The sequence below is a fragment of the Janthinobacterium sp. GW458P genome (assembly GCF_002127585.1).
Classification (GTDB): Bacteria; Pseudomonadota; Gammaproteobacteria; order Burkholderiales; family Burkholderiaceae_D; genus Janthinobacterium.
The window spans coordinates 1-57,671 of sequence record NZ_NEGZ01000042.1; the positions used below are offsets into that span (position 1 = coordinate 1).

The following is a 57,671-nucleotide window of genomic DNA, read 5'->3' on the forward strand; positions in this document are numbered from 1 at the left end:
GCGTTGACCGAGGCGGTGGCCGCATCGTTCCATTTGCCATAGGTCACGAAAGCGCGCAGTTCAGGACGCGACCACAGGCCGGGACCGGCCGAGATCGTCGGCGCGATGGTCAGCTTGGTCAGGCGCTTGGCCGGCAGGCCGCCCGCCTGCGTCACGCGGTCCGTGCCCAGTTCCGTCACCAGCTTGAAGTTGTTGGTGAACGCATACACAGGACGCACGCCGACCGAGGTCCAGGTCGAGGAACCGCTGGCGTTCGACTCGTCTTTTTGCCACAGGGCAACGAATTCCATGCCGAAGTTGTCCATCGGCTGCACCGCCATGTCGTTGAAGATGCGCGTGCGCTTGACGTCCGAACCGAACGAGGTGCTGCCCGAGGCGCCCATCTGGCCGTTGCCGGAACCGCCCACGCCGGGGCCGACGCCGTACTGCACGCCGAAGGTGTTCGAGCCGCCGAATACCTTGCCTTGACGGTGGAAGGCCGACAGCTGCCAGCCRTTGTGTTTCGGACCGTAGCCGTCGTTGTCCTTGCCCTGGCCGATGATGTAGGTGGCGGCGATGTCGAGCAAGCCGTCCTGGTTTACGGGAATGTCGCCGTAGATCAGGTTCTGGCGCACGGCCGACGTGGTGCCCACCGCGTTGGTGACGGGGTTCACGTTGCGCACGTCGTTATCCTTGAAGAAGGCGTACGACAGCTTGCCCGGACCCACGGGAATGCGGTCCAGGCCGGCGCCCGTGCCGTTCATGTTGATGTACTGCAAGTCCAGCATGTGGATGTCGGGACGGTAGTAGAAACGCTTGCCGACCCAGGCCGTGCCGCCACTCAGGAAGTCCAGTCCCTGCGCTTCCACGTAGGCCTTGACGATGCCCAGCTTGCGGTCGCCGAAATCGGAGGTCGGCGCGTAGGCGTTGACCCAGATGGTGGCCAGGTAGCTGACGTCGCCGGACTTGGCGATGGCCTTGGTGTAGCCGAATTCCGTGTAGGCGTCGCACTCATTGCCCAGACGATATTTCATGGTATTGCCGCCCAGGCCATAGCAGCTTTGCGGGCCGCCGCCGTCGGCGGTGGTGCTGCCGGCGCCGGCGCGCAGGTAGCCGTGGAAGCCTTCCGCGTCGCCAGGGTACATGGGGCCGGCTGCGGCGGNGCCCGGACCCACGGGAATGCGGTCCAGGCCGGCGCCCGTGCCGTTCATGTTGATGTACTGCAAGTCCAGCATGTGGATGTCGGGACGGTAGTAGAAACGCTTGCCGACCCAGGCCGTGCCGCCGCTCAGGAAGTCCAGTCCCTGCGCTTCCACGTAGGCCTTGACGATGCCCAGCTTGCGGTCGCCGAAATCGGAGGTCGGCGCGTAGGCGTTGACCCAGATGGTGGCCAGGTAGCTGACGTCGCCGGACTTGGCGATGGCCTTGGTGTAGCCGAATTACGTGTAGGCGTCGCACTCATTGCCCAGACGATATTTCATGGTATTGCCGCCCAGGCCATAGCAGCTTTGCGGGCCGCCGCCGTCGGCGGTGGTGCTGCCGGCGCCGGCGCGCAGGTAGCCGTGGAAGCCTTCCGCGTCGCCAGGGTACATGGGGCCGGCTGCGGCGGAACCGCTGGCGATGGCTACGACGATGGCAGCTGGCAGTGCTTTCAACACAGCCTTCAACATGTTGCGATGCAGCATGGTAAGTCTCCTCAGTAGTTATTTTTTATCTAGTCATTCGTGGCCGAATGTACTGGCCAGAATTCTTTCCAGCAGGGACATAGTAACTATACTACGAACAAATATCAACATATTATGTTGTAATCCTACGACTAGTCTGCGACACTTTATTGGCGCTCTTATTTGCCGTTTCAAGCCACCGCTTTTCATGGTGATGTGTCCGCTTTTGACCTGATGCATGAGCATCCGCAAGGCGGAGTTGCATTTTTCGGCACGCAGGACGTATACGAATTAAAATCCTTGGTTTTTGCCCATAACGACAGTGCGCCGCCACGACCGCGCACGCATACGAGATAAAGCACCGCCATGAAAATTGATGAAAAAATGGAAGTAGCAGGCAGCGACCCGGCGGAGCGCTTCAGCGACGGACCGCGCCTGCTGGCCGACATCGGCGGCACCAATGCCCGCTTCGTGCTCGAGACGCGCCAGGGCCACCTGGAAGCGGTGGCCGTGCTGCCCTGCGACGACTACGCCTCGCTGCTCGACGCCATCCGCGCCTACATGGACAGCGCCGACGCGCGCGCCGCCGGTTCGGCGCGCGTGCGCCATGCGGCCATCGCCATCGCCAATCCCATCGACGACGACAATATCCGCATGATGAACCACCACTGGTTCTTCTCGATCGAGGCCATGCGCGAAGCCCTGGGCCTCGATACGCTTCTGGTGGTAAACGACTTCACGGCGCTGGCCATGGCCCTGCCCTACCTGCGGCCGGACCAGCGCCAGCAGATCGGCGGCGGCATGGCGCGCGCCGACAGCGTCATCGGCCTGCTCGGTTCGGGCACGGGCCTGGGCGTGTCGGGCATGATCCCGGCCGAAGACCGCTGGATCGCGCTGGGCAGCGAAGGGGGCCATGTCAGCTTCGCCCCCTGCGACCAGCGCGAGATGGACGTGCTGTCCTTCGCCTGGCGCGAACTGTCGCACGTCTCGGCCGAGCGTCTTGCCTCCGGACGCGGGCTGGAACTGATCTACCGCGCCCTGTCCGAGCGCGCCGGCGTGATGGATGCGCCGCCGCTGCTGGCGGCCGACATCACCAGCCGCGCCCTGAACAATGAATGCGACGTGTGCCTGGAAGCGGTCGACTGCTTCTGCGCCATCCTCGGCTCCATCGCCGGCAACGTGGCCATGACGCTCGGTGCGCTGGGCGGCATCTATATCGGCGGCGGCATCGTGCCGCGCCTGGGCCCTTTGTTCGAACAGTCGCAGTTCCGCGCCCGCTTCGAGCAAAAGGGCCGCCTGAACGAATACCTGGCGCAGATTCCCACCTTTTTGATCACGGCCGAACTGCCCACTTTTCTGGGCATCGCCGCCATCCTGGCGCAAAAGCTCAAGCGCGCCCATTCCGGCGCGCCCGTGCTCGAATCCGTGCGCCAGGCGCGCGGCCGCATGAGCCCTTCCGAATGCAAGGTGGCCGACTGGGTGCTGAAGGAGCCGAACGCCATGCTCACCCTGCCGATCGCCGAAATCGCCCAGCGCGTCGGCGTCAGCCAGCCCACCGTGATGCGCTTTTGCCGCTCGATCGGCGTGCAGGGCCTGGCCGACTTCAAGCTGAAGCTCGCTTCCGGCCTGACGGGCGGCGCCATCACGGTAGCCCACTGCCACGTGGAGATTTCCGACTCCGACGCCGAGCTGGCGCGCAAGGTGCTGGGCAATAACGCCTCGGCCGCGCTGGCCCTGCGCGACATGCTCGACGTGAAGGCGCTGACGGCCGCCATCGAGCTGCTGCGCGGCGCGCAGCGCGTGGAATTGCTCGCTGTCGGCAGCGCCCGCGTGGTGGCCGACGACATGCAGCAGAAACTGCTCAACCTGGGCATCGTCAGCAGCTTCTTCACCGATCCGCAGGCGCAGGAAATGAGCGCCGCCATGCTCAAGCCGGGCGACGTGGCGCTGGTCATTTCGCGCTCCGGCGCCCTGCCCGAGCTGCTGCGCACCGTCAAGGTGGCGCAGGCCTGCGGCGCGCGCGTGCTGGCGATCACGGCCAGCGGCTCGCCGCTGGCCAAGCTGGCCGACGTGCTGCTGACCCTGAACCACCCGGAAGGCAACCTCAATTTCGTGCCGATGATCGTGCGTTTGCTGCAGCTGATGATGCTCGATATCCTGTCGGTGGGACTGGCGCGGCGCGACACGGCGCAGCGCACCAGTGCGGCTGAACTGGAAGAAGGGCAATTGCACGGCATGCGCATCAGCGGCAAGCTGAAATTCGGTGGCCACCTCGAATAAGGCGGCGCCCGCCGCCCTTGATACCGCCAGCGGCGCCACCGTGCACGATGTGGCGCGCCTGGCCGGCGTGTCGGCCATGACGGTGTCGCGCGTCATCAACGGGCGCGCCAGCGTCAGCGCGGCCACGCGCGACAAGGTCGAGTCGGCGATTGCCGCCCTGCGCTACCAGCCCAACCTGGCCGCGCGGGCCGCCCGCACGGGCACCCTGCGCATCGGATTGCTGTACAGCAATCCCAGCGCGGCCTTCCTCAGCGAATTTTTGGTTGGCGCCATGGACCAGTGCCGCCAGGGCAGCGGCCAGCTGCTGCTCGAGCGCTGCGGCGATCTGGCCAGCCAGCGCAGCGCCATCGACTGCCTGGTGGCGGCCGGCGCCGACGGCATCCTCGTGCCGCCGCCCCTGTGCGACTCGCCCGAAGTGCTGGCGCAATTGAACAACATGGGCATACCCGCCATCGCCGTGGCCACGGCGCGGCCCTCGCCCGGCGTCTCGGCCGTGCGCATCGACGATTACGAAGGCGCGCTGGCCATGACGCGCCACCTGCTCGCGCTGGGCCACCGCGACATTGCTTTCATCGAGGGCGATCCGGCGCACACGCCCGCCCTGCTGCGCCGCCAGGCCTTCGAGGACGCCATGCGCGAAGCGGGCATGCAAGTGCCGCCGCAGCGCGTGGCGCAAGGCTATTTTACGTATCGTTCGGGACTGGACGCGGCGCGCCGGCTGCTGGCGCAAAAGCCGTACCCCAGCGCCATCTTCGCCAGCAATGACGACATGGCGGCCGCCACCCTGGCCGTGGCGCACGGCATGGGCCTGCAGGTGCCGGCGGAACTGAGCGTGTGCGGCTTCGACGACACGCCCGTCGCCACCACCGTCTGGCCCGAGCTGAGCACCATCCACCAGCCCATCGCCGACATGGCGCGCGCCGCCGTCAAGCTCGTCATCGACGAAATCCGCCAGCGCCGCGCCGGGGAAGCGGCGCCCGCCACGCATCACCTGATGGCGTTTACCTTGATGGCGCGGGCGTCGACGGGGGCATGCGGCCCCCGCTGACCTGCCCTTAGCGCACCACCGTGCGCTGCGCCAGCGATTCCACCAGCTCCACCGACGGCGGCGAACCGCCGGCCGCCAGGCAGGCGCCCGCCCCGGCCGCGACGGCAAAGCGCAAGTGCTCGCCGCCGTCCGCATCGGGCCGGTATATCAGGCTGTACAGCAAGCCGCCGATGCTGGCGTCGCCCGCGCCCACCGAATCGATCACCTCGATCTGCGGCGGCGCCGCTTGCCAGACCTGCTCGCCCCGGTACAGGGCGGCGCCCTGCGCGCCACGCGTATACAAATAGGTGGCGTGCCGATTCCAGCCGCGCAGCGTGGCAAACGCACCATCGATGTCGCCGTGGCGGAACAGGCCCGCCAGATCCTCGTCCGACACTTTCACCACGTCGGCCAGCGCCGTCATGCAGCGCAGGGTGGCGTCGTAGCGCTCGTCCATCATGACGCGAAAATTCGGGTCATAGCTGATCTTCACGCCAGCGGCCTTGAGTTCCTGCGCCAGCGCCACCAGCTTGCCCGCCAGCGGTTCGCGCGCCAGGCTGATGCCGCCGAAATGCACCCACTGCACGTCCTGCATCCAGCCGGCAGGCAGTTGCGCCGCGTCGAAATGCAGGTCGGCGCTGTCGTCGCCGATGAAATAATAGCTGGGCGGATGCAGTTCGTGCACGATGGCCAGCAGCGGCGACTTCGCATAACGCTGCAAAAAACGCATGTCCAGGCCCGCCGCTTCCGTGGCGGCGGCCAGCGCGTCGCCGAAAACGTCGCGGCTGATTGCGCCCGCAAAGGCGCTGGGCACGCCCAGGCGCGCCATCACGCGCGCCACGTTCCAGGTCGAGCCGCCCACCTGGCTGCTCCAGGCGTCCGCGCCCGTGCGCAGCATGTCCGTCAGCGCCTCGCCGGCCGACACAAAGGAAGGGAAAGCGGCGCTCATGCGGCACCTTTGAGCACGTTCAGCACTTCATAGCAGGCGCCCATGGTGTGGTAATCGACCTTGCCGGCGGGGCTTTTCTCCTTGCTGATTTTCTGATTGTCGGGCGTCAAAATACGGTACCAGGCGCCGTGCTCGTGGTCGACGAAGTGCTTCCAGCTATAGTCCCATATCTTGTCGTAGCTGCGCCAATAGGCGTCGTCGCCCGTGCGCGTGGCCAGCACGGCGGCGGCGGCGAAGCTTTCCGCCTGCACCCAGAAGTATTTGTCGCCGTCGCAAATCTCGTCCTGCGGACCGAAACCGTAGTGGATGCCGCCATGCGCGCCATCCCAGGCCCTGGCCAGCGCCGTGTCGTACAGTTCGCGCGCGCGCGGCAGCAGCCAGCCGGACGGACCGGCCATGAAGCGGGCGTGGCGCTCCATGATCAGGAGCAGCTTCGCCCATTCCGTGAAGTGGCCGGGCTGGTAGCCCCAGGGGCGGAAGATATTGCTCTTGTCGTGCAGGTTGTAATCCCAGTCGATAGCCCAGTCGCTCTTGTAGTGTTCCCAGATCATGCCGTTGGCCAGGCCCGCCTGGCGCACCGTGATGTTGTGCGCCAGCGTTTCGGCGCGGTGCAGGTAGCGCGCTTCGCCCGTCGCCTCGAACGCGGCCAGCATGGCTTCGCACGCGTGCATATTGGCGTTCTGGCCCCGGTAGCCGTCCAGCGTGGACCAATCGGCGCTGGCCACGTCCGCGTACAGGCCGTGTTCGGGCAGCCAGAAACGCCGCTCCATCAACTCAAACGTTTCGTCCAGATAGACGCGCGCTTCCGCCATGCCCGCCTGCAGGGCGTGTGCATAGGCGAGCAGCACGAAGGCCAGGCCATAGCAGTGGTTGGCGCCGTCTTCCACCGTTTTGGCGCCGTCCTGCCACTTCAGCTGCCAGGCATAGCCGCCCGTGGCCGGGTCGCGGTGCGCCTCGCGCAAAAAGGCCACGCCATGGCGCAGGGCCGCCTGATAATCGTCATCGCCGAAATGGCGGTAGGCCATGGCGTAATTGAAGATGAAGCGCGTGCTGCTGACCAGGTGGCGCGTGGCAGCGTCGTAGACGGTGCCGTCGTCGAGGAAGAAGTGATAAAAGCCGCCGCTCGCATCGATGGCGCGCGGGTGATAAAAGTGCATCGTGTGCAGGATATGCCCTTCGAGCATCTGCCTGGAGCGGAAATCGGGATTCATGGGTCTCTCATGATATTGTTATCGATAACAATGATGATAGCATGCCGTTTCCGCCCCGTCTCATCCACTTAGGGCGTCCTGGCCGGCTTGAGTTTTTCGCGCCACAGCGCCGCCTTGGCCTGGTCGGCCGCCTGTCCCAGCTCGCCCTGATCGTACACCCTGACCAGCCGTTCGATGGCCTCCAGGTCGCCCTGTTTCGCCGCCAGCAGATATAACGCGAGGGGTTTGGGTGCCGCTCCTTGCCGCGTGGGGCCGCCGCGGCCCTGCTCCAGCAGGCGCGCGAAACCCGTCTGGCCCGGCGGGCTTTTCGCGATGGCCGCCATTTCATACCAGCCCAGCGCCGCCTCGTCGCTCTGCGGCACGCCCTGCCCCACTTCATAGGAATAGGCGACATTGTTCAAGCCGGGCGGATCGAGCGCCTTGGCCGCCCGCATGTACCAGCCGAACGCTTCCCTGCGCTGCGCGTCATCGTGCGCCGTCTTCATCAGGCGGTAGCCGATTTCATTGTAGGCGGGAATAAAGCCGTTTTCGGCGTAAAACTTCAGCCAGTGCAGCGCGTGCGCCTGTTCTTCCGCGCTGCTGTGGATGTTCTCAAAGTGCATGGCCACCGTGAAGTTGGCCAGTTCCACGCCTTGCGCGGCGCCCTTGCGCGACCAGTATTCGCCCAGCGTGCGGTCGACAGCCACGCCCTGGCCCAACGTATAGGCGACGCCCAGGAATGCCTGCGCCGGGCCATGGCCGCCTTCGGCCGATTTGCGCATCCACGCCAGGCCGGCGTCAAAGTCGCGCGGCGTCCCCTCGCCTTGGTGCAGCATCTGCGCCAGTCCCAGCTGGGCCGCCGCATCGCCCTTTTCCGCGGCGCGGCGCGTCTTGTCGTAGGCGGCGATTTTTTCCGGCGACAGGTCTGCCGGACGGTCGATCACGGCCTGCACCGTCGCGCGCATGGCATCGAGGCCGGACATGTCGAATTCGGCCAGCGCCGGATGCTGGCGCGGTTCTTTGCTGGATTCCTGCTGCGCCAGCACTGGCTGGGCCAGCGCCAGGGTCAATAACACTACGATGGTCTTCATTTCTTCTCCCTTTCCGCCAGTTTGGCGCGCCATTCGGCGGCGTCTTCGGCATTTGCCTGCTGTCCCAGTTCGCCCTTGACATACACGTCGAGCATGCGCCGCATGGCGGGCAAGTCGCCGCTCCATGCCGCCCGCTCGTACCAGACCAGGGCCAGCTTGTCCGACTGTGCCACGCCCAGGCCAAGCTCGTGCGCGCGGGCCAGGTTGCGCATGCCGGCCGGCTGCTTTTCACGCGCCGATCTGTCATACCAGCGGAAGGCCTCGCCGCGATCCTGCTCGTCGGCGGCTGCGCGCATCAGGTGTTCGCCGAGCGCGTTGTAAGCTGGGATAAAGTGTTCTTCGAGCGCGGCCTTCTTCAGCCATGTGATGGCCAGCGCCTGTTCTTCGGCACTGCTGCTGCCATCGATGAATTCCAGCGCCAGGATGGTTTGCGCCAGCGCGTCGCCCTGCGCCACGCCCTTGCGCAGCCAATATTGTCCCTGCACGCGGTCGACGGGCACCTTGCCGCCCACCGTGTAGGCCAGCCCCAAAGCCGATTGTGCCGGCGCATAGCCGCCTTCGGCCGACTTGCGCACCCAGGCCATCGATAGCGCCGTGTCTTGCGGCGCGCCGACGCCCAGCTGCAGCATGCGCGCCAGTTCCAGCTGCGCCTCCACGTCGCCCGCTTCGGCCGCACGCCGGGTCTCGGCAAATTCGGCCATGCTTTCCGGGCTATGGCTGGTCGCATCGGCCCTTGCCTTGACGGCGATCAACTGCAGATCGAGCAAGGTGGGCGAGGTTTGCGCCAGGACAGGCAGCGGCAATAGCAAAGGGATCAGCAACAGTAATTTCTTGGGCATGCGGCGGCGTCGGAAAGAAGAAAACACGCATGGTAGCCGATGCCATGCCAGACTGGCGCGCACGGCAGGCGAAGTTTGACAGGTCAGGCCGGCAGGCTTACATTGCACAAGCTCACCACTGACACAGGAATGCCATGAACCGCCTCACCACAACCGCCTTGACCCTGCTGCTCGCCGCCTGCGTGGGTGCCAGCGCCGCAGACACCCAGCTGGCCGGCTGCGCCGCCAAGCGCGAAAGCATCCGCAGCGAATTGCAGCAGGCGCAGGAACAGGGACTGAACGACAAGGTCGCGGGCCTGACGCGCGCGCTCGACGAAGTCAACGCCCACTGCCGCGACAACGCGCTGGTCGAGCGCCATAACAAGAAGGTGCTGAAGGCGCAGGCCAAGGTGAACCAGACGGAGCGTTCGCTGCGCCTGGCCCAGGAAGCGAACAAGGAGCCGAAGAAGATCGCCAAGCTGGAAGGCAAGCTGGAAAAGGCCAGGGCCGAGCTGGCCGCCCTGCAGGCGCAGCAGCCCTGACGGCAAGCCGCGCCTACCCTGCCGCCTCCAGCGCGATGCACGTCGTACAGACATACGCCAGGCGCAAGGCTTCAGGCGCGCGCGGCGCGCTGACGTAGGCCGCCAGCAAGCCGGCCGGCAAGTCCAGGCCCAGCGCGCGCAAGGTGGCGCCGTGCTGCGCCAGTTCGCCGGCCAGCTCGGTTTCCAGGCGCGGCCGCCCGCTACGCGCCTGCAGTGCGAGAAGGTCGAGCACCTGGGCCAGCACCCGCGCTGCCGCCGACGTTTGTTGCGGCAGCGACGGTGCCAGGCTGGCGCCTCCCAAACTCTTGAAAAACCGCGCCAGCGCCGACGACAGCTTGCCCGCGTCGATCTCGAAATCGAGCGACACCACGCGCAGCTTGCCATTCTTGGCGATGAGCAGCGCCACCGGTTGCCAGCCGCCTGACTCGTCACGCGCACGGCTGGCCAGCACGGCCCGGATATCGGCACCTTCCGTCACTGCCGCCTGCAGCCGCGTGATGCGCGGCCGCAGCGCCGGCAGTGCCGGAATCTGCAAGCCCAGGACGGCGCCGCCAGTGTCGAACACTTGCCAATCGAGCCGCTGGCCCACTTCGTCGAGCTGCGGCCGCGCCACGGCCGCCGGACGCAGCACCACGCAATCGATGGGATCTGGCGTCAGGCCGACGTTGCCACTCATGAAGGCGGCCAGCGCCGTCCAGTCGTCAAAGCCCAGACGCTGCCAGCGCGCATCGTCGAGCGGCCACAGCGGCGCTGCGCTGGCCCGTGCCTGGCTGTCCAGGGAGAGCCGCCCATCGTCGGCACAAGACGCGCCTGCCAGTTGCCAGCTCGCCTCGCAAATGTGCCGGGCGCTGCCGGCGCCAGTCCACAGGCTGGTCGCATCCCATGCCGAGTCGCGCGTAAACGAGCGGTCGCTGGCGTCGGGCCGCGCCAGCACCGCCTGCACGATCCGTCCCTCGCCTGCCGCGCCATGCTGCCAGAACGACAAGGTCAGACCGCGCGCGCCGCCGCGTGTTTCCCACCAATACGCGCCCAGCGGCAGCAGCTCAAGGGGCGCGTCACCGGCCGCGTCAAAGCTGCGCCGCGCCTGCCCGCGCAAGCGCGGCAATAGCGGACCAGGCGCGTGTTCGAGCGCCGCGCACAAGGCACAAATGGCCGCCATCTCTGCAAATGCCTGGCGCTCGCTGGCCTGGTAATCGCGGCGCACGAGCAAGTCCAGCGTTCCGCCCAGGCCACGCAACATGGCGGCAAGACGGGGCAGGTTTTCGCCGCGCGCCGACATGGTCAGCGCGCGCAGCTGGCCGGCGGCAATCGCGCTGGCATGCGACAAGCCATTGTCATACAGCTCACCAAGCAGCCGCCGTACCTGGGCCAGGAACACCAGTTCGGACGTACTCAACCCCGGCGCCGGGGCGGCGGGCGCCGTCGCCAGGCCTGCCGGCCAGGCAAACTCCTGGCCATGCTTGCGCCAGACGCAGGCCAGCGCATACAGGTGCAAGGCCTTGCGCAGGGCGGCCGGCGTATCGGATACCATGGCGTCCACGCCGGCGCCGCGCAGATAGCTGCAGTCCAGCTTTAACAAGGGCAGCTCGATCCGCAGCCTGGCGTTGACGATGGTGACGTCCGCCTGATCGCCTTCCGCCAGCCAGGCCAGCGCCTGGCGCACCGCAGGCTTGCCCGCCTGCTGGCAGACGGCGGCGCTGTCGAGGGCCAGCACTTCTTCCTGCACGCTGGCCGGCGGCACATCCTGGAGACTGTCTTGCGGCAGTTCCCGCAGCCATACGGCAGCGGCCAGGATATGCTTGCACATGCCGGGCGCAGGACAATCGCAACGGCCCTTCCGCGGCCCGCCCGCATCGAGCAGCACCCGCTGGCCATCGGCAAGCAGGGCGCCGCCAGCGTCGCCCTGCCAGCCCACCTTGCCTGCCTCGATATCTTTCAGGGCGCGGCGCAACAGGCCAGCGTTGGCCAGCGTCGCCAGGCTGTCGTCGTCGAAGCTGCGGTATACGGCGTGCCAGCTCATCCCATCACCCCGGCCAGCCATTCCGCAAAGTGCTGCGGCGTCAAGGCCGCCACGTGCATGCCCTGATCCGCCAGGCGCTGCGCCATGCCATGGTCATACACAGGCTGCGCGCGCTCGTCGAGCGCCGCCAGGCCCAGCAGGGTGACGCGCGACTCGGCCATGCGCTTGAGCGCCGCCAGCAGCGGCCCCGGCGGAGCGCCCTCCTCGAAATCGCTGATCAGGGCCAGCACCGTGCGCTGCGGATGGCGCACCAGCTGCTCGCAATACTGCACCGCGCGGCCGATATTCGTGCCGCCGCCCAGCTGCACCGTCAGCAGCACCTCGACCGGGTCGGCGGCCAGGTGCGTCAGGTCCACCACGCTGGTATCGAACACCACCAGCCGCACATTGACGGCCGGCAGGCCGGACAGGATGCCGGCCACCACGGCCGCATAGATCACCGAATCCATCATCGAAGCGCTCTGGTCGACGCACAGGATGACGTCCCACGGCAGGCTGCGCTTGACGCGCGCATTGAAGGCGGGCCGCGCGATCAGCAAGCGGCGACTGGCCGTATCATAGTGTTTCAGGTTGGCGGCAATGGTCGCGCGCCAGTCGAAGTTCTGCGCGCTCTTCATCTGCGTGCGGCGAAAGCGGTTGCGCCGCCCCACCACCGCATTGACGAAATCCTTGCGCAGGCGCTCGGTGATTTCCCCGACCACGCGCCGTATCACCGCGCGCACCGCATCGTGCATCTCCGCGCCGAGCCGCCCGCGCATGCCGATCAGGGCGCGCGCCAGCGCCTGATTCGGTTCCATGCTGGCCAGCACGGCCGGGTCGCGCAGCAAGCCGCTCAGTTCATAGCGCTCGATCGCATGCCCCTGGACGCGCTCGTACACATCCTGCGGAAACAGCTTGCGCGCCTGCGCCAGCCAGTCGATGGCGCGCAGCTGGCTGGGATCCAGCGAACCGCCACCGCCGGCACGCAACATGCCCTTGCGCTCATACTCGCGGCCATACAGGTAATCGAGGCTGGCATCGAGCTTGCCATCGTTGGCGGACCAGTCCTCGCCCTGAAGCGGCTGCGCGTAGCGCCCGAGCATCAGGCGCCAGCGGCGCAGCAACTCCTGATTAGGCAGATTTTCAGCCATGCGGCTTCTCCGATGAAAGATTCAGCCAGCCAGACAGCGCATCGCGCTCCAGGCAGGCGGCCAGCGCCGCGTTCAGGCGGCCGCCCGCCAGCATCTCGCCTTCGCTGACGTCGTAATGCAATTGCGCCTGCAAGGCGTCCGGCGCAGCGCCGTTCAGCAGCGCCAGCGCCTCGGCCAGGTCGCTCGTCTCCTGCGGTTTCAGGCCCGTGAAGGCGAGGCGCAAATCGGGCAAATAGTGGATGAAGCTGGCCTCGTCCCAGCTGCCGACCAGGGAATTGAAGCTGCGCAGCAGTCCCGGCTGCGTCAACAGCAGTTCAGGTGCGGCAGCCATCAGCCCCGACAGGAAACGCACGGCGTCCTGCGGCGTGGCGCCGACGCCGAAGCGCTGTTCCAGCAAACGCGATACATCCTGTTCACCCCAGGCGCCATCGAGAAATAGCAGCGCGGCGGCAGCGCCGCAGATACCGGGCGCGCAGCCACGCGTGGCCGTCAGGGCCCGCAGGCGCTGGTGCAGATCGCCAGCCTCGAAGGCCAGGCCTGCCTCTCCGGCCGGCAAGGCGCTGCACGCGGCGCGGCCAAATTCGCGCAAAGCCAGCAACTGCGCCACTTGCGCGCTTTCCCCGTCCATCGCCGTGTCAGCCAGCCCAGGCAGCAGGAACAGCGCGGCTGGCCAGACACGCCGCATCAGCGCCAGCACGCCGGGATGCTCGCGCACGTCCAGCGGCTCGCGCGCGCGCCACAGGGTCACCAGCGCATGGCCGCAGGCGATGACGGAAGCAAAATCGGCATCCTCATCGAGATGGCGCGACAACAGGTCCAGCAAGCCGGGCAGACGCGCATGCAATCCCACCAGGCAGGCGCGCACCAGCAGGGCCGCGGCGCTGCCGGCCGAACGGGCCCGGCCCGCGGCGCCCAGCGCCTGCTCTTCGCGCAGCAGCCGCGCCAGCGCCACCTCGGCCAGGGTAGCGCCATCGGCCGCCAGTTCGATCAGGCGCGCTTCGACCAGCGGTGTCCACGCATACGTCCATTCCTCGAACAGCAATTCCAGCCGGCTGCCGGCCATGAAATCCGGGCCGCCCTGCCAGCGCGCCAGGCCCGTATCGAGATACTGCATCAGATGAAAAAACCGGCTGCGCCGGCGGTGACGCTCCTTGCGGTACAAATCCAGCCGCGCCAGCCGCTGGTCGCCGTCATCCAGGCGCAGGCCATGACGACGCGCGGCCGCGCGCGCATCGGCCACCAACGGCGGCGAGCCGGCAGACGGCGGCACGTCGCCCAGCCGGCTGCCCGTCATCTGGCGCCGCACGTCGTCAAACAAGCCTTGCGTGCCGTCGTCGACGGCGCCCTTGACAAAGCAGGAGCGCATGGCGTCAAGCACGTCCTGGCGTCCCGGCCCCGCATGGCCGCGCAAGGCCGCAAGCCTGGCCGCCTGCAGCATGGCCGCCTGCACTTCCGCCGTGGAGATACGCTCGTGCAAGCCACGCGCACGACTGTGCTGGGCCAGCCTGGTCAACTGGTCCACGGCGACGGCAAGCTGGTGATCGACGTCCGCCGACGACTGCAAGGCATCCCATACGGCCTGATAGTAGGCGGGCGACGGCATGCCTGCGCCGTAGCCGTTCAAGGCGTCGAGCCGTTCGAAGCTGTAGCGTATCAGCCAGCTGGCCGCGGCAGCGGCTGGCTTGGCGGGCGTGAGTCCGGCGTCCAGCAGCTCGATCAGCGCGCTCGTATGAAAGCCGCCAGTGACCACCACCACGGGGCCGTCTACCTGCTTGCGCCAGCGGGCGATATGCGCCGCCATGTGCCGCTCGCGCGGCAGGCTGCCTTCCGCTTCCAGCACAGCCGGCTCGTAATCGAGGCGGGCCATGGCGCAATACGAAAACACGTCGCCAAACAAGCTGCGCCAGTCCGCCAGCGCGGCGCGCGAGCGCGCCTCGAACAGGTGATCCCACAGTTCGTCCTGGTCGCGGCAGCCCGCCCGCGCGGCCAGGGCGTTCAGATAAGCGCTGTGGGCCAGGTAGCGCTCGGCCATCAGGCTGCGCGCCTCGGCATCAGGCTGCGCGTCTGGATTGTCCGCGCGCGCCTGCCACGGCAGGTCGATGAAAGCCAGTTGCGCCTGCATGGCCGCCCCCTCGCGCAGCGCCACCCATTCGGGGCTGTAATCGCAGAACGGGAAAAACGCCGATTGCGCGCGCGCGCCCTCCTTGCCTGCCGCCGGCGTCTGGCACAACAGCGCCACGGGCGGGCGCGTGCGCTCGTCCAGCAGCAGGGGCAGCATGTCCGTGAAGCTTTCCGGCCCCTCGATCAGCACCGCGGCCGGGCGCACCTCGCGCAGCAGCGCCTGCAATGCATAGGCGCACGCCGGGCTATGATGGCGCAGCGGCGCAAAGTACAGGCCATGCTCGAACAGCCTGGCGCGGGCGGCAGCCACGCCGGCCGGCAAGTCCGGCAGCGCTACAGCCATAACTGGCGGGCCGCATCGCCGAAGCTTTTCCACAAATCGTCGCGGCGGCCACGTTCGCGCACCACCGTGTCGAAATAATGGCGCACGCGCTTGATATCGTCGGCATTGTCCTTCAGGACCACGCCCTGCAGCTGGTTGGCCAGTTCGCGCGGGCGCAAGGTGCCGTCGCCGAAATGCAGCGCCTCCAGCGAGGCCGCATAGACCAGGTTGACCGCCTCGGCGCTCGACATTACCGCTTCCGGCGTCTTGATGGCCGTGCCTTCGCGGGTCTGGCCGGCGCGCAGTTCCTGGAACGTGGTCACCAGCAGTTCGACGACCGCGCGCCCGACAACGACGGTGGCGCCGATGGCGTCCAGCTCCCGCCGCAGCTGCTGCATCACCAGCTCGACTTCAAAACCATGGTCGCGGATCGGCTTGACGGTTTCGAAATTGAAGCGGCGCTTCAGCGCCGACGACATTTCATGCACGCCGCGATCACGCAAGTTGGCGCTGGCGATGATGTTGAAGCCGCGCCGCGCATGCACGCGCGCGTCGCCGCCCAGTTCCGGGATCATCATCTGCTTTTCCGACATCAGAGAAATGAGCACATCCTGCATCTCGGGCGCGCAGCGCGTGATTTCCTCAAAGCGCACCAGCTTGCCCGCCTCCATGCCCTGGTACAGCGGCGACGGCACCAGCGCGCGCCGGCTCGGCCCTTCGGCCAGCAGCAAGGCATAGTTCCACGAATACTTGATATGGTCTTCGGTGGTGCCGGCCGTTCCCTGTATCGCCAGCGCGGAGTCGCCGCTGATGGCCGCGGCCAGCAATTCGGACAGCAGCGACTTGGCCGTGCCCGGCTCCCCCACCAGCATCAGCCCCTGGTGCCCCATCAGGGTGACGATGGCACGGTCGACCAGCGGGTCGTCGCCATAGAACTTGCGGCTCACCTGCAGCGCCGCGTCGCCAAGGATAAACCGGCGCACGGCGCGCGGCGACAGCCGCCATCCCTCCGGCCGCGCATCGGCATCGGCAGCTTTCAAGCGTTCCAGCTCGCTGGCATAGCGCTGTTCCGCGCTGCGGCGCACCACCTGGCTGTCGTTATCTTTTTCAGTCATCATTTTGCTCTCCTGCCTTACCACGGCATTTTACTTTCCCACTGCGCATCATAGCCGCTGCACGCCTTCGACACCGCCAGATAATCGGCATAGGTCTCGGCCAGCAGCACCGGCGGCACGTCGGCCAGCGCCACCGCCTCGTCGCGCCAGGAGCGCGGCAGCGGATAGAACTGCAGCGTTTTCAGGGCGGCCGCCATCAGCTCCTCGGGCAGGCTGCTGCCGGAAAATTCGATCACCGCGCGCAGGCCGGCGCTGGCAAAATCCTTGTGATACTCGGTAAAGACGCCGCCATCCTCGGCCGGGCCGCGCTGATAGCCTTGTTTGCCGAAGGCGCCGCGCAGACCGAAGGTATCGCCCACCCAGCCTTCGCGGTCGGCGATCTGTCGGCCCGCCATCAGCGCGGCGTCGGGCAACTGGTGCGCCAGCTGCTCGAACAGGGGCTTGACCTTGTAATCCTTGAAATGACGCTGCCAGGCGGCGATCTGCGCCGCATCCAGCAGCGAGGCGTGCGCCAGGCGCAGCTGGCTGCCTTCGTTCAGGGCGACTTCCTCGTCGTCCGCGTCGAGCAGGCTGCCATCATCGCTGGGGCGCAGCAAAGTGCGGCCTGCGTCGGCCTCCCTGATCCACACCAGCGCCTGCACCAGGCGGCCCGCGATCGGATGGCCAAGCAGGTAGTCGCGCCACTCCTGCGCCGGCCAGACACGTCCCGCGCACATGGCCTCGTACAGGCGCGCCGTCTGCATGGCGATGACCTGCTTGAGTTCTTTCTTGCACACGGACAGCTGCTGTTTGGCCTCCTTGACCATGTCCGGAGACTCGCCCTGGCGCGGCTCGGGCAAGGCCTTGATCTCCTTGCCGTCCGCGTTGTGCAAGCGCGGCTTCATGGCGCCGTCCAGGGTCACATGGAAGACCCGCTCGCCATACGACAGTTCGAGCCGGCCGCTGTCGTCAAAGCCGCCAGCAGGAATGGTGCGGTCGCCCAGCTGGTCCTGGCTCCAGCCCTTGCCTTGGGCGATGCGTTCGACCAGCAGGCGCGCCTTTTCCTGCACCGAAGCGGTGCGGTAGCGCCGCGCGATACCCAGCAGTAACTGGATGACGGCCGGGTCGTAGCCGTCGGCCAGGCCGTCGAGCATCGCTTCGATCTGCGCGCGGCGCGGGTAATGGTCGCGCATATACGCTTGCAGCAGGCTGACCGCCACATGGCCAGGCGTATGGGCAGCCAGCGCCAGGATGCCCTTCTCGCCGATGGCGCTGCCCAGGTACTCGGCCATCTTGTTGCGGCGGATCTGATCGAATACCTGCTCTTCGGTCATCTTGCCTTCCATAGCATAATGCTCGGGATAGCGCCTGGCAAGATCCTGGTAGCTCTGGTAGGCCTGCGGCGCACGCGCCTGCGCTTCGGCGGTCGCCACCTCCAGGCTGGGACCGCGCAAATCCTCGGTGATGAACAGGCGCAGCACCGTCTCGCCCAGAGCGGCGCGGCCGGCGTCGTCGAGCAGGCCCAGATAGCGCAGCAGCAGGGCATTGCCGCCCGGTTCCTTCAATTTACAGGCCAGCACCACCCACCAGCGGATGATGTCGGCGTCGACAGGCGTGCCATCGCGCCAGTGGCAGGCGGGCAGCGCTTCGAAGACGAACCAGGCCAGGCCGACGGGCGCCTTGCCCTTCAGGCCTTTGCGCGCGGCCGCCAGCAGTATTCCGGGCGACAGGCGCGGGCTCAAGTCTTCGCCCAGTTTTTCCAGCGCCGTCAGCAGCGCCGCGATCACGGTTTCGCGCGTCTCCTTGTCCAGTGCCTGGTACAGCGCCGGGATGGCGGCGCGGTAATCGAGGTCGGCCAGCCAGCGCGCGGCGCCGATGCGCATGTCCTGCTTGCCGGAACCGAGCGCTTCGGCCACGCGCTTGCCGATATCGGGCAAGCTGGCCAGCGCCTGCTGCGCGCTGGCGCGGTGCTGCTTGCCTTCTCCCAGCGCAATCTCCATCACGCGCGGCAGCCATTGCAGCGGCAGCACCGGAAAGGTGGCCAGCACTTCCAGCGTGGCACCCAGCTCGGGCAGCACGCCCTGGCGCCTTTCGACGGCGCGCAAGCCCAGGCCCTGGTCGATCAGTTCGGGGCGTTCCGCGAACAGCGGCCACACCATGTCCGCCGCCAGCACCTGCTGCGGCTTGGCGCCCCACCAGTTGCTGGCCAGGCAGAGCATGGCCACGCTGTCATGCTCGTCGCCGGCCTCGCGCATGGCGCGCGCCAGCAGGCGCAGGTCGAACGTGGCCAGGTCCTGGCGCGCCAGCCATTGCTGGAAGAAGTCATCTTGCCAGAAGTAAAGACTGTTGCGCTGCGTGGCCAGCAGCCAGCGCGCCATGTGCGCCACGCCGAACTCCGGCAAGGCGGCCAGCTTGCCCTGCAACTCGACCGGTTCGCGCATCTGGTTGTTTTTCAGGGGCTGCGCCTCGCCCTTCGCTGCCTCGCCATTGAACACGCGGATGGCCGCGTCCATGTAGGCAGGCTTGATCGCCTCAAAGCGTTTCAGGCGCTCCTGATGCCACTCGTACTTGTGCTTGGCGTGCTGGTTGTCTTCGCGCTCCTGCCGTGCTTCGGCGCGGTACTTTTCCAGCAGTGCCGCATGGTTGGCCTGCAGCAGATGCAGCGCGGCGTCGCCCAGGCGCGCCGCCGGCGGCACGGGCGGCAACGGCGGCACGGGCTGTTCCGCCGCGCCGGCATCGCTTGCCGCGCCCAGCCACGACAAGGCGTTGCGGATGGCCGCCTGCACCGGCTTGCTCGTTTCCAGCGCCAGCGCCTGTTCCAGCAGCGCCCCCTGCTGCGGGCCCAGGCCACGGCCCAGCAACTCGGCCGCCTGCACCCGCTCGTCCGTCTTGCCCGTCAACAGGCAATGCTGCAGCAAGGCGATCCTGCGTTCCTGCGGGATGGCCGCCAGATGGGGTGCCGCTTCGGCCCGCACGCTCTTGCCGCCGTCGACGGCCAGGCGCACCAGCACGGCGGCAAAGGCTTCGGCCAGCGCGGGCGTGGCGCCCAGGCGTCTGGCCAGCTGCGCCTTGCCGCTGGCCGACAGCAGCGCCGGCAACTGCTCCACCTGCGCGGCATGCGCGAGCATGTAAGCGTCGAGCGCGCCCGGCGCCAGCAGGCGCTGCAGGCAGTTATCGCGCACGTACTCGCTCAATTCGCGCCGCTCGAACACCAGTTGCAGCGCGCCTTCTTCCGCTTCGCCATCGGCGGCCAGCAGGCGCGCCAGCAGCGCCACGTCCCAGCCGCGCCGGTTGACCGTGGTCGCCTGCGCGCGGGTCTCGGAAAAACTGGCGAACAGCGCATCGCCGAGCAGATAGTCGAGCCACTGCGGCACCGCGGCGCCGGTGCGCTCCAGCAAATCGCCCCCGTCGGCGGCCTGCAGCAGCTTGCCCAGGCGGACCAGCAGCGCCGCGTCCAGCGCCGCCGCATCCGACTGGGCATAAAACTGGTGGCGGTGGCGCAGGCTTTCATTGGCCAGCGCGCCATCCTTGTTATGCATGTTATGGGTATAAAAATGCGAGTACAGGCGCCCTGGCTTGCCCAGCAAGTCACCGCCGCGCGGCGCCGCCGCCGGCAAATCGAGCAGCACGCTTTCCTGCCTTCCCTCGCAGACAAACTCGCAGGCGCGCTCCCACAGCGCAGGCGATATCTGCGCCAGGCCGCGCAGGCCCTTTTTCAACTGCGCATGCTCATCCAGGCCTGCTACGCCCACTATGCCCTGCGCCAGTTCCAGTATTTTTTTAAACATCGGGTGATCCGTCTTTCCTGTTCATCAAGGCCCTTGCCGGGCAGGGTTTTTCGCTATCGGCATCCAGATCTGCAGCATTAATCTTGCACTCAATCAAGTTGCTGATTGTATATTCTTAACCTCCTGATAGCATGCACATTAGGATTGCGGCAAACAAAAAAAAAGCGCTCCCGCAGGAGCGCCATCGCCACGACAGCTGCCTTACGCCGGCGTGTCCCGCAGCTGGTAGATGCTGGAGAAATCGAGCCCGCCCGCCCCCGCCTTGCTGTGCATGTCATACAGCGTGCGCGCCAGGGCGCCCAGCGGCACGCTGGCACCCGACGCCTCGGCGCTTTCCATGGCCAGTCCCAGGTCTTTGAGCATCAGGTCGACGCCGAAGCCGCCCGTGTAGCCGCGCGACGCGGGTACGTTCTCGGCCACGCCCGGGCACGGGTTATACACTTCCAGGGTCCAGTTGCGGCCCGAGCTTTTCGCCATCACGTCCGACACTACCTTGGCGTCCAGGCCATTGGCCACGCCCAGGCGTATCGCTTCGCTGGTGCCGATCATCAAAATCCCCAGCAGCATGTTGTTGCAGATCTTGACCGCCTGGCCGCTGCCCGAGCCGCCCGCGTGGAAGATGGCCTTGCCCATGATCTCCAAATAAGGCCGCGCCGCCGCCAGCGCGGACGCTTCGCCGCCGACCATGAAGGTCAGGGTGCCGTTGGTGGCGCCCGCCGTGCCGCCCGAGACGGGCGCGTCCAGCATGGGCATGCCCTTCTCCTGTGCCGCGCGGCCCACCTGGCGCGCCGCCTCGGTGGAAATCGTCGAGCAGTCGAGCAGCAGGGTGCCGCGCCGCGCCTGCGCCAGGATGCCAGTGTCGCCAAGGTAGGCTCCCAGCACGTGGCGGCTGGCCGGCAGCATGGTGATGACGATGTCGGCGGCGGCAATCGCCGCGGCCTGGTCGTCGGACACCAGGCCGCCGCCGTCGGCGAACTGGCGCACGCTGGCCGGCAGCAAATCGAAGCCCGTCACCGCATGGCCGGCGCGCACCAGATTTTGCGCCATGGGCAGGCCCATGTTACCGAGGCCGATGAAAACGATATTTGCGCTCATCGCCGTCTCCTTATTTCATCGCAATGGTGGTGTTGACGCCGCTGCCGCCGTCGTCCGGGGCGAACCAGCGCGCCGTGACCGTCTTGGTCTGCGTCCAGAAGTACAAGGCCTGCTTGCCGTTCGGGCCCAGGTCGCCCAGTTTCGAGGCGCGCGAGCCCGTGAAGCTGAAATAGGCGACGGGCACGGGAATGGCCACGTTGATGCCCACCTGCCCCACGTCGATCTCGTTCTGGAACTTGCGCCCCGCCCAGCCGGAGGCGGTGWAGATCGAGGTGCCGTTGCCGTTCGGGTTGGCGTTAATAAAAGCGATCGCTTCGTCGAGCGTATCGGTTTCGACGACGCACATGGCGGGGCCGAAAATCTCCTGCGTATAGACGGAGTTCGACGCCGCCACCTTCGAAAATATCGTCGGGCCCATGAAATTGCCGCCCTCGTAACCGGCCACCTTGCGGCCGCGGCCGTCGAGCAGCAGCTGCGCGCCTTCGTCCACGCCCGCCTGGATCAGCTTTTCCGCCCGCTGCATGGCGGCCCTGGACACCATCGGTCCCAGGTCGGCCGTGCGGTCGCTGCCCGGCCCCACTTTCAGGGCCTGCGAGCGGGCGACGATTTCCGGCAGCCAGGAACGGGCCTCGCCCACCAGCACGACGACGGAATTGGCCATGCAGCGCTGGCCGGCCGCGCCGAACGCGGCGCCGATCAGGTTATTGATGGCCTGCTCCTTGTTGGCGTCGGCCAGCACCACGCAATGGTTTTTCGCGCCCATCATCGATTGCGCGCGCTTGCCCGCTTCGCTGGCGCGGCGGTACACATGCGTGCCCACGTGGGTGGAGCCGATGAAGGAGACAGCCTTGATGTCGGGATGGTCGCACAGCATGTTGACGACGTCGGCGCCGCCATGCACGACGTTCAGCACGCCCGCCGGCAAGCCCGCCTGGTACATCAGCTCGACCAGGTACATGGTCGAGGACGGGTCCTGCTCGGACGGTTTCAGCACAAACGTATTGCCGCAGGCAATGGCGATGGGGAACATGAAGCACGGCAGCATGACGGGAAAATTGAATGCCGTGATGCCGGCGCCCACGCCCAGCGGCTGGTAGATATTGTAGACATCGACGCCGGTGGCCGCGTTTTCCGCGATTTCGCCCAGCTGCAGGGTGGCGATCGAGCACGCATGCTCCACCACTTCCAGGCCGCGCATCACCTCCCCTTCCGCATCGGGCAAGGTCTTGCCGTGCTCGCGCGTGATCAGTTCGGCCAGGGCGCCGATATTGTCGCGGATCAACTGCTGGTACTTGAGCATGATGCGCATGCGCGCCGCCAGCGGCGTGTTGCGCCACGTTTTAAAGGCTTCCCTGGCTGTGGCGACGGCCAGATTCACTTCCTCGGGCGTGGAAAACGGCACCTGGGCGACGATTTCCTGCGTGGCCGGGTTGACGACGTCGCGCCACTCCGTGCTGGTCGAGGCGTGATGCTTGCCGGCGATGTGCAGGGGGATGGCGGGAACTGAGGTGAGGGCTTGGTTCATTTGTTTGGCTCCGTGACTATTTTTTAACGAGATTGCACGCCGCCGCATCCATAGGCTTGAACGCCTGGTCGGCGGGAATGGTGGACAGCACTTTCAGGTAGTCCCACGCGCCCTTCGATTCGGCCGGGGTCTTGACCTGCACCAGGTACATGTCGTGGATGACGCGGCCGTCGGGGCGGATCGAGGCGTTGTTCATGACGGCATCCTTGATGGGTAGCTCGCGCATTTTCTGGGCGACGATCTTCGAATCGTCGCTTTTCGCCGCCGCCACCGATTTCAGGTAGTGGTAGACGCTCGAATACACGCCCGCCTGCACCATGGTCGGCTTGGCGCCCTTGTTGAGCGCCTCGAAGCGCTTGGCAAAGGCGCGGCTGCGGTCATCGAAATCCCAGTAAAAGCCGTCCGCATAGACGAGGCCCTGGGCCGTGTCCAGCCCCAGCGCATGCACGTCGGAGAGGAACACGAGCAAGGCGGCCAGGCGCTGGTCCTTGCCGCTGCCGATGCGAAATTCGCGCGCCTGCTTGATGGCCGACACCGTGTCGGCGCCGCCGTTGGCCAGGCCGATCACCTGCGCCTTCGAGCCTTGCGCCTGCACCAGGAAGGATGAGAAGTCGGAGGCGTTCAGCGGATGGCGCACGGCGCCCAGCACCGTGCCGCCGTTGCGCTTGACGACTTCGCTGGCGTCCTTTTCCAGCGAATGGCCGAAGGCGTAATCGACGGTGACGAAATACCACGATTTCTGCCCGAGTTTCGTCAATGCCGCCGCCGTGCCGGCCGCCTGCGAATACGTGTCGAACATCCAGTGGAAGCCGTTCGGCGAGCAGTCTTCATTCGTCAGGCGCGTGGTGGCCGGGCCGCTGAACATGGCGATGCCGCCCTTCTCCTTCATCAGCTTTTGCACGGACAGGGCCACCGAGGAATTGGTGAGATCGGCGATGGCGTCGACCTTGTCGCGGTCTATCCATTCGCGCGCCTTGGAGGCGGCGATGTCGGCCTTGTTCAGGTGGTCGGCCGAGAGGATTTCGATCTTCATGCCCTTGCATTCGGCTTTCAGACAATCCTCGACGGCCATCTGGCTGGCGACGACGGAGCCGCGCCCGCCCATGGCCGAATACGGGCCGGACATGTCGGTCAGGATGCCGACCTTGACGACGCCATCGGAAATCTGCGCGTGCGCGCCGCCAAAGGAAAGGGCGAGCGCCAGCGCGCCCATGGCCAGAACGGTTTTTTTCATGCGTGTCTCCAGGTGAACGGGTTTTCTTATAGGTGTAGATGCATTCTGCATGTGTAAAAATATGCACTCAAGTGAAATTAATGCATAATTCCTTTGCAAAAATGCACAGAGAGGAATGGCCATGCTCGATTGGGACAATGTACGGGTATTTCTGGAACTGACGCGCAGCGCGGGGCTCGTCGACGCGGCGAAAAAGCTGGGCATCGACCATTCCACCGTGTCGCGGCGCATGCGCAAGTTCGAGGAGCAGGTGGGCACGCAGCTGTTCGACCGCAACTACGTGGGTTACCAGCTGACGCCCGAGGGCCACCGCCTGATGGAATACGCGGAAACGATGGAAAGCACGGTGTTTGCCGCCACCGAGGAACTGGGTGAACACAACCGATTGCTGTCGGGCCAGGTGCGCCTGGGCGCCACGGAAGGCTTCGGCGCCGTCGTGCTGGCGCCCCACCTGGCGCAGTTTTGCGGCCGCTATCCGCACATCAGCGTGGACCTGATCGCCGTGCCCCGTTTCGTCAGCCTGTCCAAGCGCGAGGCGGACGTGGCCATTTCCATCGAACGGCCCCTGTCCGGCCCCTACGTGGTGACCAAGCTGTCCGACTACCGGCTGAAACTGTACGCCACGCCAGGCTACCTGGCGCGCCACGCGCCGATCACCAGCGTGGCGCAGCTGGCGCAGCACCCGATCATCGGCTACGTGGACGACCTGGTCTTCAGCGCGGAACTGCGCTACATGGACAATGTGGCGCCCGACTCGCTGCGCGCGTTCCGCAGCACCAGCGTGATCGCCCAGTACCACGCGGCGCGCGCGGGCCAGGCGCTGGCGATACTGCCCTGCTTCGTGGCGCAGCAGTCGAATGCACTGGTGCCCGTGCTCGACGGCGACATCGACCTCGTGCGCTCTTTCTGGATGATTTCACCTAGCGAGCGGCGCAACATTGCCCGCGTCAGCGCCCTGTGGAACTACCTGCGCGGCGCCATCGATTTGAATCACGCCTATCTGATGGGCGAGACGGCCATGCCCAGCTGGCCAACTTGAGCACACTGCGGCGCGCTACACTGTCGCCACATATTAATTACTAACAACGCCTGATAAAACCGTAGCGAGCGGAAGGGAGTTGTGGTCGAGACGCGCAACTGTACGAAGGTACAGTGAGCATCGCAGGCCGCGACTACCGACGCGCAGCAGGTTTTGGCAGGTGTTTCAGGAGATCGCCATGCTGATAGATGCAAACCAGGCCGTTTTGGTCATTGTCGACCTGCAAGGCCGCTTGATGCCGGCCATCCACGACGCCGGCCTGGTGCTGGCGCAAAACCTGCGCCTGGCCAGGATCGCGCGCCTGCTCGGCGTGCCCGTGCTGGGCACGGAACAAAACCGCCAGGGACTGGGGCCCAACGTGGACGAGATCGCCGCCCTGTGCGAACGGACCTTGCACAAGACGCATTTCGGCGCCTGTTTTGATGGCTTGCAGGACATCCTGCCGCCAGGCCGAAAACAGGTCGTCGTCACGGGCTGCGAAGCCCATGTGTGCATGCTGCAGACAGCCATCGGCCTGCTCGCGCTTGGCTATGAGGTCATCATCGCCATCGACGCCGTCGGCTCGCGCCAGGCCGCCAGCCGCGACGCGGCGCTGGCCCGCCTCGGCAAGCTGGGCGCACATCTGGTGACGGTCGAAATGCTGGCCTTTGAATGGTTGCGCGACTGCAAGCATCCGCGTTTCCGCGAGGTATTGGCACTGATTAAATAGCCACTCCTTTACGCAGGATCAAGCCCAAAGGCTATCCATTTGCTAGCTTGGTAACAGCACCGCCATTGCGAGCGGCGCAACTGTCCAACCGAGCTGGAGAACCATCATGGCCTATATCCTGCGGGGCAAGCTGTGCGGCTTGATCTGTGCCGAATGTCCGGAACCGCTGTCGCACGTGATCGTGCGCCTGTACCGGCCGCGCGACACGCAAAACGTCACGGCCCTGGCCGTGGCCAGCGCCAAGGAAACCTTCGCCATCCTCACGGACGAGGAAGTGCAGGCGAAAGCGCCCTTCCTGCTGGCCGAAGCGCGCACGGACGAGGACGGCAACTACAGTTTCACCCTGGAAGGCGACTACCACGGCGAGGCCGTCGAAGTCGACGTGCTGTGTCCCACCGTGCCCCACCTCAAGCCTGGGCCGAAAGACCCCGTGCCGCTGCAGTTTTCCATCACCACCCTCCAGCCCCGCTGGCGCCAGGTCGACAACGATTTCCTTGCCGTCTGGGATTATTGCCTGCCGCAACGCTTCTGGTGCCTGGTGCGCGCCCGTTTCGGCGCCTGGACCATCTGCGGCCGCCTGCGTACCTGCGCCGCGCCGCAAACGCCGATCGCCGGCGCCACCGTGCGCGCGTTCGACGCGGACTGGCTGCAGGACGATGCGCTGGGCGACGCCGTCACGGACGCCAGCGGCCGCTTTCGCATCGATTACCTGACGTCCGACTTCACGCTCACGCCGTTTTCGCCGTTCATCAACGTGGAATTTACCAGCGGGCCGGACGTGTATTTCACGGCGCAGCTGGGCGGCGTGACCATCCTGTCGGAAACCCAGGCCGACGGACGCCAGCCAGGGCGCGAAAACGTGGGCCACTGTTTCTGCGTCGAATTGTGCTCGAAAGAGGTCTTGCCGCCCGACGTCGAAGGCGTGCCCCACTGGCAGCAGGTGGAAGTGTTCGACATCCCCCCGTTTCCCTCGCCGGCAGGCTTTTCCGCGCAAGGCTATGCGGGCGGCGCGGGCGCCTCCTACGTGTTCGGCGGCGGCGTGACCCTGAAGGGCAATTGCCCGCTGCGCAACAGCGCCATCCCCGCCAACCCGCTCGAATACCGCTTCCTCATCGGCGAATGGACGTGGCCGGGCGGCAGCGACGACCCGACTGCCTTGCCCGCAGTGGCCCCGGCCAGCCTGGCGCCGCTCACGCAAATTCTCGGCACGCTCGTCGGCTATGTGTTTTATACGAACGGACTGGGCCTGGCCGACTCGGCGCAGGTCATCATCAATGCGGGCGATCTGAAACCGGGCGGGTGGATACGGGTGGACGGCAAGCCTGTCACCGTGGACATGCGCGACGGCACGACGGCCGTCGTCAACGTGGCGCCCAACATCTTCCTGCGCACGTTCGACTTGCTGACCATCAACACCCCCGCCATCACCAGCCTGCATCCGGCCAAGCTGCCGGGCGGCTTGCCCATCCTCGACGCGGGCCGCAGCCTGACGGCGGCCGAGAGCGAACCGATACGCCGCTACCGCCTGGGCTTCGAAGTGCGCGACGGCAACACCCTGGCACTGGTGGCCACGGACGGGCTCGACTCCATCGTCTTCGACAATTCAGCCGTCATCGTCGCGCTGGACCTGGAAGAGTTGCGCAGCAATGCCTGCAACCCCATCGCGGGCGGCCTCGTGCATATCCTGTACACGATAGACCATCCGCATTTGCGCTTTTTCAATATCACGATTTCCAATAACAACGGCATCGCGCACCCGCCGCCGCCGCTGCCGGCCGCCAGTTTCACGCCGCCTCCGCCACCGGGCAATTATCTGTTCCGCGGCGGGGCCGGCGGCCCGCATTTATCGGGCAACAATGGCGGCTTCCCCGTCAACGTGGCGCTCGACCCGCCCTGCGCCTACCGCGTGGCGATTACGTGGCAGACGCGGCATTACCTGGCGTCGGCGCACAGCATCGACAGGCTGTATTGCAAATAGGCAGGCCTCAGAAATAGCCCCCTCCTGCCGCGACGCGCGCCTGCAAGGGGCAAGCGCGCGGCCGGGAAAGCAGAGTTCGGGCATCGGCAGCAAGGCCGGAGCAGGCTTGCGGACAAACGCCCCAGGCATTAATATGCAAGAATTAACTTGTATATTAATGGAGCGAGACATGCGTGAAAAGCTGGAAAAAATGCTGGCCGAGGGACGCGACAACGCCCTGCTGCGCTTTGGCCTGGGCGATGCCTGCCTGAAAGAGAACGACGCCGGGCAAGCCGCCGTCCACCTGGCGCACGCCACGGTGCAACAGCCCGGCTATTCGGCCGCCTGGAAGCTGCTGGGCAAGGCCTTGCGGCAGCTGGGGCGGCCCGATGAGGCCGAGGCCGCCTGGACGACCGGCCTGGCGGTGGCGCGCAAGCAGGGCGACCTGCAAGCCGTCAAGGAAATGACCGTGTTCGTCAACCGCCTGCACAAGGCCGCGCCGGGCCAGCCGACGCAGTAGCCTCCCCACGCGACAGCGGTTTAGTGGACGTGCGCCGCATCGGCGGCCGGCGCGGCCTCGCCCCGTTCCTTCGCCAGGCGCTTGGCCAGCAAGCCGCCCGCTTCGGCCGCATAAGCGCGGCAGGCGTTGGCGTCGACCAGGGGGTTATCCGTGCCGTTGCGCCTGGCCGCCTTGCCCAGCACGTCCGTCGTGCCCGGATGCACGGGGATGATGATGTCGCATGGCAAGGCAGCCACCTTGGCGATGCTCGCTTCGAACGCGGCCGAGACGTCCGGCGTCCTGCCTTTGCCCCCGCCCTTGCCCGTGTAAGTAAAATCGCCGCTCGCATACGGGTTCAGACTGTCCGCATACACGACGTTCAGGCAGCGCTGGCCTTCGCACGACGTCCACGTCCATGTCGTGCCGCCTGGCGTGTGGCCGGGCGTCATGCGGGCCGTCAAGGTCAACGGTCCCACCTTGACGGTATCGCCCTCGCCCACCACCTTGACCTTGTGCACCTTGGCCACATGCACGACAGGGTTGGCCTGGTATTGCGGGTCATCCTTGCCATTCGTGCCGCTTTGCAGCCCCAGTGCGCCCGAGGCGCTGGCCACCACGGTGGCGCCGCTGGCGCGCTGCAGCGCGGCAATGCCGCCCGCATGGTCCCAGTGCGCGTGCGAATTGAGGATGAACTTCACATCCTCGATGCGGAAACCGAGCGCCTTGATATTGTCGATGATCAGGGGCGCCGACTGCGGCAGCGCGCCGTCGAGCAGGATATGGCCCTGCGGCCCCGTCACCAGCACGGCGGACAGGCCGGCCGTGCCCACATACCAGCTGTTGCCATGGATATTGAACGGCTTGACGGGCGCATTCCATTCCTTGCAACTGTCGCAATCGACAGGCGTATCCTGCACCGGTGCGGGCGTCTTCGCCTGTCCTGTGCCCGCCGACATGGTCGCAACCGTCGCCAGCATCAACTTCGCCAATAGTGTCATCTTCATCTCCAGAGTGTAAAAAAGAAAGGCGGCCGCCGCGCGGCGCGCCCGGGGGGTATCAATGCATGCGGCCGGTCCTGTCGGCCAGGGTGTCGCGGATGTGTCCGGCGTCAAGCGAGCGCCGCTGCGCGCCGTCGGCGTCCAGCAGCACCACGGTGACGTGCTTGCCGCCGCTGCGCATGCGCATGCTCAGGCAGCTGCCCGCCTCGTGGCTGCTGCCCGTTTTCGACAGCAGAATGTCCCAGCCCTTGCCGCCGACGAGCGGGTTGGTGTTGTGCAGGGTGCGCCACTTGCCATCGACGGCCACGCTCGCTTGCGGGTGGCTGGTGATGCGCGCAATGTCCGGGTAGCGGGCCGCCGCCGCGACGATCTTCGCCACCTCGCTGGCCGTCGACGTATTCGCTGGCGAACTGCCGACGGGGTCCGTCAGCGTGGTGCGCGTCAGGCCCAGCGCGCGTATCTTCGCCTGCAGCGCTTGCGCAAAGGCCGCGTTGCCGCCCGGATAGGTGCGCGCCAGCGCGGCGGCGGCGCGGTTTTCGGATGGCAACAGCGCCAGCTGCAACAGCGTGCCGCGCGACACGGCCACGCCGTCGGCCAGCACGCTGCGGCGCTGCAGCGACGAGTCGCCGTCGGCGCGCGCGATGCGCAGCGTTTCGGCAGGATCGAGGCCCGCGTCGAGCACCACCATGGCCGTCATCAGCTTGGTAATCGAGGCGATGGGCACGACGGCGTCCGCGTCTTTTGCCATCAGCACCTGGCCCGTGCTGTCGTCAAACACCAGCATGTGCCTGGCGCTGACGGGCAAGTCCAGCATCGCGGTAGCGGCGCCGGCAATCGTCGCCGCCGTGACGGCCGGCTTGCCCTGCGTCTGCAGCAGCAGGGTGGCGCCGGCCAGCAGCAAGGCGGGCACGGCCAGCTTCCAGCCGCTGGCGGCCGGCGCCGGCGCCATCAGGGAACGGATGCGCGTGAGCAGCGCCCCGCCCCGGGCCGACATGGCCAGGCCTGGCTGGCGCAGTGCCCCCGCCTGCAGGGACAAGGCGTGCAGCGCGCTGGCCAGCCGCTGCGGGTCTTGCAGCGCCTGCGCGGCCAGCGCGTCGGCCACCTGCTCCCGTTCGGCACGCATGCGCGCCGACAGCCACCAGACGACGGGGTGAAAAAACAGCAGCGCCTCGGCCACGCTTTGCAGCAGGTTGACCAGGTAATCCCAGCGCCGCACGTGCGCCAGCTCATGCGCGAGCAAGGCTTCGACCAGCGCCACCGGCATGCCGCTCAGCAAGGCGACGGGCAAGAGCACGACGGGACGCCAGAAACCGAGGGTGACGGGACCGGACAGCCCCRCATGCAGCTTGAGCGGCAGCGCCTGGCGCAAGCCCATGCGCACGGCCAGCGCATCGAGGCGCGCCTGCCAGATGGCCGGCGCCGCCACGGCCTGGCGGCGCAGCTTGCCGACCCAGGCCAGGCCCAGGCACAGGCGCAAGCTCATCAGGCCAACGCCGGCGCTCCAGGCCAGCACCAGGGCCGGCAGCCAGGCAGCGACGGCGGAGCGCCACGCGGGCAGCGCCGCCATGGATGCGCGGGCCTGCGCCGGCCCGCCGTCCAGCAGCAGCGCCAGCAAGTGCGCGGCGGGAATGCCCAGGCACAGCAGCAGGGCCAGCGCGCACAGCGCATAGCGCCAGCGCGGGCCCGCAGCGCGCAGCAGCCACAGCCCCACCGCGGCAACGCCGCCGATCAACAGGCCCTGCCAGACGAAATACAGCAGCACCCAGCCCAGCGCGGGCAGGAAGGCATCCATGATGGGCAGGCTCATGGCTGGCCGCCGTCCCTGTCGCCACGCAGGATCTTTTCAATTTCCACGCGTTCGGCGTCGCTCACGTGCTCGCGCAGGGCCGTCAGCACCAGCGCCTTGCCGGAACCGGAAAACACCTTGCCGATCAAGTCCTTGAGCAAGCTGGTCTGCAGCTTTTCCTGCGCCTCGACGGCCGCATACAGCTGCGGCCGCTGGCTTTCATCACGGCTCAGCAAGCCCTTGCCATGCATCAATTGCAACTGGCGCAGCACGGTGGCGTAGCTGGCGTCGGCACGCTCTTCGGCCAGGGCGTCGTACACGGCACGCGCGTCGGACGGACCCCGCCGCCACAGGATGCGCAGCAAATCCAGTTCGGCGGCCGTGGGATGGGGAGTGGAGGTATTTTTTAGCATGACGCTAGAATACCGATTCTAGAACTCGATGTCTAGAACTTTTTTTCTAGTCCATGCCTGACTAAAAATCGCGCAGGCGGTCGAACAGGGCGTACAGCGCCGCCACATCCGGCAGCGGCACCTGCGTCAGCACCTGCTCCAGCGCCACATAGATTTCGTCGCGCTCCACCGTCTCGATGACGCTGGAACGCCGTTCGATCTGGTTGAACACGCCGACGTAGGCGGCGATCATCTCCTGCGCCGCGGCTTGCGCCGTCCCGGCATCGTTCGCGCCGTCGAGCGTGCGCGCCGTGGCCAGCAGCTTTTTATACGCCTGCGCGGCCTTTTTGGCATAGGCCGCCGCAATGTGCGCGCGGCCATCCCAGTCGCGGAACGGATTGTCCAGGTTTTCCGCCAGCCATTCCGGCTTGCGCGGCCGCGTCACGGACAAGTCCAGACCCAGCGCCGCCGCCTTTTTATAACTGGCCTTGATGGCCTTGGCGGCGTCGGCCGGCAGGCTGGCCAGGCACAGGCTGGACAAGGCCGGCAACTGCGCCGGCGCGGGGAAGTCATCGGCACCGTAGCCAAACAGTTCATACGCGGTGAAGGAGCGCAAACGGTCCAGTCTGGCGATGCTGGCCACGTTCGACGCCAGCCCCGGCTTGCCCCACACGGTCAGGTCCGTCAGCACGGTGAAACGCTGCGCCACGGCGTCGAAATCGACCACCGGCATCGCGCTCAGCGACAGGCGCGCCAGCTGGTCGAGGCCGTGGAATGGCGCCAGGGCGCCGGACAACTGCAGCCGCAGGAAGCGCCCCGCATGCGGGTCGTCGATGCGCAGGGCGGCCGACGGCGCGCCATTCAGTATCAGGGTGCTCACACCCTCATTCAGGCGCAGCGAGCGCAAGCCTGCGCCATGCACGACGAGGCGGCTGACATTGCTGTTGCGCAAGTCGAGTTCGCTCTCCGTCGAGGACTGCCACTGCACTTCGTTGATGATGGGGTTGCCGTTGATGTAGGCGGCCAGCGCCGCGCTGCCGTGGCGCGTCTCGATGGTCGTCAGGCAAGGCAGCCGGTCCAGTTCGGACAGGTCGCCGATCGCCTGCAGGATATCGTCGCCGATGCGGCTCGTCTTCTGGCGCACGGCCTGGCCGCCGACCATCACTTCCTCGCTCGATGCCGCCTTGAAGCGCCGGCACCTGGCCGGGTCGAGCTGCTCCCAGCGGCGCTGGCGGTACACGCTGTCGCCCATGTGCCAGCCGCCGCTGTAGCTTTTCACTGCCGCATCGACCAGGGGCGCGACATTGGCCACCAGGGTGTAATGGCGCGGCACTTTTGCATTGGCAAAGCTGTGGTCGTGGCGGCTGTTCCAGAAATAGTAATCGCACACCAGCGGGCGCATCGCCTGCACGGCCGCGGCATCGGGCAAGGCGTCGCCCGTCCAGTCCAGCTGCAAAATGGCGGCCAGCGGTGCGCTGCCGGACGCAGCATCGTCGATGGCCGTGACCTGGCAAGCCACATACTGCTGCAGCCTGTGCGAAAACACACTGTAGATATCTCCAACCTTGGCAAGCACGCTAATTTCCTTGTAGCAAACAATGAGGTCAGCACGATAGCAAAGATTGGCGGCGCGCGGCGTACGCGCCGCCGGAGCATCCCCGGCTCAGTCCGCGTGCAGCTTGTGGTGCATGCGGCGCAAGCCCAGCCAGACGGCGCCCGCCACGAAGGGCACCAGGGCGCCGACGAGGATTTCCGGATTCACGGGCAAGCCCAGCACCTTGGCCGCCTTGCCCGTGTAGCTGAACAGGCCGATCACGTAATACGAGATGGCGGCCACTGACAAGCCTTCCACCGCTTGCTGCAAGCGCAGCTGCTGGGCCGCGCGGGCGTTCATCGATTGCAGGATTTGCCGGTTTTGCAATTCCTGCACGATGCCCACGCGCGTGCGCAGCAAGTCGTTGGTGTTGGCGATGCGCTGCGCCATGGCTTCCTGGCGGCTGGACATCGCTTCGCAGGTATTCATGGCCGGCGTCAGGCGGCGGTCCATGAATTCCTCGACCGTGGGGATGCCCTCGATGCGCACTTCGCGCAACTCCTCGATGCGCGCCTTGACGAGGCCCATGTAGGCTTTCGAGGCGGAAAAACGGTAGCTATTATCGAGTGACAATTTTTCTATGCGGGCCGCCAGGCGCGTGATGCGGTCAAGCAAAGCTTGCTCGGACACGCCATCATCGCCGGCTCCCGGCGCGTCGTCCGTGTCGACCATGGCGGCGGCCAGGGTGGCCAGCTCGTTTTCGATGGCATTGAGCGACGGCGCCGCCTGCATGGCGTAGGGCAAGCCCAGCAAGGCCATCATGCGGTAGGTTTCGATTTCCAGCACGCGCTGCACCAGCCGGCCCGACTGCTGCGCGCGCATGCCCGCGTCGCGGATGACGAAACGGCTGAAGCCGTCGGACTGGATCGTAAAATCCGTCCACAATTCGCCGCCCTGCAGCACTTTGCTGCCGGCCAGGGTATTGCCCTCGAACACGCGCGACAGGCCCTGCATGAAGATTTCGGCCGGCTCCGTTGCCTGTTCCAGCACCACGTGGGCGGCCACCATCAGCTTGCCCTTCAAGCCCGCCAGCCATTGCTGCGGCAACTGTTCCAGGGGCATGCGCTCGAACGCCTGCTCCAGGGGCAAGGCAGCGCCCGGATGTTCGGCGAAGGTAAACGTGGCAAATTCCGTGTGGCATTCCCATTTCAGGCGGAAGCGGCCGAAGTCGTAGTAAAAATACTTGGCTTCGGCGTTGGGAGGCGTGACGCCGAAATGCGTGCACAGGGCCGCCAGCGTGGCGTGCTGGGCCGCCATATTCGACGCACCGGGCGCGGCGCTGTCATCTTTATACACTGCCAGGTGGGTGATCAGTTCGGGGGCGTCGAGCTGCAAAAACGGCCGCGAGTGGATTTCCGCAGCCAGCGGCACGCGCAAGGCGTGGTTCAAACTGGAGTTAATCAAGTGCATGATAGCCAAAGGTAAAGTTGCAAAACTGCTTAGACCCGCGCGCGTGCTGCCGTGCCCGCGGCGGGGGTCTGATTGTCACAGTGTAACAAAGCAGAAAGCATGCCATCCTTTTCCAGGGCCGCTCATGCCGTTTTGGCAACCCTGCCAATGCCCTGCCCCGCCCCTTGGCGGCTGGCCAGCCACCAGAATGCGGCGGCCAGCGCGACGGCCGAAGCCTGCCCCAGCGCCAGCTTGAAAGCACTGTCGAACAGCAAGGGTGCGACAAAACCGGACACCAGCGCAAACACCAGCATCTGCACGAAATTCTGCAGCGATGCGGCCAGGCCCCGCATCTGCGGAAAAATGTCGAGCGTGGACATGGTCATGCCCGGCAAGGCCAGCGACATGCCGAACGCATACAGCATCACGGGCACGACGGCGAACGGGATGCTGGCCGCAAACCAATGGTTGTAGGCGATGTTGAGCGCGCCCGTGGCCGCCATGGCCAGCAGGCCCCAGCGCACCAGCACGGTGCTTTTCACCGTGTGCGCCAGCTTGCCCGACAGCGCCGAGCCGCCCACCAGGCCCGCCACCATGGGGATGAACATCCAGCCAAACGCCGTTTCCGGCAGCCGCAGCAATTCCAAAATAAAATGCGGCGCCGAGGCGATGTACAGCGCAAAGCCACCAAAGGCGAAGGCAACGGCCAGCGAACGCAGCAGGAACGTCCGGTGGCGCAGCGCCAGCCAGTAATTGCGCGCAATGTTGCCGGGATGAAATGGTTGACGTTGTTCAATAGATAAACTTTCCGGCAAACCTTTCAGGCAAGCGAGCGCCAGCAGCACGGTGACGGAAAAGGTGAAGACGAACGTCGATTGCCAGCCATAGGCCACATGCAGCCAGCCGCCGATGACGGGGGCGATGGCGGGCGCGATGCCGAACACCATCATGATATTGGCCAGCATCTTTTGCGCTGCCGCGCCGGACAGGGTGTCGCGCACGATGGCTTGCCCGATCACCCTGCCCGCCCCCGCCGAAGCGCCCTGCATGCCGCGGAAGAACAGCAGCCAGCCAAAGCTCGGTGCAAACGCGGCGCCGATGGAGCCGATTGCAAAGATCAGGAGCGAAGCGAGAATCACGGGGCGGCGGCCGAACGAGTCGGACAGGGTGCCGTAGAACAGGGTCATGAAGGCATAGGCGGCCAGGTAGATGCTGAGGGTTTGCTGCACCAGCACGCTGCTGACGTCGAAATGCGCGCTGATGGCGGGAAACGATGGCAGGAAGGTGTCGGTGGCGAACGGGCCCAGCATGGCCAGGCCGGCCAGCACCATGGTCAGGTTGCGGGCCTTCATGCGCGCACCTGCGCAGCGTCAAATTCAAGGCGCATGCCGTCGAGGGCGGCCAGGGAAAAGCGCGACACATGGCGCGCGATGCTGGCGATGCCGGCCTCGTCATAGGTGATTTCCGGCGCCACCAGCTCATGCACGATGCGCGAACGGGCATAGAACACGGCCTGGCCGATCACGCTGAACACGCATTTCTGCACCACGTCGTCCGGCATGGCCGACCCCACCACGCCACGGATCAAGCCCGTAAACAGCGCGTGCTGCGGACGCACATTGCGCTCGGCCAGCTTGTGGATGGCGGCCGTCGGCTCGATCAGTTCGCGCGCCACCAGGCGGCTGAACAGCGATGCGTGACCCGAGCGCAGCATGTCGGACACCAGCGCCTCGATGGCCAGGCGCAACTGTTCCACGGGCGGCAGCTGCGCCCGCGCGCTGGCGGCGGCCACGTCGGCGGCCGAGGCCCGCGCCAGCTCGCGCGCATGGTCGAAGGCGGCCAGGTGCAGCTCCTCCTTGCTATGAAAGTAATAATTGACCATCGCCACGTTGACCTTGGCCGCCTCGCAGATCCTGCGCACGGACGCCGCCTTGTAGCCTTCGTCGGCAAACAGGTCCGCCGCCGCCTGCAGGATGCGCGCGCGCGCCGGTTCGTTTTCTTTATCTTCGGTCATGCCGTTCCCATCATTTAAACAGCTGTTTAATATTGCATGGAATTATATCAAACAACCGTTTAACTTTCAGGCGGGCGCAAAAAAGCCCGGCGAACCGGGCTTTTCAAGGGTGCAGCGGCAGGCTTAGTGTTTCATCGCCGGCATCGGGGCCGAGGCGGCGCCCAGCGGACGGGCCACGGCATGGACTTCAATGGTTTCGCGGTGCTTGTCCTCGCCTTCGACGACCAGGGTCAGCGGGATCTTGTCGCCCGCCTTCACCTGCCCTTTCAGGTCCAGCAGCATGACGTGGTAGCCGCCCGGCTTCAGTTCGACGGCCTTGCCGGCAGGCAAAGCGATTTCCTTGACCTGGCGCATGCGCATCATGTTGTCGACCATGCTCATTTCATGGATTTCCGCCACGCCGGCCACGGGCGAGCGCACTTCCAGCAGCCGCATGGCTTTCGGCGCCGTGATCTGCATGAAGGCGCCCGTGGCCTTTTGCTGCGGCACGGTGGCGCGCACCCACGGGTCGCTGATCTGCACGGACGTCTGGGCAGCGGCGGAGAAGGACAGCACGGCCAGGGCCGTGGCCAGCAGGGTTTTCAGATGGGTCATGATCATTCCTTTCAATGGATGTTATAAGGTGTATTTCGATTTCATCAAGGTCTTGATGTCCTGCACGCACTCGTCGCCCGTCAACTGGTGTTTCAGGCCCAGGCGCATGCGCCCTTCCGTATCGAGCACATAGCTGATGGCCGTGTGGTCCATCGTGTACGAGCTGCCGCTGGGCACGCGGCGGTAGAAGACCTTGTAGTTGAAGGCCGTCTGCGCCGTCGCCTGCGGGTCCGTGCGCAAGCCGAGGAAGCTGGGGTCGAAGGCGCGCATGTACTCGCCCAGCAGCTCGGGCGTGTCGCGCTCGGGGTCGATGCTGATGAAGAGCACTTGCAGCTTGTCGGCGTCGGCGCCCAGCTTCTGACGGATTTCCAGCGCGCGCGACAGGGCCGTCGGGCACACGTCCGGGCATTGCGTGAAGCCAAAGAAGACCATCACATACTTGCCCTTGAAGTCGGCCAGGGTATACACCTTGCCGTCGGGGCCGCTCAATTTGAAGTCGGGCTTGTAATCGCCTCCCGTCAGGTCGAGGCCGTTGTAATGGGGTTTCGGTGCTTGTTCGCAAGCGGCAAGCGTGAGCAATCCCGCCGTGCCGGCGAGAAGAAATAAACGACGTTTCATGGCAATTCCAGCCCAATGGGCGTAGTTGAGACAAGTTAGGACGTAGAGGCCATGCCGCAGGGCGGCAGGCAGAACAGGTGCGTTCAGGCCGCTGCAGGCGGCCCGCGCGGACTGGCGGCCAGCCACGCGAACTGGGGCTGCGGCGCCTGGTAAAACAGGGGCGGATAGCCGTCGTGGCCGTCAGAGACGGCCAGCGGCGTCGATTGCGGCGGCGGCAAGGCAAAGCTGCCCGCATGGTTCATGCAGAACGGGCAATGCTCGATGTGGTGCAGGACGGAATCGGTGGTGGATTTCGCGGCCTGGAAGGCGGATGCCAGGTCGGCCTGCGTGTAGACGGCGCCGCTGGCCGAGCAGATCTCGACCGTGGCCCCGTTCGCCTTGGCGTGCAGCGCAGCATAGGCATACGACAGGGACGGCGACAGCGCATTGAGCAGTATCGCCAGGCAGGCGAACCACATATGCCACTGTTTGCGTTTCAATAAAGATCCCATGGCCCCGATTATAACGGAGTCTGGCTATGCGGGCGCCTGTCCCTGCAGGAACAGGCTCGGGCGCACGCCCGCCACGTCCACGCAGGCGTCGCAAAACGCGGGAATCGACGCAAAGCCGGAGCCGGCCGCCACCTGCGCCAGGTCGCGCCCCGCATCGCCGTCGCCGCTTACCTGCGCCACCGCGTGCAGCGCATGCGCGAGCCGCTGTTCGCGCACCAGGCTGAGCAGCGCTTCACCCTCGGCAAACAGGCGCGCCCTGGCCTTGTGCGGCGTCACTTGCCACAGGGCCGCCAGGCGCGCAGCCGTCCACTTGCCCTGCGGCGAATGGAAGATATGCTGCGCCAGCGCCTGGCTCCAGCGCTTGCCGCCGCCATGGCTGGCCTGCGCGTCGTCGTCTTCCAGCGCCAGGGTGAACACGGCCGGCTTGCCCCGTCCCGGCATCACGTCGCAGGCAAAGCGCAAAAAGGCGGGCACGACGAAGCTGTCGCCGCTGCCCAGTTTCTTGGTGGCGATTTCATTATGCAAAGTCACAAAACCCTGGCGCACGGTGACGCGCAGCCGGAGCGGAAAGCGCAAGCCCAGCAAATGCAGAGGATGATCGGAAACGAGTGCCATGCGTCAAGCCAGTGTGGTGAACGAGGCATCAGCATGCCACACATCGCGCGCCCAGTCTGTCATCACAGCGACGCCACGCCGTAGCGGCGCAAGCCGTCGAGGTCGACGACGCGGATCGATTGATAGGCGATGCTGATCAGCTTGAGCCCGGCCAGATGCCCCAGCGCCTGGTTCACGCGCTGGCGCGAAATGCCGGTCAGCAAGCCGATTTCTTCCTGCGACAGCTCAAGCACGCGTGAGGTGCGCGGGTATAGCATGGGGTGGAACAGCTGCGCGATCGCTTGCGCCACTTGGGCGTCGACGGCCAGCAGGCGCTGGTTCTGGATGGTGGCGATGAATTGGCCCATGCGCTCGTTCAACTGGCGGATGACGAAGGCATTGAAGGACAGGCTCTCGGCCAGCAGCAAATGAAACAAGTCCACGGGCACGAGGATGATGTCGGCGGCGCGCACGGCCACCACGTCGTAGCGGCGCAGTTCGCGCTTGAGCACGCTGCCCTCGCCGCACCAGCCGCCGGCCGGCACGCCGGAAAACGTGGCGCCGCGCCCATCGGCGTTGTACACGGCCAGCTTGATCAGGCCCGTGTGCACGCCGATCCAGTGCGCCGACGGTTCGCCGCGCCGCGTGATGAAGGCGCCCGCTTCATAGTGCCGGACGACGCTGGCGGCGCGCAGCAGCGCCTGGTGGCGGGCGTCGAGGGCCGCAAACCAGTCGTGGCTGTCGAGTTCGGGTACGGTACGATCTACACTATCGTTGCTATCCATTCCATCTTTCAGACCTGTCACTAAGATGACAGTGATTTTCCAGCGCCGGTGCTATGCTCACCGGTATCAATCCCGAAACAGGGAGCTACAGAATCTTTTTACCAGGAGACAAGCATGACACCTGATTTCAACACCGGCCTCGGCAAAAACAGCGCCAACTACGCCGCCCTCACCCCGCTCGACTATATCGCCAGGGCAGCCGCAGTATATGGCAATCGCCTGGCAATTGCACATGGCGCCATCCGCCAGACGTGGCGCGAGACGTATGCGCGCACGCGCCGCCTGGCGTCCGGCCTGATCAAGCTGGGCGTGGGCACGGGCGACACGGTGGCCGTGATGCTGCCGAACACCCCCGCCATGGTGGAAGCGAGCTTTGGCGTGCCCATGGCCGGCGCCGTCCTCAACGCCCTCAATATCCGGCTCGACCTGGCCTCCTTGACCTTCATGCTGCGCCACGGCCAGGCGAAAGTCTTGCTGGCCGACACGGAATTTGCCGAGCTGGCGCGCCAGATGGCAGCGCAGATACCCGGCTTGCGCGTGATCCAGGTCAACGACGTGCTGGGACCGGAAGTGGATGCGTTTTCCGACCTCGACTACGAAAGCCTGCTGGCCGGCGGCGACCCCGATTACGACTGGCAGCCGCCTGCCGACGAGTGGGACGCCATCGCCCTCAACTACACGTCCGGCACCACGGGCGACCCGAAAGGCGTGGTCTACCACCACCGCGGCGCGGCCCTGAACGCCCTGTCGAACATCCTGGAATGGGACATGCCCAAGCACGCCGTCTACCTGTGGACCTTGCCTATGTTCCACTGCAACGGCTGGTGCTTCCCGTGGACCGTGGCCGCCCGCGCGGGCGTGAACGTGTGCCTGCGCAAGTTCGAGCCGAAACTGGTGTTTGACCTGATGCGCGAATTGCGCATCACCCACTATTGCGCAGCGCCCATCGTGCATGCGGCCCTGGCCAACGCGCCCGCCAACTGGCGCGACGGAATCGACTGGACCGTGCGCGGCATGGTGGCCGGCGCGCCGCCGCCGGCGGCCATGGTGGCGAAGATCGAAGCCATGGGCTTTGACTTGATCCACTCGTATGGCTTGACGGAAGTGTACGGCCCGGCCGCCATCTGCGCCGAGCAGGACGAGTGGGCCGCCTTGAGCCAGGAAGAGCGGGCCGTCTTGAAATCGCGCCAGGGCGTGCGCTACCACCTGCAAAGCGCCGTCGCCGTGATCGACCCGGAAACCATGCAGCATGTGGCGGCCGACGGCGAACAGATAGGCGAGATCATGTTCCGCGGCAACATCTGCATGAAGGGTTATTTAAAGAATGAAAAGGCGACGCAGGAAGCGTTCGCGGGCGGCTGGTTCCACACGGGCGACCTTGGCGTCATGTATCCGGACGGCTATATCAAGCTGAAGGACCGCAGCAAGGACATCATCATTTCCGGCGGCGAGAATATTTCCAGCGTGGAAGTGGAAGATGCGCTGTACCACCACCCGCAAGTGCTGGCCGCCGCCGTCATCGCCCAGCCGGACGAGAAATGGGGCGAGACGCCGTGCGCCTTCGTCGAATTGCGCGAAGGGGCGACGGTGACGGAAGCGGAATTGATCGCTTTTTGCAAGAACAACCTGGCGGGCTTCAAGGTGCCGAAAGCCATTTATTTCGGCCCCCTGCCCCGCACGTCGACGGGCAAGATCCAGAAGTTCGAATTGCGCAAGCGCATGCACTCGGACAAGGCCATCGACGTTTGAGCATTGTGCTTGATTTGCGCTGGATCAATCGCGCTTGCCTTGCAGCCACGCCGGCTGCGCCACCGCCAGGCGCGCAAAGCTGGCGATGCTGGCCACGGCGGCGAACCCTGCCGCCAGGCACAGCGCATACGTCGTGCCCTTGGCAGCCGACACCGTAAAGCAGTAGGCGACCAGCGCCGCGCCCGTGGCTTGCCCGATCAGGCGCGAGGTGGCCACCACGCCGCTGGCGCCGCCGGCCCGCTCGGGCGGCGCGCTGCCCATGATGGCCTTCAGATTGGGCGCCTGGAAAAAGCCGAAACCGATGCCGCACAAGGCCATGCGCCAGCCGATGTCGAAGGCGCTGGGGTGGGCCGGCATCCACACCAGCGTCAGCAAGCCGCCCGCCAGCGCCGCGAGGCCGATGCCGCCCAGCACGCCCGGCGCATAGCGGTCGCTCAGGCGCCCCGCCACGGGCGCCATCACGGCCACCAGCACGGCCCACGGCGTCATCAAAAAGCCCGTTTCCACGGGCGAACGGCCCAGTGTCACTTCAAAATAGAAGGGCAAGGAGACGAACGCCAGGCCTTGCGCGGCAAACGTGCACACGGCCGTCAGCGACGACAGCAAAAACAGGGGACGGCGGAACAGGTCGATGGGCAGCATGGGCGCCGCGTGTCCCGCCTGGCGGCGCAGCAGCAAGATGAAAAAGATCGCCACGGCGACCAGTTCCGGCACCAGGACGGCATTGGACGCGTGATGGGCCGCATCGCCAAACAGCAAGATGAGCAAGCCGAAGGCGCCCACGTTGTACAGCGCCGTGCGCGCATCCAAGGTGTGCCCGGACAGTTGAGTCGCCGGCAGCATGCGGCTGGCCAGGAAAAAGCCGGCCAGGCCCAGCGGCACGTTGATGGCGAACAGCCATGGCCACGAGGCCGTCGCCAAAATCAGCGAGGCGGCCGTGGGTCCGATGGCGAAGGCGACGGCCACCACCAGCGCATTGTTGCCAAACGCCCGGCCCAGCAAATGTTTAGGATACAGGGCGCGCAGCAGCGCCGTATTGACGCTCATCATGGCGCTGGCGCCGACGCCCTGGAACAGGCGCGCCGCCACCAGCGAAGGCAAGGACCAGGCCAGCGCGCAGGCAAGCGAGGCCAAAGTAAATAAAAATATGCCGGAGATAAACACGCGGCGGTAGCCGGCGATCTCGCCGAGGGTGGAAAACGGCAGCAGGGTCGCCACCATGGCCAGCTGATAGACATTCACGATCCAGACGGAGGCAGCCGGCGTCGTGCGCAGCTCGCTGGCGATGGCCGGCAAGGCCGTGTTGGCGATCGCCGTATCGAGCGAAGCCATGCCCACGCCGATGGCCAGCGCCAGCATGGCCCATAAACGGGCGCCGGGCGGCAAGCCGTCCTCGCCAACCATGACGGGTTGCGTGTGCATAAACTACCTGTTCATCTTGCTGATCCGGACAATACACTAACATGTATGTAAGAAACCTGCAGGACTGGCAAGCTTACTTCTGGCAGTCGATGACCTTGAAATCTTTCGAATAACAGATGCGCAACTCGCCCGAATGCTTTTCATAGCCGAGCCAGCGGCCCTTCAGCTGCGGGTTGTGCTGCTTCATCCACTGGAACAGTTCGTTCTTTGGCATGGTGGAATCCGGCAACTTCAAGGCCTGGAACAGTTCGCGTTCTTTCTCGAAATACTGCTTGGCCGTATCGAAATCGCAGGCGCCATGCTTTTCCCATTCGCCCTGCAGCAAGGCTTCGCCGGGCTGCATGCACATGTACGGCAAAATTTCTGACGGCGCCAGCTTCGGCAAATTGCCCTTGCAGTAACGCGGATGCAGTTCCGTCCTGCGCGGCGGCGTCACGGAAATGTCTTCGCAGCTGGCCGGATTGGCCGACTGCGCCCATAGTCCATGCACGATCCAGCCGAACTGGTTGCTCTCGGCACACTGGAAGCCGGCCTTCTTCGACACGGCGCCGCGGCGGCGCTGGCTGTCGCAAAAGCCGGGCGACCACGACAGCGCCAGCATGAAGTAATCGGTGGGCACGTTCGTGCTTTGCTTGTAGCAGGTGTTTTTCTCGTCCGAGGGCTTGACGTCGTAATCGTAATAGCTGACGTTGCGGGGAATGGCGCAGGCGGCATCGGCCGCGTGGACGGCGCCGGCCGACAGGCCGAGGAAAACGGCGGCCAGCGCGGACAAGACAGGGCGGATTTTCATCGAGTTTCCTTCAAGATATAAAAACGCCGGCAACTGGGTGCCGGCGCGGTCAAAACAAACAACATCAGTCACGACACCTACTAGCAGACGGTATGCATCCAGCCATGCGTATCCGGAGCCGTGCCATGCTGCAAGCCCAGCAGCGCTTCGCGCAGGGCCAGGGTGACGGCCCCGTTTTCATTGTTGTTGATGGTCATTTCAAAGCCGTTGGCCTTGGCCACGCCCACGGGCGTGATGACGGCGGCCGTGCCGCAGGCGAACACTTCGGTCATGCGGCCCGAGGCAATGTCGTCGCGCCATTGCTGGACGGACAATTTACGCTCTTCCGTCGCATAGCCGAGGTCTTTCGCCATTTCCAGCAGGCTGCGGCGGGTGATGCCTGGCAGCAAGGTGCCCGTCAGTTCCGGCGTCACGACGGTGATCTTCTCGCCATCCTTGTACACGAAGAACAAATTCATGCCGCCCATTTCCTCGATGTACTCGCGGTGCACGGCGTCGAGCCAGACGACCTGGTCGCAGCCCTTCTCCTGCGCTTGCGACTGGGCCATCAGGCTGGCCGCGTAGTTGCCCGCGCACTTGGCTTCGCCCGTGCCGCCCGGCGCGGCGCGCACGAAGTCTTCGCTGATCCACACGGTGACGGGTTTCACGCCTTTCGGGAAGTAGGCGCCGGCCGGCGAGGCGAACAGCACGAACAGGTATTCTTCCGACGGACGCACGCCCAGGTAGGGGTCGGTGGCGATCATCAGCGGACGCATGTACAGGCTCTCGCCCGTGTTCTTCGGCACCCAGTTGCGGTCTTGCGCGATCAGCGCGTCGCCCGCTTCCAGGAACAGCTCGACGGGAATGGCCGGCATGGCCAGGCGCGCGGCGCTGCGGTTGAAGCGCTCGGCATTTTGTTCTGGACGGAAAGTCTTGATGCTGCCGTCAGGCTGGGCAAACGCCTTGTAGCCTTCGAAGATGGCCTGGCCGTAATGCAGGGACGAGGCGGACGGGTCCAGCATCAGCGGGCCGTAAGCCTTCAGTTCGCCCTGCTGCCACTTGCCGTCACGGTAAGGAATCACCACCATGTGGTCGGTAAAAATGCGGCCGAAGGCCGGGTTGACCATGCGCGCGGCGCGCTCGGCGTCGGACAGGGGGTGGGCGGATGGGGTGACGACGAGATTCGGTGTGGAAGTGGTCATGGCAGCAATGGGAACTAGTGAACAGTATCCCTATTGTAGCGCCTAATCAGGCAAACGAGGATGGCCGGGACTGCGCCCCGCCCCGTGTCAATCCGGGCGCAAAAAAAGCGCCGTCCACCTTGCGGTGGAAACGGCGCTTTTGCATTACAGCAAAATCACTGCATCAGAACTTCATGTTGGCCGTCAGGGTCGCGGAGCGGCCCGGGGCCACGCCAGCGTAGTGCGGCGAGGAAACCTTGTCGAAGTACAGCTTGTTCGTCAGGTTCTGGATGTTCAGCTGCAGGGTCACGTTGCGGCTGACAACATAGCTGGCCATGGCGTCGAAGCGCGTGTAGGCCGGCGCATACTTGTTGTTGGCCACGTTGGCGTAGACCTTGTCGACGTAGTTCACGCCGCCGCCCACCGTGATGGCTGGCGTGAGCAGGTAGGACGTCCACAGCGAGGCGCTGTTCTTCGGCGTGGTCGGGAACTGGTTGCCGTTGTACGGCGACGGCGCGTATTGCGTCACGCCATTGATGACGCCATTCGTCACGTAGCCATTGTTTTCCACGATGGCGTTCAAGTGCGTGTAGCCGCCGAAGACCGACCATTCCTTCGTGATATTGCCGCTCACGCCCAGTTCGATGCCCTTGACTTGCTTGTCGCCCACGTTTTGCGTGCTGCCGTCGGGCGCCGTCACGCGCGCATTGCTCATGTCGCTCTGGAAATAGGCGCCGCTCACGGACAAACGGCCGCCCGGCAGCACTTCCCATTTCGTGCCCAGCTCGAAGCTCTTGCTCTCTTGCGGTTTCAGGTTCTGGATCGCCACCGACAGGCCGTCGATGCCGTCGCCGCCGTCATTGCCCGGCGGCGTGGACGACGTGCCGTAGGACACATACACGCTGCTGTTGGCCGACGGCTTGTAGACGAGGCCCGCCTGGTAGCTGGCGAACGTGGCATGCACATTGGCGCTGACGGCGGCCGTGGTCTTGCCGTCGAGCGTGTATTGCGGCGTGTTCAGCGCGCTCTTGTAGTCATCCCAGCGGATGCCCACGTTGAGCAGCCATTGCGGCGTGAACTCGATGGTGTCGAAACCGTAGACGGAACGCGTGTTGGTGACGATGTTCGTGCGGGCCGGCGACACCGAGCGCGTGTAGACCCACGGGTCCTTGGCGTTCGGATTGAGCAACGGTGCGCAGTTGTACAGGGTGGCCGCGCCAGAGGTCGGGCAGCTGGAGCCGACTTTTTCCAGCGGATTGTTCGTCCCCGGGCTGAACAGGTAGGAGCTGCGGTCCGTCTCTTCACGGCTGATTTCCAGGCCCAGCGTGTACGTGTGCTTGACGCCGCCGGCCAGCCATTCGCCGCCCAGGCTGGTGGCGTTGGCCAGCGCGTCCGTATCGGTCGTGCGCGTGTTGGCGCGGCGCCAGACGGTGCCGTACAGCATGGTGTTGCCCTTGGAATCGTCGGGCTGGGTCCACACGTAATCGTTGCTGGTCTTGCCGTAACGGGTGACGTTGCGCAAGATCAACTTGTTGCCGAAGTCGTGGCGCACGTCGATGGTGCCGATATCGCTCTGCGTGTCGCGGAAGTCGCGGTTGACGAGGCCATAGAAAGTGTCGCGCGGCACGTTGACGGGCGTGCCGTTGCCGTTTTTCGACACATTCGCGCCCGAGGAGAACGGGTTGTTGAACGGCAAGCCGGTGTCCGGCAATTCGCTCGACTGCATGTGGTAGTAGCTGAGCGTCGCCTGCGTGGCCGATTTCAGGCCGAAGGTGACGGAGGGCGCGATGCCCCAGCGGTCGCCATTGATGTAGTCGCGGCCGGCAACGTGGGCGTCATGCGCCATCACGTTGACGCGCACGGCCACGTCGTCGCTGACGACGCGGTTCGCATCGAGCGTGGCGCGGCGGTACTTGGCGCTGCCCAGGCCCACGGTGGCGTTCGTGAAATCTTCCGCCTTCGGCGTCTTGCTGATCAGGTTGACGCCGCCGCCCGCGGACGAGCGTCCGCCGTAGGCCGAGTTCGGCCCCTTGACGACTTCGATTTGTTCCAGCGCAAAGATTTCACGCGACTGCGAACCCGTGTCGCGGATGCCGTCGATATACGTATCCGTTTGCGCGTTGTAGCCGCGGATAAACAGGTTGTCGCCCACGGGGTTGCCGCCTTCGCCGGCGCCGATGGTAATGCCGGGCACGGTGCGCAGCGCGTCCGTCAGCGAGACGGCGCCTGTTTGCGAAATGATTTCGGCGGGAATCACCGTCACGGATTTCGGCGTGTCGAGCAGTGGCGCCGTCAGCTTGTCGTTGGCCGATTTGACGGGCGCCTGGATCAGGCGCTCAGCCGTGCCGATGACTTTCACTTCCTGCAACTGCTGCGGCTTGTCCACCGTTTGCGCGTGCAAGGCCAGCGGCATGGCCAGGGTGGCGAAAGCGGCCAGGGCCGTGCCATGCATGCGCGGCGCGGCGGCAATCTGGTGCTTGCGGCTGCGGATGGCAGCGGCTGGCTTGGCGGCGCCTGCGGTGTGTTTCAATGTCATCGTTTTCTTTCAATCTATCAAGTGGGCTGAATATAGCTGGCGAATGCGCCGTAGCGCCTGGCTGGCCATGCTTGCTTGGGTACTACAAAACTGTCACAGCACCGTCACGCGCAGCGCCCGGGGCGAACCGGGCGGGCGCGACGTTGTCATTGCTATAGGAAGTGTCCTGCGCCGGTGCGCCAGCCAGCCGTGCTGGCTCGCGCACGGGCTGCTGAAAACGTCGATGGCGGGCACGGAAAAACGCAGCAAGGAGCTGCCCGATTTGCCTGGCAGGCGGGTCAGCCTGTATCGCAGTGCACGTTCGAGAATTCAGGACGAGTTCATAAGTACGAATGAGAATGATTTTTATTTTTACATAATTTCACTGTGATGTAAATTATCAATGTCAGCATTTCTCAATTCCGTGGCTATTTTCCCCGCCTCATGAACTGATACTTATTTGCGAATGATTCTCGTTTGCGATAGTATGTCAGCCTTCCTTCTCCCCTGCCACGCCTGACGCCCTGCGTGGCAGCGCTATCGAAAGCCGCCATGACCACCTCCTCCCTGCCCCAGTTGCGCGCCAGCACCGATGCCGACGCCGCGTCCGCAAGCCGCCGGCAGCGCCCGCCTGCCGCCGCCCCGCAACAACGGCGCTGGCGCTGGAGCTGGAAGCAGGTCTGGTTTCAATTGCACTGGTTTATCGGCATCACGGCCGGCACGGTGCTGGTGATCATCGGCCTGAGCGGCGCCACCCTGGCCTTCAAGGATGAATTGCTCGACGTTTTGAACCCCGGCGTGCGCCATGTGCCCGTGGAAGCGCGCGCGCCGCTGACGCCGGCCCAGCTCGCCAGCATTGCCGCAGCCGAACACGGCCAGCGCGTGGCCTCCGTCACCGTGTATGCGCAGGCGGGCGCGGCGCCCCGGCTGTTCTTCGCGCCAAAGAACGGCCAGCGGCGCGGCGAGTCCGTTTATCTGCACCCGTACACGGGCGCGACCCAGCCGGCGCTGGCGGGCGCGGCATTTTTCGAGTGGACGGAATCGCTGCACCGCTGGCTGCTGCTGCCGCGCGATCCGGGCCGGCAAGTGGCAGGCGCGCTGGCCCTGTGCCTGCTGGGCCTGGCACTGTCCGGCCTGTACCTGCGCTGGCCGCGCCGCCCGCTGGACTGGCGCACCTGGCTGACCTTCGACCCGGCATTAAAAGGCCGCTCCTTCCTCTGGAACCTGCACGCCGTGGCCGGCACCTGGTGCCTGGTGGTCTACGTGGCGCTGACCCTGACGGGCATTTACTGGAGCTATGACGTGGTGCGCGACAATATCGACGCCTGGGCCGGCAAGCCGTCCCGGACGGCGCAGGCACCGGGCAAAAAAGGCGCGCCGAAGGAGCCATCGCCCGCCGCCGACATCGGCCTGGCCTGGAGCAGTTTCCAGCAGCACGCCGCCGGCTGGACCCTGGCCACGGTGCGCCTGCCCACGCGCCCCGGCGAAGCCGTGCAATTCACGTGGCTGGCCAGCGATGCGCCGCACGAACGGGCGCGCAGCCGCATGAGCATTGCGCCGGCCGACGGCAGGCTCACGGAAAACGCGCCGTACAGCCAGCAGGCGCTGGGCGCGCGCCTCGTCAACATCATTTATCCGCTGCACATGGGCACGTATTTTGGCTTGCCGGGCCGCATCATCGTGACGCTCGCCAGCCTGGGCCTGCCCCTGTTCGCCGTCACGGGCTGGATGCTGTACCTGGGCCGCCGCAAGGCAAAACGCGCTGTGCAGGCGCAGCGTGCCCTGTTGGGTGCCGGCGCACCGGGCAAGACGGACACGGGCTTGCCCACCCTGGTGGCCTACGCCAGCCAGTCGGGTCAGGCCGAGCGCCTGGCCCTGGAAAGCGCGCGCGCCTTGCAACAGGCGGGCGTGGCCGTCGACGTGCAATCGCTGGCGCAGTTTGATCCCGCGCAATTGCGCCAGTACGAACGGGCACTGATCGTCGCCAGCACCTTTGGCGAAGGCGAGGCGCCGGACGGCACGCGCCGCTTCGCGCGCCTGCTGCAAGCGACCTCGGGTGCGCCGCTGGCCGGCCTGGACTTCGGCATGCTGGCCCTGGGCGACCGCCATTACAGCGCCTTCTGTGGCTTCGGCCATGCGCTGGCGCAACAATTACAAGCACTGGGCGCTGCGCCCCTGTTCCCGCTGATCGAGGTCGACAAGCACGACCCCGCCGCCCTGGCCGCCTGGTCGCAGGCGCTGGCCCGCTGCAGCGGCAGCGCCATCGACGCCATCGGCGTGCAGGAAGACGCGTCGTACGCCGAGTGGCGCCTGGCGCGCCGCGTGCTGCTCAACCCGGGCAGCCTGGGTGGCGAACTGCATGAAATCACCTTGACAGGCCCCGCCGATGCTGCCTGGCAAGCGGGCGCGCTGGCGGAAATCATTGCGTGCAACGGCGATGGCAGCGAGGGCGACGCCAACGGCGCCCAGCATGCGCCGCGCAGCTACTCCATCGCTTCGCTGCCCTCCGATGGCGAACTGCAATTGCTGGTGCGCCAGGAGCGCCATGCGGGCGATGACAACGGGGGCTACGGCATCTGTTCCGGCTGGCTCACGCGCTTCGCCCCGCCAGGCAGCCCCATCCGCCTGCGCCTGCAAGCCAATCCCGCCTTCGCCCCCGCCCTGGTCGACGTGCCCTGCATCTACATCGGCAACGGTTCCGGCCTGGCCGGCCTGCGTGCGCACCTGCGCGCCCGCCAGCGGGCGGGGCTGGCGCGCAACTGGCTGCTGTTCGGCGAGCGCCAGCAAGCTTTTGACAGCGTCTGCGCCGAAGAGTTGCAAGGCTGGCTGGACGCCGGCCACCTGGCGCGCCTGGACCAGGTCTTTTCGCGCGATGGCAACGATGGCGGCCAGCGCGAATACGTGCAGGACCGCCTGCGCGCCTGCGCGCATGAACTGCGCGACTGGCTGGCGCAAGGGGCCATCGTCTACGTGTGCGGCAGCCTGCAAGGCATGGCGGCGGGAATCGATGCTGTGCTGCAAGAAGTGCTGGGCCAGGAGGGACTCGACGCCCTGCTGGCGGCCGGGCGCTACCGCCGCGACGTGTATTGATCTGCATCAGGCTAGCGCCCGGCTATGTGGGCCGCCGCACGGTCGGCGCCAGCCATCCGGCTACAGTAGGGGCATGGCGGCAAGACCGCCTGCCCACTCACTGTCTGCGAGGTCTCCCATGAAAAACCCCTGGATGAGCATGTACCTGAGCGCCGCCAACCGCATCGCCAACACGGCGCGCGGCCACGCCACGGCCGCCGTCAAGCGCGAGGCGGCGAAAAATACGCGGCAATTGACGCAAGTGTGGTTCGACTCTTTCCTGCCCGCCGCCGGCAAGCCGCGGCGCAGCCGCAAGGCCAAATAGGGTTATCACGGCCGGCAGCTGGTGCAGTGCATCACAGCAACTAGTTGAAGTTTCAATCAGATGAACTAAACTACAAGCATGGTAGTACGTAATGAGAGTGGCCGGCAGGCGCCGCATCCCCGCGCCGCCGCCGGAACACCGGGAGACGACCATGTTGACGCTCAAAGTGCTGCTCTGCCTGGCCCTGTCGGCCCTGATGCTCGTGCCCCTCGTGCTGCGCGATGCGATGCAGACGTCGGCCGGGCAGCAGTTGCAGGTGCCGAATGTGGATGCGCAGGGCATGTGGGCCCACTGGCCCAAGCAGTAATACACGCGCGGCTGAGAAAACTTCGCTGGCTGCGTTGCCGTGCCTCGTCGTACATTCGTACTGCCTTCGGCACGGCGCCTTGCCAGCGGCGTTTTTCAGCGGCGCTCGGTAACACGGCGCATCGTTAAAAAACCGCTTTGTTGCGGGTGGGAATTTGTTCCCTGCACTCGTTTGTTTTTGTCTCGTTTTCTTCCTCCCCTCTTCGCCATACTTTTGATCCAGATCATGGATTTCGACCTGCGCTGCGTCCACACTGGAACAGCCCGCTTCGCTTCGGGACGGGTTTAACGGGGAGGTCAGGTATGGGCGTATCGTATTGGAAAGATGAGATGGCGCTGGGCGTACCCGCCATCGACGAGGCGCATGAGGCGCTGTTTCTGGAACTGGCGCGGCTGGGAAAATTGAGCGACCAGCATTTCAGTGCTGCGTTCCGCGACCTCATCGCGGCTGTCGAGCGCGACTTCCGCGAAGAAGAGGATTTGATGGAGGAAATCGGCTTTCCTTCGCTGGCGAATCACCGCGAACAGCATGCGCGCGTGCTCAGCGGCTTGCACCATGCCTGGGCCGCCGTCGATGAAGGCGACCTGGAACAGGGACGCCATGCGCTGTCGCTGTTGCCGCAATGGCTGATCTTTCATCAGGCCACCATGGACCTGGCCCTGGCGGCGGCGCTGGAACTGGTGCAGCGCCAGCCCAACTAAGGTTACAGCAGCACTACCGTCGCCTGCTCGGGCACGACGACGCGGTAGTGGCCCGGGTATCTGTCTTCGCCGTCAAAAATCTTGCAAAACACGGGCTGGTTGATGTCGTTGACGGCCGGCTCGTTCATGGGCAGGGTGGCGATCAGCTGTTCACCTTCGACCAGCTGCAGCGCGCTGCCCCGCTCGGCCGCGCAAAAGGCCAGCGCTTGCACTTCATTGGCGAACGGCCGCTTGTACCACGGCGTGATGGCCCGCACGGCCCGCCTGGCGTCGTGCAAGACCTGGCCGATGCGCGTGACATTCCACGCGTCGCGCGCGACAGACGGCTGGATGACGATATTCGCCGTCAACTCACCCTTGCCCTTGTTCACGAAAAAACTGCCATCCTGGGCGGCGATGTCGTCATTGAGGGGCACGACAAACACGCCGCCTTCCGACACCTTGATGGGCACGGCCGCGCCCGTGCCCTGCAAGGCCACGCGCACGTCGTCGATGGTGGCGCTCAGCTTGGCGGGAATCAGGCGCAAGGCCATGACCACGCTGCCGCTCGACACCTGCCACACCTTCTTCGCCGTCAGATAGCTTTCACGGTAAGCCGTGAAGCGCACGCGCGGCGGCTTCTGCTCGCTGCTGGCCGTGATCGTCACCGTCTGCGAGGGCGGCGCTTCCGCCGCGGGCGTCGTGGCGGCCACCGGCGGCGCTTCAGCCGCGGGCGGCGCGCCGGCGCTGTGCAGCGGCGCGGGAATGGCCGGCGTCGGCGCGTGTTCCTGGGCCTGGCCCTGCGACACGACAAACAACCATCCTGCACAGACTATCCATGTACNGCTGTGCAGCGGCGCGGGAATGGCCGGCGTCGGCGCGTGTTCCTGGGCCTGGCCCAGCGACACGACACACAACCATCCTGCACAGACTATCCATGTACGCATGCATTTCTTTCAATTAGGAAAATATTTTTTCAGCATCCACATTATGGCAGAAGCGCCGCCAGCGCGCCTCCCCAGCCGCATGCACTCTCTTGGTGCAAACGCTTGCTTATTTATCACATTCAGCCTATATTGATAATGATTCTTATTCACAAAATCGTGAAGGGAATACCGCGCCTTGTCTTTTCCACGCCCATCCGCGCCGGGCTTTACGGTGGAACTGCTATCCGAGCCAGATCCCGGGCCAGCCTCACGCCATCCCCCAGCTACTGCGCCTCTTGCCAGACGAGATAGGAAAAACGACGACTAAAAATACTCCAGGAATATGATGCAATCGACTATAGAACCGCGCCCTGCCTCCCATCCCGCCTTGCGCCCCCTGCCGCAGCTCTTGCGCCTCACCCTGTTCAGTCTTGCCGCCGGCATGGTCTTGCCGGCACAGGCGGCCGACGCCGTGCCCGGCGACACGCCCGTCACCATGCCGGCCGTCACCGTGCTGGGCCAGTCGACGGCCGGCACGGAAGGCACGCAGTCGTACACGGCCGGCGAAGCGCGCAGCGCCACGCGCATGGAACTGAGCTTGCGCGAGACGCCGCAATCGGTCAGCGTCATCACGCGCCAGCTGCTTGACGACCTGGGCGCCGTGCGCCTGGACCAGGCGCTGGGACAGACGACGGGCATCCAGGTGGGCCAGAACGACACGGAGCGCACGACCTTTTATGCGCGCGGCTTCGGCATCAACAATATCCAGATCGACGGCATGGCGCGTGGCGGCAATGCGCCGCTGCAAGACACGATTCTGTATGACCGCATCGAAGTCGTGCGCGGCGCCACCGGCTTGATGGGCGGCAAGGGCGACCCGTCGGCCACCATCAACATGATACGCAAGCGGCCCACGAAGCAATTCCAGGCCAGCGCCGGCCTCATCATGGGCCGCTGGGATGACCAGCGCGTCGAAGCCGACCTTTCCACGCCGCTGAACGCCGACGCCAGCGTGCGCGCGCGCACGGCCCTGGCGTGGCAAAAGCGCGATTCCTACCTGGACATGTATCACGAACGCAAGACGGTCGGCATGGCCATCGTCGAGGCGGACTTGCGTCCCGGCACCCTGCTGACGGCCGGCGTCGACTTCCAGGACAACCAGCCGACGGGCGCCACCTGGGGCGCCGTCCCCTACTGGAACGCGGATGGCAGCCTGGCGAACTTGCCGCGCAACACCAGCCTCACGACGCCATGGAGCACCTGGGCCAACAAGCAGCACACCTTCTTCACGTCGCTGGACCATCGGCTGCCCGGCAACTGGAATCTGCACCTGGGCTACGCGCGCACGGAAAGCACGAACCGCACCACCGTCGCCTACGCGGGCGCCGGCCATCCCGACCCGGCCACGGGCGAAGGCATGCGCCTGTGGACGGGCGCCTATGGCACAGGCGAAAAGAACAGCGACAATTTCGACGTCTACGCCAGCGGACCGTTTACCTTGCTGGGACGCAAGCACACGGCCATCGTCGGCTGGAATGGCGACAACCAGCGCTCCCGCTCGCTGGGTGGCAAGGCGGAAATCAACTACCCGGACTTCGTCCCCGACTACCGCAGCTGGACGGGCAATATTCCCCGCCCCGTGTTCCATCCCGACGGCTCGCATACGGAAACCGTCACGCGCCTGGCCGGCGGCTATGTCGCCACGCGATTGAGCCTGGCTGACCCGCTGCACCTGATCATCGGCGCGCGCAGCAGCACGTACCGCACGGATACGCGCAAATACAATAAGCAAGGCGCGTACACGGGCAGCGGCAACTTTGTGGAAACGCGCAATGAAGTGACGCCGTATGTGGGCGCCGTGTTCGATATCAACAAGCAATATTCGGCCTACGCCAGCTTCACGCAGCTGTTCAATCCGCAAACGAGCAAGGACCGCAACAACCAGTTCCTGGCGCCGGAAACGGGCGACAATGCGGAACTGGGCGTCAAGGGCGAATTTTATGGAGGCCAGCTGAACGCGTCGGCCGCCCTGTTCCACACGAAGAAAAAGAACCTGGCGGAACTGGACCGCAGCGTGCCGCCCGGCTTTTTGCTGCCCGACGGCGGCCAGGCCATGGTGGCCAATGGCAAGGGCGTGACGGCCAAGGGCGTGGAATTCGACGTGTCCGGCCAGCTGACGCCCGCCTGGGAAGCGAGCGGCGGCTATACCTATCTGCACGCGGCCGAGGCCGACGGCCGCCGCGCCGCCACCACGCAGCCGCGCCATTTGCTGCGCCTGGCCACCAGCTACCGCTTCGACGGCCGCCTGGCCGGCCTGAAGGCGGGCGCCAGCATGACGGCGCAAAGCGCCACCTACAGCGCATCGTGGTACGGCCGCCCGCCATCGGGCGAGATCACGAATATCCCGCAAGCGGGCTATGCACTGGTCAACGCCATGGCCAGCTATGCGCTCAGCCGCCACGCCAGCGTGCAGCTGAACGTGAATAACTTGCTCGATAAAAAGTACTACCGCAACGTGGGCTTCTTCGACGGCGTGTTCTGGGGCGAACCGCGCAACATCAGCCTGGCCGTGCGCACGGCGTTCTAAGCGCGACCATCACGCCGGCGCGCTGCGCCAGTGCGCCGGCGCCGGCAGGAAAAATCCGTCGAGCAGGGGGCCGCCCACGGGCGCCAGCACGGCGGCGGCCACTTGCGCAAACGCCTGCTGGCCGGCCGGCAAGTCGCCCGCGACCAGGCGCAGCGCGCCGTCGAGCTGCCCGGCGATGGCGGCGTCGAACGCCTGCAGGCGGCGGAACAGATGCTTGCCGCCGCCGCTCCACTGCCCCGCCGCGCGCAGACGCAGGTCGGCCAGCGCTTCATACAGCTGGCAGGCGACGGCCAGCGCCTCGCCCGGGTGCGTGCTGTCGACCAGGTCTTCCAGCGCCGTGGTGACGGCGTAGCGGCGGCGCCGCAAGTTCTCCACGTCGAGCACGGGCGGCCCGGCCCCGTCGATGGCTTGCGCCAGCGCAAGCAGCTGCGCGTACTGCGCAGCGGGTGCGACGATGTTTTCCCCTTCGAGCACCATCCTCGCCAGCGGCACCGTGCCGCCGGGCGCATCCATTTCCTTGCAGAAATACGTGAACGTGGCCATGTCGTGCGCGAACAGTTCCACCGTGCGCCCCTCGGCCACGATGGTGTCGCGCCAGGCGTAATCGACATGCTCGAACAGCAGCAGCAAGTCGATATCGGAAGTGGGTGTCTGCCGGCCCGTGGCGAAAGAGCCGCCGATGACGGCCGCCACGGCCGTGGGATAGCGTTGCTGCACCAGCCGCGCGGCAATGGCGCGGATGGCGTCGTAGGTAGGGATCGTCGTCAAAGCCAGTGCTCCATGTCGATAAAACACTATCCTACCCGCAATATGCATGCGGCCGCCATCCTGCTACACTGGCGCCATCTCATTCGCACGGCGTGCGTGGTCAAGGAACAGACATGGAATACGGCTGCATCGTGGTGCCCTCGCCCGTGGGCGAACTGACCCTGGTGGCGCGCGGCGCGGCCCTTGCGGCCATTTTGTGGGAAAACGACAAGCCGAACCGCGTGCGCCTGGGCGCCATGCGCGTCGATGACGGTTGCGCCGTGCTGCGGGAAACGGCGCGCCAGCTGGGCGAGTATTTCGCCGGCGCGCGCCAGCATTTTGAGGTGCCGCTCGATTTTGCCGGCACCGCTTTCCAGCAGGAGGTGTGGCGCGCACTGCTGACGATACCGTACGGCCAGACGCGCAGCTATGGCGAGATCGCGCGCCAGATCGGCCGCCCCGCCGCCGTGCGGGCCGTGGGCGCCGCCAACGGCAAGAATCCCATTTCCATCATCGCCCCCTGCCATCGCGTCATCGGCGCCACGGGCGAGCTGACGGGCTTTGCGGGCGGACTGCATGCCAAGGAAACCTTGCTGGCGCTGGAAGGCATCGCCCTGTCCAGCGACCGCGAAGCACTGAAAACGGGCCACGCCCGCCGCCGCGCCGTGCACATTGATACGGCGCAAGGCTGTTTATTTTAATCAGCGGCATCGCTGCCCGTGTGGGATACTCACGTCCCCGCTCAAGCCGACCCATCCTATGCCCTACCTTGCCATCCTGTTCTTTGTCGTCCTGTATTTGCTGGCCACATTCTTTTTCCACATCCCCGCCCTGGTCGCCCTCGTGTATGGCGTACTGAGCCTGAGCTGTTTCGTTGCCTATGCAATCGACAAGTCGGCCGCCAAACAAGGACGCTGGCGCACCTCGGAGCGCACCTTGCTGCTGCTGGGACTGTTATGCGGCTGGCCGGGCGCCGTACTGGCCCAGCAGTGGCTGCGCCACAAATCGAGCAAGCGCTCGTTCCGCATCGCGTTCTGGCTCACGGTCGCCGTCAATATGGGCGCTTTCGTGTATTGCAGCATGCATTACGCGGCGCCCGACATCGGCACCGAGGTCGCGCCCATCGAGCTGTAAGACTGCCCCAGGCCCTCACTCGCCCAGCAGGCGCAGCGATTCCAGCCAGTCCGCCTTCCACTCGCGCAGCAAGGGCTGCGTGGCGAAGGCCTTCTTCAGGTGCGCCATCGGCACGCGGTGCACATCGTGCAAGCCGAAGGCCAGGGTGACGGGATGCCACAAATGGCTGTTCTTGCCGCCGCGCGAATTCTTGCGCACGCGGGCGCCATCGTCGCCAAAGATGCCCACGCCGCCGGCCATCCCCTGGTCCAGGTCGACCTTGCCCACGCCGGCGAAGGCCATCAGAATCTGTTCGCGGCCCAGGCCCTTCAGGGCGCTGGGCAAGACCACGGGCGCCTTGTCCGCTGCCGTTTCGGCCGGCGGCGGGTGCTGCAACTCCTTGAGCAAACGCAAGAGATCGCGCTCCTGGAAGTGCAGGCCGTCCAGCGGCACGCGCAAGCCCGGCGCCTTGAGTTCGATGGCAATGTTACTGGAGTCGCGCGTAAAGCGCAGCCACACGTCGCCGGCGCCCGAGGCCAGGTGCTGCTTGTCCTCGATAAAAACCACGGGCGCCGCATAGCGCGTCACGCCGTCATGGAACAGCTCGCTCCACGCCTCGCTGTAGTCGAGCCAGACATAGGGCAAGCCGCCCTGCTCGAGCAGGCGCGCCAGGGTCCACGGCGTGCCCGTCTGTTGCGCCAGCCAGGCGCAGGCGTCCAGGGCGGTGGCGCGGTATGGCAGGGATAGGGAAGTCATGGCGGTTCCGTCGGTCAAAGTGGTGCGCAGTGTAGCAGACGCCGTCATCCGCTCCTGCGGCAGGCGCATCCGGCGCGCGGTTTTTGCGCGATGTGCTAGGCTGGAAGCATCCGTCCGCGCCAAGGCCGCTCCGGCCGCATGGCGCACCACCGCGAGGGGAATATCATGCATTCGAGCACCAACGCCGCCACCACGCC

At 65.8% G+C, this 57,671-nt stretch carries 48 protein-coding genes and 1 pseudogene (1 of these 49 running past the window's edge); 17 read left to right on the forward strand and 32 right to left on the reverse strand.

The annotated features are described in order from the left end of the window. Nucleotides 1–1,214, reverse strand: a 1,214-nt coding sequence (locus CBW50_RS20045) for a carbohydrate porin (RefSeq protein ID WP_086147224.1), incomplete at its 3' end; no start/stop codon positions are given. Next, nucleotides 1,197–1,664: pseudogene (locus CBW50_RS30030) on the reverse strand (carbohydrate porin); the annotation flags it as partial. The gene CBW50_RS20045 and the pseudogene CBW50_RS30030, both read right to left, overlap by 18 nt. Before the next feature lie 345 nt (nt 1,665–2,009). Here CBW50_RS30030 and CBW50_RS20055 point away from each other — a divergent pair. Further along, complete coding sequence (locus CBW50_RS20055; RefSeq protein WP_086147181.1) at nt 2,010–3,923, forward strand: glucokinase; 1,914 nt, start codon at nt 2,010–2,012, stop codon at nt 3,921–3,923. Further along, nucleotides 3,907–4,971, forward strand: coding sequence for a LacI family DNA-binding transcriptional regulator (locus tag CBW50_RS20060; protein WP_086147182.1), 1,065 nt, complete (start codon nt 3,907–3,909; stop codon nt 4,969–4,971). The genes CBW50_RS20055 and CBW50_RS20060 overlap by 17 nt, the downstream gene beginning before the upstream one ends. Before the next feature lie 7 nt (nt 4,972–4,978). Here CBW50_RS20060 and CBW50_RS20065 read toward each other — a convergent pair whose 3' ends face one another. The 4 genes from CBW50_RS20065 to CBW50_RS20080 form a co-directional block, all read right to left on the reverse strand. Beyond that, a complete protein-coding gene (locus tag CBW50_RS20065; protein WP_086147183.1) occupies nt 4,979–5,899 on the reverse strand; it encodes a carbohydrate kinase in 921 nt (306 codons plus the stop codon). Continuing rightward, entirely contained in the window at nt 5,896–7,110 is a 1,215-nt protein-coding gene (locus tag CBW50_RS20070) for an AGE family epimerase/isomerase (protein WP_086147184.1), read from the reverse strand. Before CBW50_RS20070 ends, CBW50_RS20065 begins: the two co-directional genes overlap by 4 nt. A gap of 68 nt (nt 7,111–7,178) precedes the next feature. Then, entirely contained in the window at nt 7,179–8,180 is a 1,002-nt protein-coding gene (locus tag CBW50_RS20075) for a tetratricopeptide repeat protein (protein WP_172404831.1), read from the reverse strand. Next, a complete protein-coding gene (locus CBW50_RS20080; protein WP_086147186.1) occupies nt 8,177–9,019 on the reverse strand; it encodes a tetratricopeptide repeat protein in 843 nt (280 codons plus the stop codon). The genes CBW50_RS20075 and CBW50_RS20080 overlap by 4 nt, the downstream gene beginning before the upstream one ends. Before the next feature lie 134 nt (nt 9,020–9,153). On the opposite strand from CBW50_RS20080, the gene CBW50_RS20085 reads away from it, so the two are divergent. Beyond that, nucleotides 9,154–9,540, forward strand: a complete 387-nt coding sequence (locus tag CBW50_RS20085; RefSeq protein ID WP_086147187.1) for a DUF1090 family protein — start codon at nt 9,154–9,156, stop codon at nt 9,538–9,540. Nucleotides 9,541–9,553: 13 nt separating this feature from the next. On the opposite strand, the gene CBW50_RS20090 is transcribed toward CBW50_RS20085, so the two are convergent. The 8 genes from CBW50_RS20090 to CBW50_RS20125 form a co-directional block, all read right to left on the reverse strand. Further along, nucleotides 9,554–11,560 carry an SWIM zinc finger family protein gene (locus tag CBW50_RS20090; protein ID WP_086147188.1) on the reverse strand — a complete coding sequence of 669 codons (2,007 nt, stop codon included), beginning with the start codon at nt 11,558–11,560 and terminating at the stop codon, nt 9,554–9,556. After that, on the reverse strand, nt 11,557–12,690 hold the full coding sequence (locus tag CBW50_RS20095) for a VWA domain-containing protein (RefSeq protein ID WP_172404832.1): 1,134 nt from the start codon (nt 12,688–12,690) through the stop codon (nt 11,557–11,559). The genes CBW50_RS20090 and CBW50_RS20095 overlap by 4 nt, the downstream gene beginning before the upstream one ends. After that, entirely contained in the window at nt 12,683–15,154 is a 2,472-nt protein-coding gene (locus tag CBW50_RS20100) for a DUF5682 family protein (RefSeq protein ID WP_086147189.1), read from the reverse strand. The genes CBW50_RS20095 and CBW50_RS20100 overlap by 8 nt, the downstream gene beginning before the upstream one ends. Next, a complete protein-coding gene (locus CBW50_RS20105) occupies nt 15,145–16,251 on the reverse strand; it encodes an AAA family ATPase (RefSeq protein ID WP_086147190.1) in 1,107 nt (368 codons plus the stop codon). The genes CBW50_RS20100 and CBW50_RS20105 overlap by 10 nt, the downstream gene beginning before the upstream one ends. Nucleotides 16,252–16,265: 14 nt before the next feature. Then, nucleotides 16,266–20,015, reverse strand: coding sequence for a DUF4132 domain-containing protein (locus tag CBW50_RS20110; RefSeq protein WP_086147191.1), 3,750 nt, complete (start codon nt 20,013–20,015; stop codon nt 16,266–16,268). A gap of 201 nt (nt 20,016–20,216) precedes the next feature. Next, on the reverse strand, nt 20,217–21,110 hold the full coding sequence (gene mmsB / locus CBW50_RS20115) for a 3-hydroxyisobutyrate dehydrogenase (protein WP_086147192.1): 894 nt from the start codon (nt 21,108–21,110) through the stop codon (nt 20,217–20,219). A gap of 10 nt (nt 21,111–21,120) precedes the next feature. Then, entirely contained in the window at nt 21,121–22,635 is a 1,515-nt protein-coding gene (locus CBW50_RS20120) for a CoA-acylating methylmalonate-semialdehyde dehydrogenase (RefSeq protein WP_086147193.1), read from the reverse strand. Nucleotides 22,636–22,651: 16 nt separating this feature from the next. After that, on the reverse strand, nt 22,652–23,869 hold the full coding sequence (locus CBW50_RS20125; protein WP_086147194.1) for an ABC transporter substrate-binding protein: 1,218 nt from the start codon (nt 23,867–23,869) through the stop codon (nt 22,652–22,654). Between the two features lie 121 nt (nt 23,870–23,990). Between CBW50_RS20125 and CBW50_RS20130 the strand changes: the two genes are divergently transcribed. The 4 genes from CBW50_RS20130 to CBW50_RS20145 all read left to right on the forward strand — a co-directional run bounded on the left by CBW50_RS20130 (nt 23,991) and on the right by CBW50_RS20145 (nt 28,094). Continuing rightward, entirely contained in the window at nt 23,991–24,908 is a 918-nt protein-coding gene (locus tag CBW50_RS20130) for a LysR family transcriptional regulator (protein ID WP_086147226.1), read from the forward strand. 178 nt (nt 24,909–25,086) lie between these two features. Next, on the forward strand, nt 25,087–25,617 hold the full coding sequence (locus tag CBW50_RS20135) for an isochorismatase family protein (RefSeq protein WP_086147195.1): 531 nt from the start codon (nt 25,087–25,089) through the stop codon (nt 25,615–25,617). A gap of 106 nt (nt 25,618–25,723) precedes the next feature. Further along, nucleotides 25,724–27,595 (forward strand): hypothetical protein, encoded by a 1,872-nt coding sequence (locus CBW50_RS20140; protein ID WP_216356381.1) that lies wholly within the window; start codon nt 25,724–25,726, stop codon nt 27,593–27,595. A 169-nt stretch (nt 27,596–27,764) separates the two neighbouring features. After that, entirely contained in the window at nt 27,765–28,094 is a 330-nt protein-coding gene (locus tag CBW50_RS20145) for a tetratricopeptide repeat protein (RefSeq protein ID WP_086147197.1), read from the forward strand. 20 nt (nt 28,095–28,114) lie between these two features. Here the strand turns inward: CBW50_RS20145 and bla are convergent, their stop codons facing one another. The 12 genes from bla to CBW50_RS20205 form a co-directional block, all read right to left on the reverse strand. Then, a complete protein-coding gene (bla, locus tag CBW50_RS20150) occupies nt 28,115–29,071 on the reverse strand; it encodes a subclass B3 metallo-beta-lactamase (protein ID WP_226936469.1) in 957 nt (318 codons plus the stop codon). A 58-nt stretch (nt 29,072–29,129) separates the two neighbouring features. Then, nucleotides 29,130–30,878 (reverse strand): M56 family metallopeptidase, encoded by a 1,749-nt coding sequence (locus tag CBW50_RS20155; protein WP_086147198.1) that lies wholly within the window; start codon nt 30,876–30,878, stop codon nt 29,130–29,132. Further along, entirely contained in the window at nt 30,875–31,270 is a 396-nt protein-coding gene (locus CBW50_RS20160) for a BlaI/MecI/CopY family transcriptional regulator (RefSeq protein WP_086147199.1), read from the reverse strand. Before CBW50_RS20160 ends, CBW50_RS20155 begins: the two co-directional genes overlap by 4 nt. Nucleotides 31,271–31,331: 61 nt before the next feature. Then, a complete protein-coding gene (locus CBW50_RS20165; RefSeq protein ID WP_086147200.1) occupies nt 31,332–32,825 on the reverse strand; it encodes a hypothetical protein in 1,494 nt (497 codons plus the stop codon). A gap of 87 nt (nt 32,826–32,912) precedes the next feature. Continuing rightward, nucleotides 32,913–34,253 carry a DUF3422 family protein gene (locus CBW50_RS20170; RefSeq protein ID WP_086147201.1) on the reverse strand — a complete coding sequence of 447 codons (1,341 nt, stop codon included), beginning with the start codon at nt 34,251–34,253 and terminating at the stop codon, nt 32,913–32,915. Between the two features lie 122 nt (nt 34,254–34,375). Next, nucleotides 34,376–35,584 carry a multidrug effflux MFS transporter gene (locus tag CBW50_RS20175; RefSeq protein ID WP_086147202.1) on the reverse strand — a complete coding sequence of 403 codons (1,209 nt, stop codon included), beginning with the start codon at nt 35,582–35,584 and terminating at the stop codon, nt 34,376–34,378. Then, nucleotides 35,581–36,246: a CerR family C-terminal domain-containing protein gene (locus tag CBW50_RS20180; protein ID WP_086147203.1), complete on the reverse strand. Its 666-nt coding sequence runs from the start codon at nt 36,244–36,246 to the stop codon at nt 35,581–35,583. The genes CBW50_RS20175 and CBW50_RS20180 overlap by 4 nt, the downstream gene beginning before the upstream one ends. Before the next feature lie 123 nt (nt 36,247–36,369). Beyond that, nucleotides 36,370–36,840: a copper chaperone PCu(A)C gene (locus CBW50_RS20185; RefSeq protein WP_172404833.1), complete on the reverse strand. Its 471-nt coding sequence runs from the start codon at nt 36,838–36,840 to the stop codon at nt 36,370–36,372. 21 nt (nt 36,841–36,861) lie between these two features. Continuing rightward, nucleotides 36,862–37,458: an SCO family protein gene (locus tag CBW50_RS20190; RefSeq protein WP_086147204.1), complete on the reverse strand. Its 597-nt coding sequence runs from the start codon at nt 37,456–37,458 to the stop codon at nt 36,862–36,864. Nucleotides 37,459–37,541: 83 nt separating this feature from the next. Beyond that, a complete protein-coding gene (locus CBW50_RS20195) occupies nt 37,542–37,937 on the reverse strand; it encodes a DUF2946 domain-containing protein (protein ID WP_157792429.1) in 396 nt (131 codons plus the stop codon). 36 nt (nt 37,938–37,973) lie between these two features. Continuing rightward, a complete protein-coding gene (locus tag CBW50_RS20200; protein ID WP_099420696.1) occupies nt 37,974–38,564 on the reverse strand; it encodes an AraC family transcriptional regulator in 591 nt (196 codons plus the stop codon). 62 nt (nt 38,565–38,626) lie between these two features. Further along, nucleotides 38,627–39,328 carry a Crp/Fnr family transcriptional regulator gene (locus CBW50_RS20205; protein WP_086147207.1) on the reverse strand — a complete coding sequence of 234 codons (702 nt, stop codon included), beginning with the start codon at nt 39,326–39,328 and terminating at the stop codon, nt 38,627–38,629. Between the two features lie 114 nt (nt 39,329–39,442). On the opposite strand from CBW50_RS20205, the gene CBW50_RS20210 reads away from it, so the two are divergent. Then, nucleotides 39,443–41,077, forward strand: coding sequence for an acyl-CoA synthetase (locus CBW50_RS20210; RefSeq protein ID WP_086147208.1), 1,635 nt, complete (start codon nt 39,443–39,445; stop codon nt 41,075–41,077). Between the two features lie 24 nt (nt 41,078–41,101). Here the strand turns inward: CBW50_RS20210 and CBW50_RS20215 are convergent, their stop codons facing one another. The 4 genes from CBW50_RS20215 to CBW50_RS20230 all read right to left on the reverse strand — a co-directional run bounded on the left by CBW50_RS20215 (nt 41,102) and on the right by CBW50_RS20230 (nt 46,985). Further along, entirely contained in the window at nt 41,102–42,499 is a 1,398-nt protein-coding gene (locus CBW50_RS20215) for an MFS transporter (RefSeq protein WP_086147209.1), read from the reverse strand. Nucleotides 42,500–42,572: 73 nt separating this feature from the next. Then, nucleotides 42,573–43,289, reverse strand: coding sequence for a hypothetical protein (locus CBW50_RS20220; protein WP_216356382.1), 717 nt, complete (start codon nt 43,287–43,289; stop codon nt 42,573–42,575). A gap of 80 nt (nt 43,290–43,369) precedes the next feature. After that, nucleotides 43,370–44,470 (reverse strand): branched-chain amino acid aminotransferase, encoded by a 1,101-nt coding sequence (locus CBW50_RS20225; protein ID WP_086147210.1) that lies wholly within the window; start codon nt 44,468–44,470, stop codon nt 43,370–43,372. A gap of 163 nt (nt 44,471–44,633) precedes the next feature. Further along, nucleotides 44,634–46,985, reverse strand: a complete 2,352-nt coding sequence (locus tag CBW50_RS20230) for a TonB-dependent siderophore receptor (RefSeq protein ID WP_086147211.1) — start codon at nt 46,983–46,985, stop codon at nt 44,634–44,636. A gap of 43 nt (nt 46,986–47,028) precedes the next feature. Here CBW50_RS20230 and CBW50_RS29025 point away from each other — a divergent pair, with 43 nt between their 5' ends. From CBW50_RS29025 to CBW50_RS20255, 6 genes are all read left to right on the forward strand, one after another. Continuing rightward, entirely contained in the window at nt 47,029–47,355 is a 327-nt protein-coding gene (locus CBW50_RS29025) for a hypothetical protein (RefSeq protein ID WP_099420697.1), read from the forward strand. A gap of 161 nt (nt 47,356–47,516) precedes the next feature. Continuing rightward, the gene (locus tag CBW50_RS20235) at nt 47,517–50,054 is read left to right on the forward strand and encodes a sulfite reductase flavoprotein subunit alpha (RefSeq protein WP_086147212.1); all 2,538 of its coding nucleotides are present in this window, start codon (nt 47,517–47,519) and stop codon (nt 50,052–50,054) included. Between the two features lie 118 nt (nt 50,055–50,172). Beyond that, nucleotides 50,173–50,358: a hypothetical protein gene (locus CBW50_RS29030; RefSeq protein WP_070222074.1), complete on the forward strand. Its 186-nt coding sequence runs from the start codon at nt 50,173–50,175 to the stop codon at nt 50,356–50,358. A gap of 151 nt (nt 50,359–50,509) precedes the next feature. Further along, nucleotides 50,510–50,665, forward strand: a complete 156-nt coding sequence (locus CBW50_RS29465) for a hypothetical protein (RefSeq protein ID WP_157792430.1) — start codon at nt 50,510–50,512, stop codon at nt 50,663–50,665. A 302-nt stretch (nt 50,666–50,967) separates the two neighbouring features. Then, nucleotides 50,968–51,366, forward strand: coding sequence for a bacteriohemerythrin (locus CBW50_RS20245; protein ID WP_086147214.1), 399 nt, complete (start codon nt 50,968–50,970; stop codon nt 51,364–51,366). A gap of 1,251 nt (nt 51,367–52,617) precedes the next feature. Further along, nucleotides 52,618–54,858 carry a TonB-dependent siderophore receptor gene (locus CBW50_RS20255; protein ID WP_157792432.1) on the forward strand — a complete coding sequence of 747 codons (2,241 nt, stop codon included), beginning with the start codon at nt 52,618–52,620 and terminating at the stop codon, nt 54,856–54,858. 9 nt (nt 54,859–54,867) lie between these two features. On the opposite strand, the gene CBW50_RS20260 is transcribed toward CBW50_RS20255, so the two are convergent. Beyond that, on the reverse strand, nt 54,868–55,626 hold the full coding sequence (locus CBW50_RS20260; RefSeq protein WP_172404834.1) for a nucleotidyltransferase domain-containing protein: 759 nt from the start codon (nt 55,624–55,626) through the stop codon (nt 54,868–54,870). 113 nt (nt 55,627–55,739) lie between these two features. Here CBW50_RS20260 and CBW50_RS20265 point away from each other — a divergent pair, with 113 nt between their 5' ends. Together CBW50_RS20265 and CBW50_RS20270 are read left to right on the forward strand one after the other, a co-directional pair. Then, complete coding sequence (locus tag CBW50_RS20265; RefSeq protein WP_086147218.1) at nt 55,740–56,306, forward strand: methylated-DNA--[protein]-cysteine S-methyltransferase; 567 nt, start codon at nt 55,740–55,742, stop codon at nt 56,304–56,306. Nucleotides 56,307–56,364: 58 nt separating this feature from the next. After that, nucleotides 56,365–56,739, forward strand: coding sequence for a DUF1294 domain-containing protein (locus CBW50_RS20270; RefSeq protein ID WP_086147219.1), 375 nt, complete (start codon nt 56,365–56,367; stop codon nt 56,737–56,739). A 15-nt stretch (nt 56,740–56,754) separates the two neighbouring features. On the opposite strand, the gene CBW50_RS20275 is transcribed toward CBW50_RS20270, so the two are convergent. Continuing rightward, nucleotides 56,755–57,474 (reverse strand): hypothetical protein, encoded by a 720-nt coding sequence (locus CBW50_RS20275; RefSeq protein WP_086147220.1) that lies wholly within the window; start codon nt 57,472–57,474, stop codon nt 56,755–56,757. Nucleotides 57,475–57,639: 165 nt separating this feature from the next. Here CBW50_RS20275 and CBW50_RS20280 point away from each other — a divergent pair, with 165 nt between their 5' ends. Further along, nucleotides 57,640–57,671, forward strand: partial view of a hypothetical protein gene (locus tag CBW50_RS20280; protein WP_099375752.1) — the beginning only. The gene runs 148 nt beyond the window's last position; 32 of the gene's 180 nt are visible here — the first part of the coding sequence; it begins with the start codon at nt 57,640–57,642; the stop codon falls past the right edge of the window.

What these genes read in the sequence shown, in the direction of transcription:
- CBW50_RS20055 (WP_086147181.1), top strand. Translation starts at nt 2,010, where the DNA reads ATGAAAATTGATGAAAAAATGGAAGTAGCAGGCAGCGACCCGGCGGAG.
- CBW50_RS20065 (WP_086147183.1), bottom strand. Translation starts at nt 5,899, where the DNA reads ATGAGCGCCGCTTTCCCTTCCTTTGTGTCGGCCGGCGAGGCGCTGACG.
- CBW50_RS20070 (WP_086147184.1), bottom strand. Translation starts at nt 7,110, where the DNA reads ATGAATCCCGATTTCCGCTCCAGGCAGATGCTCGAAGGGCATATCCTG.
- CBW50_RS20075 (WP_172404831.1), bottom strand. Translation starts at nt 8,180, where the DNA reads ATGAAGACCATCGTAGTGTTATTGACCCTGGCGCTGGCCCAGCCAGTG.
- CBW50_RS20080 (WP_086147186.1), bottom strand. Translation starts at nt 9,019, where the DNA reads ATGCCCAAGAAATTACTGTTGCTGATCCCTTTGCTATTGCCGCTGCCT.
- CBW50_RS20085 (WP_086147187.1), top strand. Translation starts at nt 9,154, where the DNA reads ATGAACCGCCTCACCACAACCGCCTTGACCCTGCTGCTCGCCGCCTGC.
- CBW50_RS20090 (WP_086147188.1), bottom strand. Translation starts at nt 11,560, where the DNA reads ATGAGCTGGCACGCCGTATACCGCAGCTTCGACGACGACAGCCTGGCG.
- CBW50_RS20095 (WP_172404832.1), bottom strand. Translation starts at nt 12,690, where the DNA reads ATGGCTGAAAATCTGCCTAATCAGGAGTTGCTGCGCCGCTGGCGCCTG.
- CBW50_RS20100 (WP_086147189.1), bottom strand. Translation starts at nt 15,154, where the DNA reads ATGGCTGTAGCGCTGCCGGACTTGCCGGCCGGCGTGGCTGCCGCCCGC.
- CBW50_RS20105 (WP_086147190.1), bottom strand. Translation starts at nt 16,251, where the DNA reads ATGATGACTGAAAAAGATAACGACAGCCAGGTGGTGCGCCGCAGCGCG.
- CBW50_RS20110 (WP_086147191.1), bottom strand. Translation starts at nt 20,015, where the DNA reads ATGTTTAAAAAAATACTGGAACTGGCGCAGGGCATAGTGGGCGTAGCA.
- mmsB (WP_086147192.1), bottom strand. Translation starts at nt 21,110, where the DNA reads ATGAGCGCAAATATCGTTTTCATCGGCCTCGGTAACATGGGCCTGCCC.
- CBW50_RS20125 (WP_086147194.1), bottom strand. Translation starts at nt 23,869, where the DNA reads ATGAAAAAAACCGTTCTGGCCATGGGCGCGCTGGCGCTCGCCCTTTCC.
- CBW50_RS20130 (WP_086147226.1), top strand. Translation starts at nt 23,991, where the DNA reads ATGCTCGATTGGGACAATGTACGGGTATTTCTGGAACTGACGCGCAGC.
- CBW50_RS20135 (WP_086147195.1), top strand. Translation starts at nt 25,087, where the DNA reads ATGCTGATAGATGCAAACCAGGCCGTTTTGGTCATTGTCGACCTGCAA.
- CBW50_RS20140 (WP_216356381.1), top strand. Translation starts at nt 25,724, where the DNA reads ATGGCCTATATCCTGCGGGGCAAGCTGTGCGGCTTGATCTGTGCCGAA.
- CBW50_RS20145 (WP_086147197.1), top strand. Translation starts at nt 27,765, where the DNA reads ATGCGTGAAAAGCTGGAAAAAATGCTGGCCGAGGGACGCGACAACGCC.
- bla (WP_226936469.1), bottom strand. Translation starts at nt 29,071, where the DNA reads ATGACACTATTGGCGAAGTTGATGCTGGCGACGGTTGCGACCATGTCG.
- CBW50_RS20160 (WP_086147199.1), bottom strand. Translation starts at nt 31,270, where the DNA reads ATGCTAAAAAATACCTCCACTCCCCATCCCACGGCCGCCGAACTGGAT.
- CBW50_RS20170 (WP_086147201.1), bottom strand. Translation starts at nt 34,253, where the DNA reads ATGCACTTGATTAACTCCAGTTTGAACCACGCCTTGCGCGTGCCGCTG.
- CBW50_RS20175 (WP_086147202.1), bottom strand. Translation starts at nt 35,584, where the DNA reads ATGAAGGCCCGCAACCTGACCATGGTGCTGGCCGGCCTGGCCATGCTG.
- CBW50_RS20180 (WP_086147203.1), bottom strand. Translation starts at nt 36,246, where the DNA reads ATGACCGAAGATAAAGAAAACGAACCGGCGCGCGCGCGCATCCTGCAG.
- CBW50_RS20185 (WP_172404833.1), bottom strand. Translation starts at nt 36,840, where the DNA reads ATGACCCATCTGAAAACCCTGCTGGCCACGGCCCTGGCCGTGCTGTCC.
- CBW50_RS20190 (WP_086147204.1), bottom strand. Translation starts at nt 37,458, where the DNA reads ATGAAACGTCGTTTATTTCTTCTCGCCGGCACGGCGGGATTGCTCACG.
- CBW50_RS20200 (WP_099420696.1), bottom strand. Translation starts at nt 38,564, where the DNA reads ATGGCACTCGTTTCCGATCATCCTCTGCATTTGCTGGGCTTGCGCTTT.
- CBW50_RS20205 (WP_086147207.1), bottom strand. Translation starts at nt 39,328, where the DNA reads ATGGATAGCAACGATAGTGTAGATCGTACCGTACCCGAACTCGACAGC.
- CBW50_RS20210 (WP_086147208.1), top strand. Translation starts at nt 39,443, where the DNA reads ATGACACCTGATTTCAACACCGGCCTCGGCAAAAACAGCGCCAACTAC.
- CBW50_RS20215 (WP_086147209.1), bottom strand. Translation starts at nt 42,499, where the DNA reads ATGCACACGCAACCCGTCATGGTTGGCGAGGACGGCTTGCCGCCCGGC.
- CBW50_RS20220 (WP_216356382.1), bottom strand. Translation starts at nt 43,289, where the DNA reads ATGAAAATCCGCCCTGTCTTGTCCGCGCTGGCCGCCGTTTTCCTCGGC.
- CBW50_RS20225 (WP_086147210.1), bottom strand. Translation starts at nt 44,470, where the DNA reads ATGACCACTTCCACACCGAATCTCGTCGTCACCCCATCCGCCCACCCC.
- CBW50_RS20230 (WP_086147211.1), bottom strand. Translation starts at nt 46,985, where the DNA reads ATGACATTGAAACACACCGCAGGCGCCGCCAAGCCAGCCGCTGCCATC.
- CBW50_RS29025 (WP_099420697.1), top strand. Translation starts at nt 47,029, where the DNA reads ATGCGCCGTAGCGCCTGGCTGGCCATGCTTGCTTGGGTACTACAAAAC.
- CBW50_RS20235 (WP_086147212.1), top strand. Translation starts at nt 47,517, where the DNA reads ATGACCACCTCCTCCCTGCCCCAGTTGCGCGCCAGCACCGATGCCGAC.
- CBW50_RS29030 (WP_070222074.1), top strand. Translation starts at nt 50,173, where the DNA reads ATGAAAAACCCCTGGATGAGCATGTACCTGAGCGCCGCCAACCGCATC.
- CBW50_RS29465 (WP_157792430.1), top strand. Translation starts at nt 50,510, where the DNA reads ATGTTGACGCTCAAAGTGCTGCTCTGCCTGGCCCTGTCGGCCCTGATG.
- CBW50_RS20245 (WP_086147214.1), top strand. Translation starts at nt 50,968, where the DNA reads ATGGGCGTATCGTATTGGAAAGATGAGATGGCGCTGGGCGTACCCGCC.
- CBW50_RS20255 (WP_157792432.1), top strand. Translation starts at nt 52,618, where the DNA reads ATGCAATCGACTATAGAACCGCGCCCTGCCTCCCATCCCGCCTTGCGC.
- CBW50_RS20265 (WP_086147218.1), top strand. Translation starts at nt 55,740, where the DNA reads ATGGAATACGGCTGCATCGTGGTGCCCTCGCCCGTGGGCGAACTGACC.
- CBW50_RS20270 (WP_086147219.1), top strand. Translation starts at nt 56,365, where the DNA reads ATGCCCTACCTTGCCATCCTGTTCTTTGTCGTCCTGTATTTGCTGGCC.
- CBW50_RS20275 (WP_086147220.1), bottom strand. Translation starts at nt 57,474, where the DNA reads ATGACTTCCCTATCCCTGCCATACCGCGCCACCGCCCTGGACGCCTGC.